Consider the following 57,671-nt stretch of genomic DNA (forward strand, 5'->3'; position numbering starts at 1 on the left):
AGTTCTTTTAGTTGTTGATTTCATAACACTCTCCAATTTTGGGGGTGGAAAGTGTCAACCTTATTTAGGACGGCACACCAGTAGAAAAAAGGCCTGACGATGTCGTCAGGCCTTTTTCTTTTCGCCGATCTTTTTAGCGTTTGAACGTTACTTGCTCTGCTTGTTCAAGATGAATATGAGTTGTCGCAGGCTGTGTTTCTGCGATCACTTTACCGTGACGAACAGAGTAGCGAACCGGCACTTGGCGACGTACTGCGTCAAAACCATTTTCTGCGGGAAGAATCAGTAAACTACCTGGTTTGCCTTCTTCAATGCCGTGCTTGTCTTGAATGTTCAGTGTACGTGCTGAATTGGTGCTGATCAGATCCAGTGAGTTGTTGATTTGGTCGTAACCCATCACCTGACACACGTGCAGACCCATATGCAGCACTTGCAGCATGTTTGCAGTGCCTAGTGGGTACCAAGGGTCAAATACATCATCGTGTCCAAAGCAGACGTTGATGTTGGCATTCAGCATCTCTTTCACTCGTGTTACGCCGCGACGTTTTGGGTAATCATCAAAACGGCCTTGTAAGTGAATGTTCACCAATGGATTTGCCACGAAGTTGATACCGGACATGCGTAATAAACGGAACAGGCGAGATGCGTATGCACCGTTGTAGGAACCCATCGCTGTGGTGTGACTGGCCGTGACTTTATTCCCCATATCAAACTTGTGCGCTAATGCTGCCAGTGTTTCAACGAAGCGAGATTGTTCGTCATCGATTTCATCACAATGCACGTCGATCAGGCGGTCGTATTTTTGCGCTAACTCGAATACGTAGTGCAGCGATTCAATGCCATATTCGCGTGTGAATTCAAAGTGTGGAATCGCGCCAATCACGTCCGCACCTAATTTGACGGCTTCTTCTAGCAGCTCTTTGCCATTTGGGTAAGAGAGAATTCCTTCCTGCGGGAAGGCGACGATTTGGATATCTACCCACTCTTTCATCTCTTCACGCACTTCTACCATCGCTTTTAGGGCAATTAGGGTAGGGTCTGAAACATCGACGTGGGTACGAACGTGTTGTACGCCGTTTGCTATCTGCCATTTTAAGGTTTGTTTTGCGCGCGCTTTCACGTCTTCAATCGACAGCATTTCTTTGCGCTCAGCCCAACGTTCAATACCTTCAAACAATGTGCCAGAGATGTTCCAGCTAGGCTCGCCTGCGGTTTGAGTTGTATCTAAGTGAATGTGTGGCTCGCAGAAAGGCGCAACCGCCATACCGCCTTCAGCATCGATGATGTCACCGTTATGACTAAGCTCCACATCGTTGCTTTCAATGCGCTTGAATTGACCATCTTCAATCAAAATTTGCTGCAGACCTTCTTGTCCTTTTAGCTTTACGTTTTTGATCAGTAGTGTTGTCATGATGGTTCCTTACGCTGGCTGTGTAGCCAGTGCTTTTTTGTTAAGAATAGGATTAAGAATCAGGAAGCTAATTGCGCCGCCAAGTACAGCGTTAATCGGCACTACGCCAGGCAGGAAGTGTCCCGCACCAACGCCAATCACGACAGCGATAATGCCAGCCCAGTTAACGTTTTGGAATTGGGCGGCTTCAAAGTTTGCGTAGCGTTTACGGTTCGTGAAGAAGTCAGCGATGATCACACCGCCAATCGGTGGAATTGCCAAAGATAAGAAGGTCAGCCAGCCAACAAAGTTATTGTAGAGCCAGAGAGCGCAAAGTGTGCCAACAAGACCGTTCGCCATTGAGATGTATTTACTTGGTAAGCCTGTGATGTTGGAAAATCCAAGACCCGATGCGTAGAGCGCGTTGTCGTTGGTCGTCCAGATGTTCAAGCCAAGAACGATGATAGCTGGAATAAGAAGACCTTGCGCGATCATCACTTCAGAAATGTCTGATTGACCCGTCACCGACGCACCTGCCGCGCCAAAGATAAACATTAACGAGTTACCGATGAAAAATGCCACCATGGTGATCATCACGGCGCTGCGCGGCTTTTTACCAAAGCGTACGAAATCCGCCGTTAATGTACCAGCACTGACAAAAGAGCCGACAACCATCGCGAGAGCTATTGAAAAATCGAGTGGCTCGGTTGGTTGAACTTGTTGTAGTTCGCCAATACCACCAACGCTATTTACTGCCTCGATGACAGAGTAGCCGCCAAGTAGCGCAATGGCAGGAACGGCAATTGCTGACAACACCATCAGTGCGGAGATGCCAAAGTAAACGGTCGCGGTCATGAGCAAACCGGATACAAGGATCAACGTGTTGGTATCGATGCCCGTTGCTTTATGCACCGGAATCGCAAACATCGCGACACCAACTCCAAACCACCCAACTTGAGTACCGCCAAGAAGAGCGGAAGGAAGCCAAGAGCCTTTAGAACCAAAAGAGAAACGAGCAAGAAGGTGAGTAGAGAGACCAGTAGAAGCGCCGATGTAACCGAGGAAAGAAGTGTAAATACCGAGGATTAGGTTACCGATGAGAACAGCGAGGAAAAAATCATTGAAGGAGAGCCCAGTACCGAGAGAACCCCCAGTCCACATACTTGCGGAGAAAAAAGTGAGTCCTAACATCACCATTGTAAGTGATGCCACGCCTTTTCTGGCCGTGTTGGGAACTGGTCCAAGACTGTAATTATTGTCTCCAGCCATTATTACCTCCGCACATTGAAATATTTAATTATAGCACCTGGTTTTCAGGCAAACGGCGCGTATTATCGTGATGTAAATTTAATAGTCAATGATAAAGTTGAAATTTAAACGTTTGCTTGGTTTTTGGTTTGTATTTTTTCCTTTAATAACAATGGTTTAATTTTTAAATTCTAAAATTTAAAAATTTATTTTTACGTATTTTCTATGATTTATAGACAGGTTTTCTATGTGAAATTAGTGTTTTGAATTGCCATTTGTTTTTATGGATTAAATTTATCTATAACTCTGGATTGTTCAGTCGATTTCTATGAAAAGAAAACGATTTCATGATGGGATTTTTGGTTTGGACGTTATTTGTTCTTTTCTTGGGTGTGTTTTCTTGGTTTTATTTTATGTAGGTGATTATTTTTGTTGAAGCTGGCATTTCTAATGGTTTAGTGGGCGAATATTTGAATTTTATAAACAGTAAACAATCTGTTGTGGGTAAGAAAAGTACAACCGAGCTCGGTCAGAGGATAAGAGGGCAATAGCCACATAAAAAAAATAGCCAACCGCAAAGAGTGCGATTGGCTTATATACATGTGAACAAAATCAAGTTCACTAACAACGTCAGTTGGCTAGGTGACCCTCGGCTTAAGAAGGGTCGATTTATATAATGCAGTTACTGTGCCAACTTTAATATGCCCTAAAATACGTAGTTTCTGTGACATGCGTTGCTTAAAGTTTGAGTAATGTTTGCAATTTGCAACTGCGTTATGCAATTTGACTCTATTATGCTAATGATTGATTAATAAACAATGAACCTTTTAAAGCATGACTAAACTCGCCGTTCCTAAAAAGGCGAAAAAACCAACTACATCTGTCACTGTTGTTAGAATCACCGAGCCAGCCAAAGCGGGGTCCAATTTAAACTTATCCAGAATAATGGGAATCAGCACACCAAATAAAGCTGCGGTAATAATATTGACGATAATGGCGAGCGCGATGGTTCCCCCAAGAACCGGAGATTGAAACCACAATCCGGCGAGCCCGCCGATGATTAACGCCCAAGCAATGCCGTTCAGAGAGCCAATACCCAACTCATTTTTCAATAGCTTGAAACGGTTACCTGGGGTGATCTGATTAAGCGCCATCGCACGAATCATTAGAGTGAGCGTTTGGCTGCCAGCAATGCCCCCCATGGATGCAACAATTGGCATGAGCACCGCCAAAGCCACCACCTGCGCAATTACATCTTCAAATAGTCCGATAGTGACAGACGCCAAAATCGCAGTAAGCAAATTGATGCCTAACCAAACACCGCGCTTTTGCGAGCTTTTTAATACTGGCGCAAACAAGTCATCGCCTTCATCCATACCTGTACCGGCCATCAAACGTGCTTCGTAGATTTCACGCTGTGTACTCAATGCAAACTGCCAATCGACTTCACCGATCAGTGTTTGGTCTGCATCAGTTACAGGGAGAGCGGGCAGTGTGCTGTGTTCTAATGCCTCTACCGCTTCAGGAAGCATCATTTTACTGTCTAGAACCGTCACTGCCTCAATAACGAGTGTTTTTAAGCGAATATCGGGGTCACCACGTAAGATATCGAAGTAATTGACCGTTCCACGATACTGTTTATTACGATTAATCAGATATACCTGTTGAGGCGTGTCGTAGCTATAGCGCTCCATTAACTGCTTAGCTGTCCCAATCGTAATGTTGAAGGGAAGGGTGATGATCTTACGTTCAGCCCAGTGGCCGAGTTCTTCATCAGCATACTCGTTTGCTTGATCGTAAAGTTCCAACTCATCTTTTTCTATCAACGAGAGCGCTTCGTTTATGATCGACTCTGGTAACGAATCGGCCCATTCGATGAGCGATAAGTTGTCGAGTTTAGCGAGAGTAAGTTTTAGCTCGACTTCAGATAACGCGTTGATGATAGAGAAACGTACGTCCGCACGCATTTCCGTTAACACGTCGATATGTAGCTCTAGTGGTAAAGCTCGCCATAAGCGAACACGATCGTCGATTGGAAAGGCTTCTAGAATCAGGGCAACCGCGCCGGGCTCGAGGCCCGCTTCAATAGATTCATTGAGCGTTGCGACTTGATCCACTTCTTCGGCTTGGCCAATTTGCTGGATTAGAGTGGAGAGATCTTGAAACTTGCTCACCGAGTACCCCGATAGTTAATTCGTTTTATGGAAGTATGGCATGTTATTGAGATGCACAACTATGCATCTTAACCTTGCTCAAGGTACTTGAAAGTAACAGAAAAACAATAGGCTATTTGCTGTTGATGGTGAGATATGGCTGTACCAATTGGCGAATGTTCACTTTTGCGCCAATACGGGCTGCCAGCAAGTACATTCCGCCTACTTTTCTGTGCAAAAATAGGGCATCTGCTGGTGGAGTATGCCAGTATTCTTGTTCCATGCTCAAAATAGTGCCAGCTTCGCGAAGCTTTTGTGCTAAGCCACTGGCTTTAAAGTCATAAGGCTCATCAACTAACATCGGTTCACATGCCATTTTCACTAGATCGAGAATCGCTTGGCGTTGGTCTGGAAGGATGGTTTGGCTGAAGAAGCCTATTTGTTCAAGCGCATCATTCAAGCCTTGTTCGTCATTGTTAACGACAGATGCGAAAGCTTGGCGATAACCAGTGCTGAACCGCTCGCTGTACTCGCGAGTGGCCCCGAAATCTAGCAAGCCGATTTGACGAGTGTTTTCGATATATAAGTAGTTGGCGAAATTTGGGTCGGTTTGTACCATCTTAAATTCGAACAGCTCTCGAAACAGTAATTCGAGTAGGCTGTGCATGACAAAATCTCGCGTACTCTGATCATAATGTTCGATTTGCTCAATCGGACTGCCATCAATGAATTCCATCGCGAGAACGGAGTCTGAGCAACTTTCAGTATGAATCTTGGGCACCACAAAATGAGGGTGCTCCTTCAAAGCGTCATGATAACGAATGGCAAATTGTGCCTCTCGTGCGTAATCGGCCTCGTCATGTAGCTGCTTTTTCGCTTCTTCGAGTAATCCTTTGTAGTCGACAGACTCGGGAATCAACCCAACGACCTTGAGCATTGTACCGACATTATCGACGTCGCTATCGATACTTTTCCGTATGCCCGGATATTGCACTTTGACGGCTAGGTTATCGCCCGCATCGCTGTAGGCTTGGTGCACTTGTCCTATTGATGCACTGGCGATTGGTTTGAAGTTAAATGACAGAAACTCAGCTTTCCAATTCGTTCCCAGCGAACTTTCCATTACTGCGTTGAGTTGTTTTGCAGGCATTGGGTCTGCGTTGGAACGAAGACGGGAAAGAATATCGGCAAGTTCAGGTTCTAAAACATCACCAGCATCCATTGATAGCATTTGACCAAGCTTCATTGCAGCGCCACGCAGGTGAGCAAGTTGGTCAGTTAAGCGCGCGATGTTCTGTGGCGTCAGCAAGAGGTCTTTCGCTTTTGGTTTGTTGCCTTTGGCTATCTGCTTCGTGCCTTCTGCAATCACATTGCCTGCGACACGGGTAGCAAGTGAAGCGAACTTGCTGAATCTTGAGATGCGATGGGTAGGTAGGCTTCTTTCCTTTGCCGACATGAATCTTCTCCGCTATTTACTAACTAATTGTTATACGGGAAAAGGATATGTTTGGATACAAATGAAAAGAAAACCGCCAGCGTAACTGGCGGTTTGCGAGTTTAGATAGAGTAGAAGAAGTACAGTTGAGACTTCATTCGGATGATGATCCCGCGAATCACATCTAAGAAGGCCATAAAGCCTATCGGTTTTTCACCGCTGACCCATGCGAGGCCAACAGAGCCAACAGGGATGTCGTAGCCTTCTGGCTCATCAATCTTAAGACGAACAAAGTGGTGTTTGTTCTGTAAGTTCTTTCCAGTGGTGACACGTACGGAATCATCGAAACCCAGTAGATTACCTTGTGACTCACCTGTTGCTTCAACAATGCCTTCGACGGTCGCTGAGAAGATCTTACCTGGGTAAACGGACGAAGAGAATTCCGCTGGCTGACCCGGTTTGATGTTACGAATCGCCTGGTGGTTCACTCGCATTAGTACGTACTTTTCGTTGGTGTACATGTTGATACGCGGCATCATTGATACACGCTGACCTTCACGCAGGATAAAGTTGGTGACAAAGCCATCTGTTGGGGCATGAACTTTTGTGCTATTCAAATCCCATTGCGCTTTTGCAATTTGCTCTTTCGCTTGGCGCAGTTCGGCTTGTTTGGTTTCAACTGCAAGTTCCGCTTTATGAATCGCCAGTTTTGCACGGGAAATATCGACTTGTTTCTTCTTGATTTGAGACTCAAGGGTCAACACGTTGTGACGTGCCATATCAACCGCACTCGATTGTTTGTCGATATCGCTTTCCGTGATGGTGTTGTGCACCACTCGGTTTTGCTCAACATAACGATCTAGCATTTTTTTCTGCAATTTGTAGTCAACTTTCGCCGCTTCCAACTGGCTCTTTGATGTTTCTAGATCTTGCACTAGCGCTTCGTGGTTAGCTTCTTCAATCTCGATGTCGCCTTTTGCTGTAGCTAATGCAACGCGAGCAGAATCAGCGGATACGTTCGCTTGATTTAATGCGATTTTGTATTGCGTTGGGTCAAGTTCATAAATGAGCTGACCTTCTTTAACTTGCTGATTCGGCTCAATGTAAATGTGGTCAACTTTACCTTTTACATTGGTTGAATCTGGACGCAATTGGATGTGTGGTGACTGCACGACAGAACCGCCGGATAAATCCATCGGGGTGAAGTTAATCAAACCTACCCAGACGAACATTAGCCAACCCAAGCCGCCAAGATAAGCGAACGATTTGGTTGCTTTGTTCCAAGGCATGCCAACCAAACGCAACAGATAGATGAAGAGTGCCCATACCGCTAAACCTTCTAACATTATGCTTCCTCTTTTGGCTGTGTTTCTGTTTGCGGTTTACTTTTCCATGTATCACGCAGATTGATGATGGCTTTTTCCATATCAACGAATGCAAAGATCACGGCTAGCACCCAAACCCAGTGCCAGACAAACCCTATCCAGGTCAGCGCAGTGATGAGCCCTATCTGATGATGGTCTTTGCTGTGTGCTTTATTGATAGGTAATTCATGGATTTTCCAAAAGCCGTAACACGCGCCCGCGACACTCGCGATTAAAACGACAGCAGCGACAACATGTAACGCCGTATCTGCGCCTGTACCGACAAATGGGACACTCAGTAAACTCATTAAACACTCCTCTATCAAACTGTTGGCGTATTGTGATCTGAATTTGATTTGCGGCTTTCTTTGTGACAGATTCAATCACTATAGGATTAAATTTGATGTGATTGGTTATGAAAACGGTTCGGTTTATTCGTGCGATGGGCATTCTAAACATGCATAACCTCGCGTTATCTAAATACAATTTGGACTCGGATGAGTTAGGGATCCCAGCATCGGTGTTTCGCAACCCAATGACACTGATCCCGCTAAAAGCCGTTGCGGAATGGTACCGTTGTGTTGAACAAGCCAGTGGTGACCCGGATGTGGTGTTGAGTCTCAGCCGAGGTATTGAACTGCAAAAGCTAGGGCCAGTGGGACGCTGGTTATTCTCCGGCAATGATTTAGCCAGTACCATTCGGCGAGTGAATTATGGTGTGAGCAACCTACAATCAGGGGCGTTTTTTGCTGGCGAACAGTCGGGTAAAATCATCAAATGGACTTACCACAACCCGTTTATAGAAACGTCAGTAAAGGTGCACGATAGTATCCGCTGTGCGGTATTTATGATTAAGGTGTTACGCGAATTTCTTGGCAAAGATTACCAGCCTTTACGTGTCAAGGTTTCAGGCTCGAGAAAAAATACTGAGCGATACCGGGAATATTTCGGCTGCGAGGTGGAATGGAGTCAGCCAAAAACAGAGATATGGATCCCGGGAGATGACCGACTAGCTTCTCGCCAAGTGAGCCATCGAGAAGACAGCCGTCTAGCGATGAGTTTTTCCGATTTGGATGATTTGCTTAATATGCCCGACCCAGAAGATGAGTTGAAAGTGATTTATGAAGTGGTGAATTACAGCAGCCATTATGGATTGCCAACGTTAGAGCGCGTGTCTTCTCTGCTTGATTTATCTGAACAGCAGTTTCAACGTCGTTTGCATAAATTAGGGCTCAATTTTTCGACGGTTTCTGGCTATGTATTGAGTAATATTGCAGCTGGTTTGTTGAGTAAGCGCGTGAGTATTGATGACATTGCCACGCGCCTTGGTTACACCAATGTGGCGAGCTTCAATCGTATGTTTAAGAAACATCGTGGATTAACGCCCAAGCAGTATATGGGAAGATTAGAGAAGTAGTGCTCCACTTATCTCTATGAGTACAAGCAATAAAAGCCCTCAAAAAAGTAGAGGGCTTTGTTTTTTTGTGTGTTGTTGTTTTATGTAATGGCTATTTTTTAGGGCGCCAACTTAGTGCACTTGCAACAGCGCCGATGGCAATTACATCCTTTTTTTGTTCGCTAAGTTCAGGGAGCATCTGTACCGCAATGGTACCGTTCGTCTGCACAGCGGCAATTTCTTGTGTGCCTTCCTTAAAGCTATAACCCAATGGAATGTCTACCGCCATCATGGCGTCAGGACTAGTATGTACAGTTTCTACATTAAAGTGGGTGCTACCAATACGCACTACGCCTGTCTCTTTTTTCTCAAAGCTGATGTCGATGAGAGCGGATTTTGGCTCCATCGCAAACTCACCGACTTTTTTACCATCTTGAGTAATGTCACAGGTGTAAGGATCATTCCCACCAAAATCGACGCCCATGTAGTTAACCGACATACCGCCTCCAGTGCAGTTCAAAAGCCAAGTTTCCCCGCTGTCGATACGAGTCACTTCTGCGCCCATTGAACCTTCTTTGAAAGAGATACGGTTAAACCAACTTGAGTTAGAAGCACTGCGTGAATACTTGCCTTTGTACTTACCAGCAAAATCAAAATGGCCATCCGCACCGAATCCCCAAAAATCACCGTCGGTTTTGATCAGCATTTCTGGTTGTGCTTTTACGGCATCAGTACGATCCATGACGGCTAGGCCACCACAACCAACAAGGAGCAAGGGAGCGAATAGAATAAGTTTCTTCATGTTTTTCATTGTTTATAGCTTGGTTACATCTAGGGTTTGGTCGGTGAATTGGATGTTCTGAATGTCGTACAACTCGTCAGTGCCTGTATTTGGGCACTCAACAGAAACACTCTTTGCTTTGATAACAGTACATTCCGCCAGTTTGTGTGGCACGATATAGGTGTTGATACCGCCTTCACCATAAATGCTGTTGTCTTTGCTGTTGCCTTCAAAAGTATTGTTTTGATCATTACCGATCACATTCATCGCGTCGTCGCCAATGATCTTCACTTTTGTTAACCACTGAGATTTGTAGGTGTACGCTTCTATCAAACCGTCTTTGTTGGGAGCCATACGGAAGGTAGGTACTGTGTCTGGATTTGTCTTTTCTGTGTAGAGCTTGACGCCCGCAGAGTCGATATTCGCGGTATATTGCAAGTATCCGTGGAATAAGCCACTGATCCAATCAACGGCTTGTGGATCTTGGGTTTGCATTTCTTCACGCGTTAACGCTTGGTAGCCATCTAAACCATGCCCGTTTGCTTTTGCTACACCCATGTAAGCTTCAAAAGCGGCAGCAAAATATTCGTGAGAATATGAAGGGCCCGTTTGTTTAACACTTTCAGGATCGAAGTCGTCTGATTTCCAATCGTCCCAGTCATACTGAGTAGGGCGCCACACCGTCGGTTTGCCCGATTGAATATCGTTATAGATGCTTAACGCATGAGCTTGAATGTCATTTTGCAGTGCCGCAGTCGCCGTGTTAGGTGCAATACCTTGCGCTTGGACCAAGTGTAAAATTTCTTCAAAAGCGGCGTCTCGTTCGGCTTTTTTGCCAAGATTGGCGCAGTAATCGGCAAAATTACTAATGTAATGGCAATCGCCTTCAACTGTCAGTTCTCGATACATTAAAGATTGGCTATTCTTTAGCCAGTTTGGTGTTTCTTTACTAGTTACTAATGTTGACGCGATAGATGTGACAAGTGTATCCATATCATCTTCGTTAAGTACCATCATGCTTACAACAAACTTTTCTAGAGAACTCGTATCAAAAGAGTGTGCTAAGCCCGAGCTTGTAACTGCATCGTTCAATTTGCCTTGGCGAATCAGTTCGTTGATAAAGATTTTGGTTAGCATCTCATCATTCTGTTCGTCGTTTTCGGTCAGCATTAGTGTGGCATCACGCTCGGCTAATGTCTTAGCGATACGAGACTTGTCAGCACCGTACTTAGAGTCTGGTTGGTTTGTGAGAAGGTGTTGGATGATTTTGGCTGCACGAAAGATTTTTTCATTATTCGCACCGTCATCAACAGCCACAATGTGAAATGTATCGTTGTTGTTTGCTTCGGAAAGGGAGATTTTCACATAGTGGGTGAAGCCAGCATCAGCAGCCACTTTTAACTTGGCTGGAAACTCTGTAGAAACGACAGTTGGGATTGTGACAGTGCTCAATGTTGGCATTGGTGGTGGTGGTGGTGGAGGTGTTGTTTTCGATGGTTTCGGATTAGATTCACTGCCGCCACAAGCAGTTAGACTTATCGCGCAAAATATGGCTAAAGGTGTTAATTTGGAATATCTCATTTCATGTTACTCGTAGACTTTATTAGAGCAAGAAACTTAGAAGCAACATAAAGTCCTGTCTATATAAGCAAACTAAATCATATATGTTGATATTGTTTTTTGGTAAGACCTATTATTCGATACATTTAAAAATATAGTGGATTTTTATTCCGAATTTTATTTTCTATGTGAAGCTATATTCTGGTAATAAATAAAACCTCAGGTTATTGCATGGTTTTAGGGGTATAGAATGATTAGGATTATCGTATATGTATGGTTTGTAAGCGTATGTAAGCCTGCGTTTTATTAAAATTATCATTTAAGTAGGTTGCGCAGTATAGGACGAGCGATATACTCCCTCCATCATATTGGTGGAGTAAATGATTCATGGTGGGTAATACAATCTTACTGGTAGAAGACGACTCTGAGATTGCTCGATTAACCAAAATGTACCTCGAAGCCGAAGGATATATGGTAACTGTCATCGATAACGGTCAAAATGCATTAGAAACGATTAAGGGGCTCAAGCCGGACCTAGTGCTGTTAGATTTGATGTTACCAGGAAAAAATGGCGCAGAAATATGCCAAGAGGCGCGTAAGTTTTATCATGGTATTATCATTGTTTTGACTGCGACCGATGATGAAATGAGCGAGGTGAGCTTATTTAAGTTTGGTGCTGATGATTACCTTACCAAACCGATAAAAGGTAATATTTTGCTCGCCCGTATTGAAGCAGCGTTGCGTCGCTATTGTCGTCAAGTTGATATCGTTGAAGAAGAAAAGCTGAGCCGATATGGCATTAGTCTTTGTCTTCGTCGCTCCCAAGCATTTTATTTGCAAAAAGATATTGGTTTAACGAGTTCTGAGTTTGAAATTTTAGAGCTCCTGATGCTGAATGTCGATAAGCCAGTATCTCGTGAATCATGTTGCCGTCTTGCCCGAGGCATTGAATACTGTATTACTGATCGTTCGATTGATATGCGTATATCCTCACTAAGGAAGAAATTCTCTAAGGCTCATATCCATACGGCTACCATTAAAACCATACGTCACCACGGCTACATGCTGACAGGTAAATGACGCATGTTTTCCCTGTTTACTCGTCTATATGTGGGGTTAGTAACTGGCCTTGCGCTGACTGTTGCTTTGTTTCTCTTTATGGGGGAAGAGTACATGCGCAAAACAGAAGTCGGTGTTTTTTTGAGTGACGGTGCTTATTTTGTCGATCAATACATTGAGCAACGAGGCACTCCGGATTCTCTCTACAAGAAGTTAACCGAAAACGGCAAGCAAGATTTCTTTATCTTTGATTTAACATTGGTTGAAAACTGGGACGGATCACCGCCTTGTCGAGATTGTAATCTGCTGTACCGTATGCAAGGGATACCTGTTTATCTTATTGATGGCAGTACCTATGCTGCGGTATTCCCTTTGCCTAACACTTCGAAGAGTTTAGTTTTCAAAGAAAAAACGGATTTCTTTAGCCCACACGTTGATTGGAATGAAGATTCTGAGATTGTATTTATACTTACTCTACTTTTGGTTGTTGTATGCAGTTTAGGCATTATGGTTTACATACCTGTACGACGTCTTGACCGCCAAATTCGGCAACTAACGGCTGCGCAACAACAATTTGGTTCTGGTGAGTTGAATACGCGAGTCGAGCTAAAGCAATTTTCGCAACCCGTGAAAGAGCTCGCCCAAGGCTTCAACTGCATGTCTGAAGAGATTGAGAGACGAGTGCGCCAAACACACATCTTTACTCAAGCTATTCCTCATGAAGTGCGCACTCCGCTGAGTCGTATTCAGCTAGCGACGGATTTAGCTCGACGCACGAGTGGTGAAATGCAGGCAGAGTTACATGACGATATTGAACGATACGTTGATGTCGTGACGGATTTAACGTCCGACATTGTCATGCTGTCTCGCTTGAGTGTGAAAAAACACTCATGGATCGATTCTGTTGAAACCATGGAACTGCCACTTTGGTGTAAAAGCCGCATGAATTACCTAGGCTTAGAGTCCGCCATGTTGAGAGCAGAAAATAAACTCGCGAACCAATTGATTCACTTTCAGCCTACTTTGGGTAACCTTGTCCTCGATAATTTACTGCAAAACGCCAAGCGTTATGGTGAGTCCTGCGTTGAGGTGACGATTCGAACGGTAGCGGATTGCTGGAGCATCGATATTGAGGACGATGGTCCGGGCATCCCTGAGGCGATGCGAGAAGAAGTATTTATGCCATTTTCGCGCTTAGACAAAAGCCGCAACGCCGACATGAAAGGCTTTGGTTTAGGGCTTGCCATCGCTACCAGTGCAGCGCGGCAACTGGGGTGGGAGCTTTCTGTCGGCGAGAGTCACTTAGGCGGCGCACGTTTTACGGTGCTTATTCCTGCCAACGGTTAGAGTAGGCACTGCGGTAGTCTGGCTCTGCGATACCTTCATACAAATCGTCACAAGCTTGCAGTGGACCTACGACGGTTCGGTAGGGTAGGACACCTGCCCAAACAGGGATGTCCATGTCTTCCGCATCGTCGTTGACGCCAAAATTGCTGATTTTCACTGATGCCTCCGTGAGCGGGATACGCAGTAGCATGGTGGCTTTGAGTTCTTTTTCATTACTCAAACGGACTTGTTCTGTTCTCCCCGGAGCGATCTGTTCAATAAAGTGATTCAGCAACCTGTCTTTCTCTTGGTTATCTTCCACCACCTCAAACTGGCCAAAGACCACAGCACTGCGATAATGCGCACTGTGGTGAAACGCACTTCGAGCCAATACCCAACCATCAAACAAAGTAAAGGTTAAGCACGTTTGCACTCCTTGTTTGAGTGAGCGTAACAGTCGACTGTTGTTGGCACCATGGATATACACGTAATCATCGACACGCCATGCCAGCATAGGGATGACCACAGGGCCTGACTCGTTGGTTATCGCAATATGAGCGATTAGGCTTTCATCTATGATGGCGTGCAGTTTGCTAACATCAGAGACGGCTTTATGTGCGCCTTTCTTAATTTCCGTTCTATTGGTGTTGGATAGCATTTTCTCTCCTTGTTTGCTCACGATTACGAGCGATTGATCCTCATTCTTTGATTGCAATGTAGCGTTTAACTGGTAGCTTAAAGAGAGCCACTTTTAACTAATGGATGGATCCAGTTTGTCTTTGATTGATATCGGTGACCTGCATTTAAAAGACAGTGATGGAACGCGTCAGCAAGCGTTGTTTTTTGCTATTCGCAAGAAAATTGTTCAAGGACTGTGGATGAAGAATGGGAAGCTGCCTTCTACGCGGAAGCTTTCACAAGAGCTTAATCTAAGTAGGAATACCGTGATTTCTGCCTACGAACAGTTAGTGGCGGAAGGGTACTTGAACAGCCAAAAAGGTTCTGGTTTTTATGTTGCCGTAGAACTGCCAGAGCAGTACTTGCCTGAACCTAGTTCAGTTCAGAGAGACTCATCACCGAAAGCTCACTTTGATATCAACCGCGCATTTGCACCGGGTGTGCCGGATTTGGACGCATTTCCGATGGCGCAATGGCAAAAGTTACTCACTCGCCATATGTCTCGTACTTGCTTGTTGGGGAATCAAGATATTCAGGGCAGTTGGACATTACGCTGTGCTTTAGCTGACTACCTTGCATCTAGCCGTTCAGTGAATTGTTCTCCAGAGCGCATTATTATTACCTCTGGGGCGCAGCAAGCGTTGTCAATTGCGACGATGGTAGTGCTCAAACAAGGTGATAAGGTTCTGATGGAGCAACCAGGTTACGCGCAAATGCGGAAGTTGATTCAGTTCCAAAACTATCAATTTGAGCCTTTGTTCGTAAGAGAGAAATTAGGTTTTGATGTGGAAGCGGTGACCTCAAGCGATGCCGATGCGCTGTATATTACACCAAGTAATCAATATCCGATGGGCACCACACTCAATACCGAGCAAAGAGGAAAGATCATCAACTGGGCGGTCGAACAATCAAGTTGGATCATCGAGGACGATTATGACAGCGAATTTCAGTTTGCTCATCGTCCCTATACCAGTTTACAGGGGCTAGCAGCTCAAATGGGTCGAGATGATCGCGTGTTGTATGTGGGTTCCTTCAGTAAAGTGATGTTTAACGGATTGCGGCTTGGCTACCTTGTAGTTCCTGAACGTTTAGTAGAGCAATGCTTAGTGGTTAAGGACGCGTTAAGTGGTGATTCGCCGACGCATACACAAGAAGCATTGGCAGATTTTATTACTGAAGGTGGGTTATTACGTCATATTCGAAAAATGCGTCGACTGTACAAAACTAAGCATGAACAGATGCATTTATCCATTCAACAGTATTTTGGCGACCGTGTTTGCGTCGTTAGCCAAGCGGCGGGGCTTCATATTACGTTGAAATGGCAAGACGGTATGGATGAGCAGCGTTTTACAAAAATGGCAGAGCATGAAGGGATCATCTTGCGACCTTTGAGCTATTATGAACCCCCAGATTTTCAAGCACGTCACTGGCATGGTGCCGTGCTTGGTTACGGCAATATCGCGTTAGAGAACATAGACGCTGGTATCCAACGTTTAGCTCACATATTTCGAAATGGGAAGCGATGACTATTCAACTACACGTGTTTGTCGCTTATGTCGCCACTGTTTCCAAGGCAGTAAAAGTAGAGTAAAAATGCCAAGTGCATAAAACATTGACCAGCCTAAACATATAAAAACACCGGTACAAAGCAGTAGGGACAGTCCCGCAAGTGTTTTACCAAATCCTCGAAGCAATTTGAAAGCGGCTAACATCGCCAACATGTAAACCAGAACGAATACACTGTTTGCGAGTTTTAGGAAAAACTCCAGATCGAGCTGTGATAGGGTTCCTATCACACAAGATATCAATAATATACCGCCAACTAATATGGTGGCTGAGAAAGGGACACCACGACGTGAAATCTTGGCTAGTGGACTAGAAGGACGATGTTCACGAGCTTGAGCCCAGACCATTCGCGCTAGACTCTGTGTGTATAAGTTAACGCTCGCGAAACAAGCGGAGAAACCTATCAAGCTGATTATCCATTTGGCTCCATCGCCTAGTAGTTGGGCACTAAGCCAGGGGATGGATGCGTTATCAAATTGAGCGTTACCATACGCGCCAAATTTTAAAATAACGACAGAGCATGCCCAATAGGTAGCCCCTGCTACAAAACAACCGACCACAATGGCAATAGGGAAATCTCTTTGAGGGTTTTTGAACTCTTCCCCCATATGGGCAAAAGCCTCTATGCCAACAAAACACCAGAACATCACGCCTAACGCTGCGGTAATAGGCCAAATTGACTCTTGTGTGATGGCGGGCATCACAAGATCGGCGCTGTTAACGTCGCCTTTCCATAAAAATGCGCCAACAAGTGCGAAGACACTCAAAGCAATAAGAGTTTGTAAATGACCTGATGATTTTGTGCCCATCAAGTTGACGAACACAAGTAGTACTACCGTCAGAATTTGTGCAAACAGATTGTTGCTAATAGGCTCTGGCAATATTTGTTGTAGGAAGCCTGCGGCGAGTGCAATCGCGGCCGGAACCCCTACCGGAATGACACTAACAAATAGCCAAGCGACACTACTTTCCAGCTTGGCGTTAAAGGCTTTGCGTACAAAAAAGGCTGTTCCGCCCGCGTTGGGGTATCGTTTACCCAGTTGAGCAAAAGTCAGCGCAATAGGACAAATCGCGATGAACAATAAAATCCAAGCCCATAGTGAAAAATGGCCAGCTATACCTGCTGCGATAGCCGGGATCATAAACAGCCCAGTTCCCATTAATGTGGTGGATAACTGTGCGATACCTGATGTGAGTGAAATGTCTTTTTTGAGCTCTTCCATGCGAATTGATTCATCCAATGTTATGAGGCTTATTACGAAAAAGCTTGTGGCTTCTGGTTATTTCGTTTTATGTGTTTAAGCGATGCTATTTATGTGCTGAGTACTTAAGTTGGGAATTTGATTTCAATGTGTTATCTATTTTCTGTTGAAATGGATAACAGCACTCATCTCATGCCCGCCAAATAGCATATCCAAAATGTTAATAACAAAATGATTTACTAAACCGTCAATATGACGGTTGTTTTAAATAATTCCAACAAAATGTTGGTTTCTTATGCAGTTAGAATCGGTATAGAATGAGAAAAATAAGGAAAGCTTGGTAACGGTATGGACAAGTTTGATCATAAGATTGTGGATCTGCTCAGGCACAACGCTCGGCTGTCGGTGACTGAAATTGCGGATAAAGTAAACCTTTCTCGTTCTGCGGTAACGGCCCGTATTCGTAAGCTAGAGCATGACAAAGTGATTCTAGGGTATCACGCTGAAATTGCACCTTCGGGTGGGGATTCGATTTGCGCCTATTTTGCCTTAAAGTTCGATAAATCAACCTCTACGTATTATTGCGAATCATACGCGGACGAATTATACAAAATTGATGGCGTAAAATGGTGTCATGCGATCAGCGGTGAGACGGACATGATGGTTTTTGTCGAAGTGCCTACGATGGCTCGCTTGAACGAAATCAGAGATCAAATTCAACGATATCCAGAGCTTCGAAACCTGATGACTCATACCGTCTTAGCTGAATTCTTTAACACGACTGGGAACCTGTTTGTGAAGTGACCATGAATGGATGCCATGTTGAAAACCCTTCTGAGCGAATATGTTAAACAACATTAATTTGAATCTACTTAGATCCTTGCATGTACTTTTAGAGGAGTGTCATGTCAGCCGGACCGCAGACCGTTTGCACATTACGCAGTCTGCCGTCAGTCGACAGCTTGCACAATTGCGCGATCTGTGTGGTGACCCACTGCTTATTCGTCAAGGTAATCAACTGATACCAACGCCACGAGCAATAGCATTAAAATCAAAGCTTGATGCATTACTGGCTGAATTTGACCATTTACTCGATGACCAACCTTTTGAGCCGCGGCAGTGGCAAGGTGAGCTTGTTATTGCTTCTAGTGACTACGTGGCGCAATACGTATTGCCCGATATTGCCTCTCACTTGGGTGAACAAGCGCCACAGTTAGATATGGCGTACCGACTGTGGCAACCCAACTTTCTTGATAAACTTCATGAGACGGGCATCCATATCGCGTCTTCTATGTATCCAGAAAAACCACAGAGTGTGTCGAGCGTTAAAATTGGTGAGGATTCATCAGTTTGTTTGATGAAATCTTCTCATCCGTTAGCAAAGCAGGACCAGATCAGTATTGAAGACTTGATTTCATATTCACACATCAAAGTGACTGGCGGCGGAGACAAAGATTCCTACACTGATTTAGCATTGAAAGAGCTAGGGCACACCCGCCACGTTACCTTTAAGGTTCCATTCTTCTCTGCTGCGATCAATCGCTTAGTTGCAAGTGAGCACCTGATGGTGGCTCCTGAACATATTGCCGTTAACCTCGCTAAACATTGGGACTTAACCCATAAAGCATTACCACTCGAAACACCTATTCATCAATATTGGTTAATGTGGCACCCCAAATACGACACGGATCCTGCGCATAAATGGGTGCGAGAAGAGATTCGCTCAGTAATGCAAATCTCTGAATATTCCATTCGCTAATACGTACACCGTTTAGCCATGACTTGAAGTCATGATTAGTATGAATAACTTTGATTTCTAATTATACCTCTTCCGTTGATAGAGTGAGCGTCAAAGAGGGGAGATTCTTATGACACTAACAGTTTGGTTATCACTTTTTACCGTGTGTTTATTAGGGGCTATGTCACCAGGTCCCAGTTTAGCTATTGTCGCTAAGCACTCGTTGGCTGGTGGACGTATCAATGGATTAGCTACGGCTTGGGCTCATGCGTTTGGCATTGGTATATATGCGTTTATTACCTTGATTGGGCTCGCTGTTGTTTTGCAGCAAAGCCCGATGCTGTTCAAGACGATTAGCCTTGTGGGTGCGGCATATCTTGCGTATTTAGGGTTTAATGCTTTGCGTTCAAAAGGTGGTGTGGCTGCGAAGTTGGAGTCAGGTGAGGAAACAACGGTAATCCAGTCTGCGCGAGAAGGCTTTTTTATCTCGATTTTAAGTCCCAAAATTGCTTTGTTTTTTATCGCATTATTCAGTCAGTTTGTCGCGCTCGGTAATGATTTGAGTAATCAGATGATCATTGTTGCCACGCCGTTTGTTGTGGATGGGCTTTGGTACACCTTTATTACCCTAGTGCTATCGAGCTCTAAAGTCGTTGACAGAATTCGCTCTAAGGCAGTGTTGATTGATCGTTTGTCAGGGGTAGTACTCATGCTGCTGGCTCTTAGAGTGGTCGTAACGGTATAGACAAGCTCGCAAGACAGAAATACTAAAAGCAGCCCGTGTGGCTGCTTTTCAAAAAAGCACCCTGCCATTTTAAGGACAGGGTGAAAGCAAGAAGTTTCTCAGGAGCGGTCGGGGGAGAGAAACTCATCTAAATCTTATTTACTTACCGGCGAACCTCTTCAAATTCACCTTCAATCGCATCTGCTTTACCTGTATTAAATTCATATTCTTCGTGCATTTCTCTCTGCATTTTCTTGACGCGCTTTTCAATACGCTTGCCGGTAATTAATGCTGCGATGGTCAACGGAATCGCAATGATCAAGCTAAATACTAACGTAAAAAAGCCGGTAATCAGTGCTAGTGCAGTTACAATAATCCGATTCATAATCATGACCTCTCTGTAATTTATGTGCTCAGATTAATGCTGTGAACATGAACAAAACATGAATGCTGACGTTCACTTTGTCCGGAGAGTGTCAAATGAATGAAACGAAAAAACGCCTGAGGGTGATCAGGCGTATAAACGGGGAAAAATATTAGTAATGCGCATGGCGCTTATTATTTAGAACAAATATGAGATATTGTCCGCTACGCTATGTGGTTAACGTTGTGGAGCAAAGTTCACCTATCGAGGGAATGTTTGGTAACGAACACCCATCATTTGTTCCATACAGTGCACAACTTGGCAGCTGTAACCGAATTCGTTGTCGTACCAGATGTAAAGTACACAACGCTTGTCTTGTGCGATAGTCGCTTGACCATCTACGACGCCTGCATGGCGAGAGCCAACTAAGTCAGTTGATACAATTTCTGTTGAATCGGTGTAGTCAATCTGTGCCGAAAGCTCAGAGTTCAACGCCATTTCACGCAAGTAATCGTTCAGTGAATCACGGTCTACGTCTTCACCTAAGTTTAGATTAGCGACTGCCATAGAAACGTTTGGTGTCGGTACGCGAATCGCGTTGCCTGTTAGCTTGCCTGCAAGCTCTGGCAATGCTTTAGCAACTGCTTTTGCCGCACCTGTTGAAGTCAGAACCATGTTTAGTGAAGCACTACGTCCGCGACGGTCACCAGAGTGGAAGTTGTCGATCAAATTTTGGTCGTTTGTGTATGAGTGCACGGTTTCAATATGGCCAGAAAGAACACCATATTTATCGTTCAGAGCCTTAAGGACTGGCGTGATTGCATTTGTTGTACAGCTTGCCGCAGAGATGATGGTGTCATCTTCTTTAATTACCGACTCATTTACACCGAATACAACGTTTTTGATGTCACCTTTACCTGGTGCTGTTAGCAGTACTTTCTCTGCGCCTTGACACGCTAAGTGTTGGCTCAGGCCTTCAGAATCACGCCAAACACCTGTGTTATCAACAACTAGCGCGTTATTGATACCGAAAGCTGAATAGTCTACTTCGCTTGGGTTATTTGCGTAGATAATTTGGATGTAGTTGCCGTTAACGATCAGTGCTTTACGCTCTTCATCGATAACAATACTACCGTTGAACTGGCCGTGAACTGAGTCACGACGCAGCAGGCTAGCACGCTTCTCCAAATCGCCTTTTTTACCGCCACGAACCACAATCGCACGTAGTCTTAGTGGGTAACCTGGACCACTTTTCTCAATGAGAAGGCGAGTAAGTAGTCGACCAATGCGACCGAACCCGTAAAGAACCACATCACGCGCTTTCAGTGAAGAATCTGCGTCGCGAGCGCCATCAAGTGCAGTGATAAGGAAATCGTTTAGAGAGCTTGTATCGTCATGTTCATTCCAGTACATAGTTGCCAATTGGCCAACATCGACACGGCATGAAGAAATGCTCATTTCACAAAGCGCTTGAATAATAGGCATCGTGTGCTCAAGCGAAAGTGGGTTACCGGTATAACGTCTTGCAACGCGATGAGTTTTGAGAATGTCTATAGTAGTAGCATTAATAAGCGTTTTACCAAACAGAACCACTTCGATTCCTTTTTGACGATATAGCTTACCAATTAGAGGGGAAATAGATTCAGCAATCGTTTGGCTAGTTTGCCAGTCTTGGAGATATTTCTCTGGACTCATTGTTGTATTAGACCTTTCACGTTTTGGGGGCTAACCATACTCTCTGCTGTTGCCTCTTCGGCAGCGTGCAAGAGTGTGGTGGGTTATGTAATCGGGTTGTAATAGTTATGTGTGCGGATTCTAAGGTCGGAGTCCTTATTCTGCTAGGAAAATTAAATCCAGTGTAAAACACTACTTAAGGGGACGTTAGTGGTGGATTAATGTGACTAAAGCAGTGGTTTTCACGTATTGACATTTAGAAAGTAACTTACTTTTTTTGCGATGATAACGTTTGCTTTCAAATTAGTTTTGTTGACAAAAATGGATATTTTGCATTTTTGTGTGATTTGACTCGATAAGGCAACTCAATAGGTAAACATACAATAGATGATTTTCTGAAAAGTGATGCGACTCTTAGTTGTGAGTGAAACTTTATTGTTTGCATCCAACTTTAAGATTAAAAAATATGACTTAAATCACAATTTCTACTGCATTAGCCGATGATAAAACACTCACAATAACCATAGTCTAGGTAGGTGAATGTTGTTTGAAAGTAACAATGTCGTATATGCCTTTCAATGCGAGAAACTAGTCTAATATTAAATAAACGGATGAAATCAACCATTAGGCTGATGGATGTTGAGATTATCAATAAAAACACGCTTAGCGCTCCTCGCACTATTACCCGCTGTGGTAATAGTGGTGTTTGCAGTTCAGCAGTTTTCTGATAATGCGTTGCGCGTGAGCCGTCTCAATCAAACGGTTAGCAATATTCAAGGTTTCCAATTGATATCCAAGGCCTCCCACTTTATTTACTCCATAGAGAAAGTACGCCGACAGCCTGATCTTCAAGTCTCTGCAGCCATTAATATTGAAGAACAAGGTGAAGTTATTTCTTCTTTGCATCAAAAGTTTGTGAGTAACCCTAATACTGCTGAGTATGCTGATGAACTGAAAGAAGCCATGCTGGGGGTATTGTCAGGTAGATTGAGTGAGATGGAAGACCTGGGTGATTGGGCATTTCAACAGCTCCAAAATATGTCGCGCTCTTTGTTGCAAAATCATCAATGGTATGGCGGTGACGACGGCATTCGCATGCAAAATTTTATTGCCTACCTTGCTCAGCTCTCTTTTTGGACACAGAAAGAAGCTTGGCTGACGAACCGTTTAGTCCAAGACCCTAAGAGTCGGCTAAGTCAAAGTATGTTTTATCAGGCGATTGACCGACAGCAGCAAAATTTGGATGCGTTTTTAAACTTAGGTGGGTCATACGAGCAAGTGGATAAATTGCTTGGCTTGTTTACTTCGCCGAGATATCAGAGAAACTTGGCGTCTCGCGGACAATTAATGTCAGGAGACATGTCACCAAGTGACTACGCCGCGTATTTAAAAGAACTCGATTTTCGTGTGCAGCGCTTACAAGTGCTCATTGATGGGTTCACCAAACAAACTGAGCAGTCGCTTCTCACGCAGGTTCATGAACAAAAGGCCAATATAGCGATGATCAGTTTTGGCGTTGCCTTAGTGGTTATCTTGCTTTGTTGGCTCGGATTTAGTACTTGGTTCCGAGTTAACAGCAAACTCGATGCGATCATTCATACTTTAAACGCGTTGATCAACTCTGAAGAGAAGCAAACAAAAGTCAAAGTTGATGGAAGTGATGAACTGACCATTTTTGCTCAGCAAGTAAATCGAGTGGTTGAAGAAATGCAGAGACAAACTGAAGAAATACTGCATGCAAAAGAGTCAGCAGTATCGGCTAATCGTGCAAAATCTGTGTTTCTTGCCAACATGTCACATGAAATACGCACGCCCCTTAACGGGATCATGGGCATGACAGAAATACTCTCTCAAAGTGAGTTGTCTTCGCATCAACAAGAAGTTGTTGATGACATTGACTCCTCATCTCAAACACTGCTTACTTTACTTAACGATATATTGGATCTCTCTAAAATCGAGTCTGGACGATTGGAGCTGTCACTAGTAGAAGCGGATATCCGAGAAGTCGTGTATCAGTCGATGATTTTATTCCAATCCAAAGCAACATCTAAACAACTAAAGTTAGGTATTAATTTAGCTGAAAATATCCCCATTCGCGTGATGGTCGATGATCATCGTGTCAAACAGGTAGTTACGAATCTGGTATCGAATGCGGTTAAGTTTACCGAAAGTGGGCATGTATGCGTTGATGTTAGTTATGAGGAGTTACTTGAGAAAGAACGTGGAGTGCTGACGTTTAAAGTAGAAGATACCGGAATAGGCATTGATCAAGATAAGTTAACCACGATTTTTGAACCCTTTACTCAGGAAGATGAAGGAGTGTCGAGGCAATTTGGCGGTACAGGGTTGGGTTTGGCAATTTGTTGTCAGCTTGTGTCGATGATGGGGGGCAAGCTCGTAGCAACATCTACAAAAGGAGTGGGCACATGCTTTGAATTCTCGATTGAGGTTGAAGCAATTCCGGTGTTTGGCTGGCGTTCGGAGGTGATTAATAAAGGGCTTTTGATCTGCTCAAATTACGACTACGCCGACCAAGTATTAAAAGAGTGTCGCTTAGCGAAAATCAATCTCTTTGGTGTTAATAATGTGAATGAAGTGCAAGCGATAAATGATGACTTTGATGTCATATTTCTGTGCCACAGTAACGACGCTAATACCGATGAAGTCTTGGATAATCTATCATTTAATTACGATCTTCGCCGTGTGATTATTTGCCAGCATCATTTATCCACTCCCTACGAAAATGCAGAAAAAGTACATGCCGTACTCACATTACCTTTCCTTGGCAATCGATTTAAGCATGTCATTGATGATTTAGCTAAGGTTGAAAAGACTATATCAAGTGACAATGTCACCAATAATGTTGTCAGCTCTGAATATCGAGCGTCGCGCTCTCATCGGAGGATCTTAATTGCGGAGGATAATTTGATGAACCAGAAAATAGCGAGTTTTTTTCTGGATAAAGCAGGTTATGACTATTTGATAACAAGCAACGGCCAAGAAGCGTTAGAAGCCATCACAAAGGGAGAAGAATTCGATGCAATTTTAATGGACTGCATGATGCCCGTGATGGATGGACTGACCGCGACGAAAGAAATTCGTCGTTGGGAAAAGAAAGCAGGACGTGAAAAAACGATGATTATCGCACTCACTGCGAGTGTTTTGGAAGAAGACATCCACAACTGTTTTGCGGCAGGCATGGATGCTTATTTACCTAAGCCGTATAAATCGAACCAGTTATTTGAGCTCTTTAGTGAATTAAAACTCGCCTAGCTAACATTTCAACTTAGACAAGGTGTCAAAACGATTAAGCCCCACTTCAGGGGCTTCGTTCTGATTATTCATTGTTGTGCGTTGGCTTGAGCGCCTGCGAGTTTGCGTATGGTTTGGCGATAGGTTAGGTATGCGGAAACACCAGCTAACAGGTTGCCGATACAAGCGCCTAAGAGTAAACCTCGGATTCCATCCATTTGAGCGCCAACCCACAAGCACGGTAGGAAAAAGACAAACAAGCGCAGCGCTGAAATAGTGAGCGCGGTGTAAGATTTGCCTAATGCATTACAAAGAGAAACCATTAGCATACAAACCCCTAATGAACCCAAACTGATCGGCACTATCAGTAAATGCATTTCCAAGACTTGCTCCACTTGCACATCACTTGTCATCAATAATGCGAGTGGGTTTGCGACGGCAAATGTAATGGCAGCAATCAAAAGTTGGAAACCTAGAATGAATTTTACGGCAATACTGACGAGCCTTTGGATATCCTCATAGTTCTTTGCCCCAAGTAAGCGTCCAACCATTGGAGGCATAGACATTGTCAGCGCCAAGACCGAAACGATAGCAAAGAACTCATAGCGTGAACCAAGCGCCCAAGCGGCGACTGCTGCGGTTCCAAAGCTTGCCAATAATTTTGTTGCTAGCATGGAAGACAACGGTGGCAGCAGTTGGCTAATCATCGCAGGGCCCATAATGTTACCGATAGATGCAACACTTTTGGCTACGTTAAGATCTTGCCATTGTGTCGTTGCCCAGTGATTCTTTTTCACGCGAGGAGCGACGACTAAAATACCAAACCCAAAAGCGACGATGGTTGCTATTGCCGCTCCGTTAATACCCAAGTCAAATGTGAAAATAAATAGCGGATCGAGCACAAGGTTCACGCCGCTGGTTATCATCATCATTGTGCCAGGTAACATTGTATTGCCATTAGCTCGGCAGATACTGTAATAAAAATACAAAACCGCACCAGTCCATGAGCTTAATAACCACCAAGGCCAGTAACTGTCGATTATCGGCATAACAGATTCTGGAGCGCTTAATAGAGCTAAAATGGGGTAGCGCAAAAGCCAAATTAGCCCGCCAAAAATAGCGACACCAATTGAGCCGATCATCAATACTAATCCGCCCAGTTGTTTGGCATACCGACTTTCATTCGCCCCAAGAGCTTTAGAAATGACCGCTGTCGTTGCGATCCCTAGACCGACTTGAATGCCGATAATGACCATTTGCAAAGGCAGAGTGAAACCTTGAGCGGCTAACGGTAAAACGCCGAGCTGACCGATAAACGCGCTATCCACAAGCTGAAAGCTCATTAAAGACAGAACGCCAAAAAGCATTGGCCAGGTCATCGTAAATAATTGTTTTGCAAGCGTTGGTTGTGTACTTGTCGTAGTTGAAGACATAGAAAGCTGAATGCGTTAGGAATAAGAGTTAGATTGATTGTACACGGCGGTTAGTTTAGAGACAAAAATAAACCCCGAGGAAGATATTCTTGCTCGGGGTTCGAAAATCTAGCTTACGCGTTTATTTTTTGCCGCTAGTTTGCTTGTCTTCTTCAGTCAGCTCACGAATGCGACGGCTGATGTCACGACGTGCTTTAGAGATCTCAGCGCTTTTAATGATGTGGTCATCTACACGATCTTCATAGTCTGCTTTCATATTTTTGATGATTGCGACGATTTCATCGTGAGTCATTTCTGGTTTGATGTAGTCTAGAAGGTTTTCTAGAAGATCAACACGTTTGCGGTTATCACGAACTTTCTTCTCGTTATCAAGAAGCTCACGTTTTAGTTTGTTTTTACGACGAGCTTGGTTAACGATTTCAAATACGCTACTCATAGTTCTCTTTCCTAATTTTATGAATATCTTCCTCGATTAAAGCACAACATCCAGTGGCATAACAGTCTTTAGATCAATAGCAATGCAGAGTTGAACATTTCTCAACCAATTGCGTTGTGTCCATATAATCGTGCTGCTTTCTTCGAGTTTTGGCCAACATTGTAGAATCCATCGATTCATTGTCATAACGTGACCTTCACTATATTATCAACACCATTGAATGCAAAATGATGAACTTGATATGGACTCTGGTAACACTGCGGAGCAAGTAAATAGTCAAGATAATGAGCAAGTCACTCGCTCTGTGGCTGAAAAGTTAAAAACGGCGTATATCAACGCTCGCGAGCAACTCGAAATCATCGAAGTTGAGCTTAATCGTTCAAAAATAATGATGGTCGACCAAGATGGCAATTTGACGAGAGTGCCGATTCTCTCGGAGCATTGATACCTGACCCTATTCGTAAGGGGTGTCAGGTCTTACGCTATGCTTTAGCCTGACACCAACACCTGAACCGCTAACGCTTCTTGCACTGCTGTGTGAATTTATGGCGTATGATTTCGAAGCGATTTAGGTACAAAGTCAAATGCAAAAATAATAAGGAAATGCATTATGAAAGTTGAGCTAACGGCAATTGAAGCACGAGTTATTGGTTGCTTGATCGAAAAAGAAGTCACTACCCCAGATCTTTACCCCCTCAGCCTAAACGCATTAACCAACGCGTGTAATCAAAAAAGCAACCGTGATCCCGTGATGTCACTCTCTGAGTCAGACGTTCTCGATGCCGTTGATGCTCTTATTGAGCGCAGGCTCGTCAGTGACGAAAGTGCGTTCAACAGCCGCGTCAGCAAGTATCAACACCGTTTCTGTAATACGGAATTTGGTGATTTAAAGCTGACAGAGCAGGAGAAGGGCATTGTATGCTGTATGCTTTTGCGCGGTGCTCAAACACCTGGGGAAATTCGTACTCGTACTAATCGTCTCGCGACATTTCATGATGTAAAAGAAGTGGAAACGGTCCTTGAGCATTTAGCAAGCGAAGAGAAAGGACCATTAGTGGTCAAATTACCACGTGAGGCTGGTAAGCGGGAGTCGCGTTATATGCATTTGTTCTGTGGTGATGTTGATGCGTCCGAACTTGCAGCGCCTGTGTCTGCTGCAAGCTCGAGCTCCGATCGAGTAAGTCAGCTAGAGCTCGAAGTCGCTCAGCTGAAAGAAGAGCTGGATGAATTAAAAGCTAAGGTTGAGTCACTGCTTTCATGATGGAAAATACAACGCAGCGTTGGAGTGTCTACCTGATACGAAATAACCGCAACGCGTTGTATTGTGGTGTTACCAATGATGTTGAACGAAGATTCAATCAGCACCAAACCGGAAAAGGAGCGAAAGCTTTGAAGGGAAAAGGCCCTTTGGTATTGGAATGGTCATCGGATTTTGAGTCAAAGACGCTTGCCATGCGAGCAGAGTACTATATTAAGCAACTAACTAAAGCGAAAAAAGAGCTGCTCGTTATGTCAAAAGCAAATATTGTCGTCGACGAACATCAACAAATGATGTTAGAGATAGTGGCACTCTGATAAGCCCTTGCTACGCAAAGATACACGGAAACCGCCTATGTCACATTGGCGGTTTCTTTTTGTTTTTGGAGTACCATGTAGGAATAAACTGACGCATAATGGGCTGGTGTTCTGTTTAAAGGGCCTGAATATGAAAAGCGCGAAATGTCTCTACGTTATCGAGACAAAGGAAGCGACTCAATGTACTTTATTTGCATCCACTCAGACCAAGAACCAATTTACTATTGAAACAGGCACTAAGAGGAAGGTAGATTACAAGAGTATAGGATGACTCGGCTAGGTAATGAATAGAGCTGAATTAGGCTCATAAAAAAGCTAAAAGAGCAGTAGATGAAAAAAGCGTTAGTATTCTCCCTGATTTCAATGGCCGCTTTTGCGCCGAATGTGCAGGCCACCCAAGTTCTTAATGGGTATTGGGCATATCAAGAGTTTTTAGACCAGTTTCCACAACAGAAGCAGTTAACTAGTGCGTTGGCTGAAGTGGTAAGAGAAACCCCTGTACCCGTAGCAAAAGACAAAAAGCGTCCACTGAAAATTTCTGTTGTTTATCCAGGGCAGCAGATCTCTGATTATTGGATTCGAAACATCGATGCGTTTGAAAAACGCCTAGATAAGCTTGATATCGACTATCAACTAAATCAAGTGTTTACTCGTCCTAATGCAGATATAAAGCAGCAAAGTTTGTCTTTAATGGAGGCGCTGAAAAGCAACTCCGATTACTTGATCTTTACTCTAGATACCACAAGACATCGTAAGTTTGTTGAGCATGTCTTAGATTCAAAGAAAACCAAGTTAATTTTACAAAATATCACCACACCTGTTAGGGATTGGGAACATCATCAGCCGTTTCTTTATGTTGGTTTCGACCACGCAGAAGGAAGTCGTGAATTGGCCGTTGAGTTTGGCAAGCGTTTCCCTAAACATAGCCACTATAGTGTTCTCTACTTCTCAGAGGGCTACATTAGTGACATCAGAGGCAACACTTTTATCAACCAAGTGAACCGCGATAATCAATTTGAACTACAATCTGCTTACTACACCAAAGCAACAAAGCAATCTGGGTATGAAGCTGCAAAAGCCAGTTTGGAGAAGTATCCGGACGTTGACTTCATTTACGCGTGTTCTACCGATGTAGCATTAGGTGCTGTTGACGCTCTTAAAGAGTTAGGTCGTGATGATGTCATGATCAATGGTTGGGGCGGCGGTTCAGCAGAGTTAGAGGCGCTTTCTAAAGGGGAGTTAGACGTTACCGTTATGCGTATGAACGATGATACAGGTATTGCAATGGCTGAGGCCATTAAGTGGGATTTAGAAGGAAAGCCAGTTCCCACTGTTTACTCTGGTGATTTTGAAGTCGTTACCAAATCGGACTCTCCAGAAAGAATTGAAGCATTAAGAAAACGTGCATTTAGATACTCAGATAATTGATGACAACTACATCAAAAATAAGAAAGCGTCGCTCACTGTCGACGCTTATTACCAAAATAATTATTCTCGTACTTGCTCCGATCATTCTAGGCATCTTTGTTCAGAGTTATTACTTCTCGAAGCAGATTATTTGGCAGGAAGTCGACCGAACCAAGCAGCAGACCTCTGCCCTGATCCTGAACATTTTTGATAGCCATTTTGCAGCGATTCAGATTCATCACAACAGCAATTCGAAAAGTGATGTTGTATTGGATTTTTATACAGAACGTGATGAAGAGGCACTCAATTACTTTTTCATGAGTATTGACCAGAGTGATCCTTCCCATACACCGGAGTTTCGTTTCCTAACCGATCATCAAGGTATTATTTGGGACGATGGCAACGCGCATTTCTATGGCATCAACAACCTGATACTTAGCCGACTTGCCAGTCAAGTGACCTTTAGCAACAACTGGTATTATCTACCCTCACAGACCCCGATGGGAACTCGCCATCTTTTACTTCGTCGTGTACCCGTTTTACAACCTAAAACCGGTGAAGTGATGGGGTACTCTTACAATGTTGTTGTTTTAGATAATAACTTTGGGTTGATGGAAAGGTTAAAAAATGAAGGCAACGTCGACAATGTTGTGTTGGTCGCTAACAACACACCATTGGCAAGCTCATTAGTAGGAGATGAGGCTTATCAAATATTTGACGTACTCAAACGACGAGAGTCCCAGCACAAGCTTGACCAATTATTGATCATCAAAACCCCTATTGAGGTAAATGCCGCCGAGACTGACTTGTGCTTGCTTACTGTGCAAGACAATCAGAGCGTGGTGACATTGCAAATCCAACACCTGCTAGCAATGCTAGCCTCAGTTATCGGTATGGTCATGATTGCGCTGATGACTAAAGAATGGATCGAGAATCGAGTAGTTGAAGAGTTAGGATCCCTGATGGCATATACTCGCTCGGCTCGTGAAGAAAAAGGATTTGAGCGTTTTGAGGGGTCAGATATTGAGGAATTCGATCATATTGGTTCGACACTAGAAAACACTTTTGAAGAGCTTGAAGCACAAAAGCGCTCTTTCCGCGACCTGTTTAACTTTGCGTTATCTCCTATCATGGTGTGGTCTGAATCGGGTGTGCTTGTCCAAATCAATCCGGCAGCACGCAAAGAGTTAGTCATGGAAAACGATGTTGAAACCATGCACCCAGTGTTCAAAGGTTTCAAAGAAAAGTTGATGCCACACCTTCGCATGGCGGCTCAGGGAGCTACGTTGACAGGCGTTAATGTGCCAATTGGAGACAAAGTATATCGCTGGAACTTATCGCCGATTCGAGTTGATGGAGATATTAGCGGTATTATTGTTCAAGGTCAGGATATTACCACGCTAATTGAGGCGGAAAAACAGAGTAACTTGGCGCGCAAAGAAGCAGAGAAATCTGCTCAAGCCCGTGCCGACTTTCTGGCTAAAATGAGCCATGAGATCCGAACGCCAATCAATGGAATTTTAGGGGTTGCTCAATTGCTAAAAGACTCTGTGGAAACAGAAGAGCAGAATAACCAAATTGACGTACTTCGACATAGTGGTGAGCACTTACTTGCTGTTTTGAATGATATTTTGGACTTTTCGAAGATTGAGCAGGGTAAGTTTAATATCCAAAAGCACCCGTTTTCTTTCACTGATACAATTCGAACGTTAGAAAACATTTATCGTCCTATTTGTGAAAGTAAAGGCGTCAACCTTGTCATTGAAAACAAAATAGATCCCAATGTTGAAATCTTTACTGACCAAGTTCGTCTGAACCAAATTTTATTCAACCTAGTCAGTAACTCAGTAAAGTTTACGCCCTCGGGTAGCGTGCGCTTGCATGCTGAACTTGAGCAGTTCTATGGCGCTGACAATAGCGTGCTGGTCGTGGAAATTACGGATACAGGTATCGGCATCGAGTCTGACAAACTCGACCAAATGTTCGAACCTTTTGTTCAAGAAGAAGCAACAACGACTCGAGAATACGGCGGCAGTGGCTTAGGGCTGACCATTGTGAAGAGCCTCGTCGACATGCTGGAAGGTGATGTTCAAGTCCGCAGTCAGAAAGGCTTAGGAACGACTTTTGTCATTACAATGCCAGTGAAAGATCGTGAGCGAGTACTCACCCCTCTTGATTCGAGTTTGCGAGTTAAGCCAGGTGAACTATTTGCAGAGAGTCTCAAAGTGTTGTTGGTAGAGGATAACCATACTAACGCATTCATTCTAAAAGCGTTTTGTAACAAGTACAAAATGCAGGTTGATTGGGCGAAAGATGGGTTAGAAGCAATGGAATTCTTAAAAGATCATACTTACGATTTGATACTGATGGACAACCAACTTCCGCATCTTGGTGGAATTGAAACGACCAAAGAGATCCGACAAAAGCTAAAACTAGGCACGCCAATTTATGCGTGTACTGCTGACACCGCGAAAGAAACCAGTGACGCCTTTATGGAATCGGGTGCGAATTACGTGCTTCTCAAGCCGATTAAAGAAAATGCGCTCCATGAAGCATTTGTGGATTTTAAGCAGCGGTTCTTAGTTGAGCGAACATAAGGAATTGGCTCACTACGAGATAACCCAATTATTCATTATCTGAAAAGCACAACACCATGACAGTGGGTTGTGCTTTTTTGTATCTGACCCTTTTACTCTTATACAAATCAGACTTTATTGGTCTCGACGTTTGTTGTGTACATCGCTGCATTTCAAGTTCAAACATAGTGTTGTGTTACTTAGATTTCTGCCCCTTCACTGACACACCCAACGTGATTTCAATCACAAAAAGATATTTACTTAGCGTGCTAACTATTTTATATTACTTAGCACGCTAAGTAATTGAGTAGATCTTATGATTCAAGACATCAACAGTTTGCGAGACCTTTCTCTGGCTGAAAAATTATCTCGTGTTGCTCGTTTGTGGAAAATGGTTGCAGATCGCGAGTTAGAGCCTTTAAACCTAACGTATCCGCGTTGGACTGCGTTATGGAAGCTTTATCGAATGGGTGACAACATCAGTCAGAAGCATTTGGCTGAAGCGCTTGAGATCGAGTTAGCGTCGTTGATGCGAACATTAAAATTATTAGAAGAGCAATCTCTGATCGTTCGCCATTGCTGTGAACACGATAAGCGAGCACGTATTGTTAGCCTCACAGAAGAGGGGAAAACCCTACTAAAGCAAATGGAGGCTCGAATTCTTCAAGTTCGAAGCAAGCTCCTAACGGACATCAACGACCAGGAACTTCAGCAGCTTTCATTGATTCTTGATCAGATTGCTCACAATGCGCTTGATTCACTTAGCGAATAAGTCAGAAAACCGAATAAAAAGAGAAGTAAACGCCTATGACTCCAGATCAAAAATTCGCACGTTGGATCAAATATTCTTGCGTCGCGTTTGTCCTTGTCTTTGCCTATTTTCTAGTTGCAGATCTCGCCATGCCGTTGACGCCTCAGGCAATGGCAACGCGTGTGGTAACTAAAGTGGCCCCCCGTGTGAGTGGGCAGATTACGCATCTTTATGTTGCCAACAACCAAGAAATAAGCCAAGGCGATCTACTATTTCAGATTGATCCCCAGCCTTATCAGCTCGCCGTAGAAAAGGCTCAACTTAACCTTGAGCGTGTGATTCAAAACAACGAACAACTTGATGCTTCTATTGCTGCGGCAAAAGCAGACGTTGAAGCGAGCAAAATCGTGGCGGAACAAAAAGTTCGCGAAGCAAAACGTCTTAATACTCTGTTTCACCGTAATGGTACTTCGCAACAGCAGCGCGATGACGCACAGAGCAGTGCAACGGCAGCTAAAGCGAACTTACTGGCCGCACGTGCTCGTTTAAAAGAGTTGGAAGTAAACCGCGGTGATTTAGGCGCAACGAATGTGAATATCCGCGTGGCGCAAAACCAGCTAAAACAAGCGGAACTTAATCTGTCTTACACTCAAGTCTCGGCGGAACATGATGGCGTTGTCGCTAACTTGCAGCTGGAGACGGGGGCCTATGCGGCAGCTGGTACACCTCTTGTCGCTTTAGTCTCCGATGACGTGGATATCATTGCCGACTTTCGTGAAAAGAGTTTACGACACTTTAATCAGAACAGCCGTGCGTTAGTGGCTTTTGATAGCTTACCTGGTGATGTATTTGAAGCTCGTATTACGAGTGTGGATGCCGGGGTCAGCTCGGGTCAATTCGATGCGGATGGTCGCTTAGCAACACCAACTGACTCAAACCGTTGGGTGAGAGACGCGCAGCGCTTACGTTTACATTTAGCTATCGATGAACCTCAGCAGCGCGCATTTCCAGCAGGGGCACGAGCAACCGTGCAGTTGTTGCCAGAAAACTCATTATCTGGTTGGTTAGCGAGGTGCCAGATCCAATTCTTGAGTCTTCTTCATTATATTTATTAACGAGGAGGCGATATGAAGTTATGGGACCACCCCATGTCGGAAAACGACTTCCGTCAGTGTTTGCGCATTGCAACTGGTGCGACCATTGGTTTCACTTTATGTAAAGTATTTGGTTGGAACTATGGCGTATTCTTTACTGTAACCCCGATGCTGTTACTTGGAATGGTGCCAGTCATGAGTCTACATGCCGCACGACAACTGATTTTTTCAGCGGTTGTGTGTGGATTAGAAGTTGGTGTGCTTGGTGGGTTATTTGGTGGGCACCCAGGCATGATGACAATCATTGCATTCGGGTTGTTCCTGTATAAATTCGCCTGTATGTCAAAAGGGAGCTTATTCTTATTTGGAGCGAACAGCGTACTGAGCTTAAGCATCATGCTGCACTTTGCGAGTTATCCAACCACTGACTTAAATGACCTAATCTTTAGCAATCTGCAAGCGAATGTTATTTCAGTGATCGTTGCTTATGTGGTGACATTTTTGATTCCCGATGCGGAACCTCGTCAGCCACCAGCGAAACCGTCGCAGCCTAAACAGAGTCATCGCATGCGTCATGAAGCCCTTATGGGGGCGAGTATCGCTACAATGTCTTTCCTTGTATTCCAGCTATTTGACCTCAGTGACTCTATGTCTGCTCAGGCGACAACCTTACTTTTATTGTTTCCTATGCATTGGAACGGTGCTTTAGGGTATGCGCGAAAAAGAGCAATGGGGACCTTGATGGGGGTGACCTTTGGTATTGTAGGACAACTTGTATTATACGATTGGTCGGATACCTTATTGTTTATCGTTCCATTGCTTTGGATTGGGGCTATGATGTTCAGTTATATGCACGTGAAAGAGTCTAGCGGTTCGGGAGCCGGATTTGGCGGCTTAACCACGTTAGGTATTCTTTTCGGCCAATACCTTACTCCGGATGGTGACTTAATGTTCAGTGCGCTGTATCGCGTGAGCAGTATTTTGTTTGCTATTGTTGCGACGCTGCTTGTGACCTATACGGTTCACAGAATACTCAACAGCTTTGAGGCGACGCGCTTTAGCGAGCAGTAAGTTCAGACGTTACTGGTTAGAAAGGATTGCTCCAGTAACTCTGTTTTTAGTTCGTGAGTCATCTCAATGGAACTAGCAAACTTAATTCCAACTACCCATCCCTTCACCAATTTCTTAATGTTGGCAATGACACATCGATTTTCTTCTCCGATATAGTGGCTTAACGGGCATTCGATGGTAACACTCTCACCCACGTTGAATTCGGGCTCAATCAAGGTTGATATACCAACACCTGCTAGAGAGAAATCGATAAGGCTACCGTCGTAGACATTCCCTGCATGAATAACGTTACAGTCCATTTGCAACTTGTAACGCTCATGTTCCCGAACTGGTTTGGTTGCAAATGTTCCTGGAATGCGGATAAACAAAAGGGGGGATGGTCGAACGGTCGTCGTCAGCACGCTGGACTTAAACGCAATGACATGGCCTAACTCCGTATCTGATACACCACGCACGATGACATCGGCGTTGGGGAGTTTTCTCATCACTTGCTCTTCAAGCAAACGCATTGGTATATCAAGAATCAAATAAGCATTTTCTTTCATCCCCAGATAGGTGGTGGAATACGTATATTGATCCTTAGGCCCAAATTCGAAATTAGTAGAAAGCTTCATTCCCGGTTTGAGAAACCTATGCAGTTCATCTTTAGTATGAGTGGCTGGCATCACATTGGCGTTTTAATTTTTTAGTTAAGCTGAGGCTATCAAAACGCCATTTTGTTATTCAAGATAGTAAGGCATAAGTTTTTGTAAAATCATCGCTATCTGTGAAGTGGTGGGCGATAAGTTTGGTTCATTCCATCTTTCATAAAGATTTGGCTTGCCACAATACTGCCGCATGTGACCAACATCAGCGCTAACCAAGTGAGAGAATCTGGTTGTTCACCAAAAATTGGAACGGCAAGAAGTGTCGCGACGACTGGAGTTAATGAACCAAAAGCAGCGCTGGCTTCGGCACCGATGATCCTAATTGCATAAATGAAAGTGAAAGAAGCGATTAAACCTGCGCCAACACCTTGTAGCATCGCGTGGCCAAATAACTCCTCCCATGGCCACTGGCTGAACGGTGTTACCACCAAATAACTGTCTACCCACCCGAAACCAACGGCGATGATGAGCAGAGCCAAAGACGCGATTGCAACGAATCCTGCACAGACGTGTGCATTAAGATTGGCGACACGAGCGCTGATGGTGAAAGCAGCCCACATGATGCTGCCAGTTAGAAACAGGATATGCCCTTGTAATTGAGACCAGTTGTACTCTGCGCCGCTATTAGAAAGAAGGAATACGAAAATCCCTAACAGCACCGTAGAAAGCCCGATTAAGCGGTGAGCACTCAGCGACTGTTGATAACAAAGTACCGCGATAGCAGAAACAAACAATGGCAAAGTGCCAGGTACTAATGCACTGCCGTGCGCCACGGGAGCGAAATGCATAGCCGTTCCGACGACCAGAAGATAGGGAAGGCCGCTTCCAACCACAACACCAACCAGGTAGCGTTTAGGCACTACGCGCAGCGACTGTTTATGCTTAATCACAAATGGTAATAAAATTATACTTGGGATTAGAAAGCGAACTAACGCGATATCGGCTGGCTGCAAGGCAGAAATTGCGCCCCCTTTTAAAGAAATAAAGAAACCAGACCAAAGCAGTAAGGTCGTTAATATAGCTGCGTATCCCAAGATCATTATCGACATGTCCATTTGTAAATGATGTGTTAATTGTTGAATAAAACTCTTGCCAAAGGGAGGCAAAGTTTGACGTAATTAGGCTTGATGTTGGTGATAAATTGCGTATAAGTGTTAATTGTTGGTGATTAAAGGCACGGAAGAATAAATGGATAAAATTGACAGGCAACTTATCAACCTAATGCAGAAGGATGCCACTCTGACAACGGCAGAACTTGCTGACCAAGTAGGGCTATCGGCATCACCTTGTGCAAGACGCATTAAGCGTTTGGAGCAGGAAGGTGTAATAAGTGGTTATCGAGCTATTGTGTCCAGAGACACTGTAGGCATCGCGATGACTGTATTTGTTGAAGTGAGTTTAAATAACCACCAAGCTTCTTCGATTGATGAGTTTGAACATGCCGTTGTTGAGATGGATGAAGTGATCTCATGCCATGTCGTATCAGGGGCCTATGATTACCTGTTAGAGGTGGTCAGTAAAGATCTCGCTGGTTATGAAACATTTACTAGAAAGTTACAGCGATTAGAAAATGTGAAAGATATTCATACCCACCTGGCGATTAGACAAGTGAAAGGAAATGGCAGTTTACCGATTTATGCATAAGAAAGATGAAATTTTTCGATAGACTTAAGATTGCCCACTATCATCGAAAGCGATATAGACAGTTTGGTAAAGACAGAGCCCGAACTCTGGGATGGGCAGATAAGTATAGTCAGATCAGCCGTTTTGAGGCGTTGTGCCGAGGGTTAACGTTAGACGGTTCAAGTATTTTAGATATTGGGTGCGGCTACGGAGACTTGTTAGCGTTTATCGAACTTACGGGGGGGCTTCCTCAAAGCTATATTGGCATTGATCAGCAAAAACAGTTTATCTCTGAAGCCAGAAAACGAGATTTTCGTACGCAAAGTAAGTTTATATGTGGCGACTTTTCAACGTTGGTATTGCCTCGTTGCGACTTTGTTTTTGCTTCCGGATCATTGAACTATCAATCCACCAACCCAAATCATACCATTGAAATGATTGATAAAATGTACCGAGCGACAGAGAAAGGTTGTGTGTTTAACTTGTTGGATGAATCCAAACTACCCAGCATGAAAATGTTAGCGTCGCACAATAAAGAAGGTGTCTTTCGCTATTGTCGGTTGCTGTGTCCGAATACACGATTGATTGAGGGGTACTCCGAGCACGACTTTACGATTGCCATGATCAAAAAAGCGGAGTCCGTTTCCTGACTCCGCCTTATAAATTCTTAAGCCTTATTGGTTTTTGTATTGTGAGATTTCACAGTTACCTGTGTATCTATCAACCTTGAATGAGAAAGCGGCTGAATGGTATTCCCTCCCATCACTCCATATTGTTTCTCCGAAGATTTTACACAGATCCAAATCACTGATTGAACCGAACTCTTTTACGTGCCTAACTACTGACAAAAACTTGGCTTTGGTAGCATTAGGACATTCCCTGTTACTTAATCGATTGATAACCATGTTTGTAGCATCATCTCCAGCCAAATGTGACTTTTTATTAAATTTTATTAATGGCTAAACTAACCAAAAAATGTCCATAAGTAAAGCATTAATGTGACGTATGTCTCTATAAATTGATTGTCTTGGTCATGGTTTAGTCAAGTTTGTCAAAGGGAACAATCCCATTATTTACATTTGATATTATTCACGACTAAGGAAAGATAAAAAGCACGAATAACGTTCAATATTGGAGTGAAAAACCAACATCGTCTATTCAAAACTGGCTCTGTTTTTACTTCGAAACATCTTGAGCGTATTGGAGTGCTCGAGCTTCTTTATCATAGACTTGTGACAGAGTTTGATATTGTGAAGAGAGGCGCTTGTAATCTTCAGCAAGTTCCAAAGCGTTGGTGTTATACCATTCCGCAGTTATTTGATTGGCTGTTTTGTTTGACTCGCGGCACTTTTGGGCCAGGATCTCCCACCCATTAGCTGACCATTGGGATTGTGTGCTCAATTTAAGCAGCTGATTCGCTTTAGTTGTGAGCTCTTCTTTGTATTGAATCGATGCTTTTAATTGCGCTTTGAACACATTTTGGTTCGACTTGGCACGCCAAAGTAGCACGAGCTCATGCAGTGAAAAGGTTTCGGACAATAACTGACGCTGTTTATGTTCGGTTAAAAGTGTATTGAATACCTCAACATGCTGATTGTAATTGGACTCTAAGCGATTGAATTGGGTAAGATTGTCATTCCACGACGATGGGTTACATTGAATATTGGCGTGCCCCGTTATCGGGAACAGAAGAAATAGTAGTATCCAATTGAGTCTGTTGATCATTATTGCTCGCGTTAGTTGACCTGCTCTTTTGAGTATATACCCAAATTTCTACGACATGCGTGCTGCTGGTGGGATAAGAATAAAGAATGAAAAGGAAAAGGGCATGAAGAAAATTCTCGTCGCATTGATTGTCATGCTGTTGCTCGGCGGAGCGGGGGCTGGATACTATTTCTTCTTTATGCAGAAAGATGAACCTGAAGCACCAAAGGCTACGCAAGTCGAGCAATCTTCACTGCAAAAAGAAACATCCAAACCGATTCTGGATTTAGAAGCCGCTCCCCCGGAAGTTACCGAGTACTACGTTATTGAGCGTCGTGTCAATGTTTACAACAAGCCTAACCTTAATGCTTTAGTTGTCGATACGCTCTATAAGGGAGAAAAAGTATCGGTGTTAGAAAAAGTTGATGGGTGGTACCGAATCTCCGGCTATCTTGTCTATGAAGAGGGTGGTGAAGAAAAAGCCGAATGGTTGAATGCTGAGGGGTTATCGGAAGCAGAGCCAGTTATTAAAGAGCAAGAGCGCTTAGAGATATTGGATGAATACCTACAGAAGTCGGATGATTTAAAAGTTCACTTGGATATTTTCCGTAAGAAAACACAGCAATTGTTAGACGATGAAACCTGTGATCCGAGTGATTTTGAGGAGCTCGGTGGTTGGGTGCGTTCTGTGACGTTCAAAAAGCGCAACGTTTACTTCATCTATTGTGGCGGTTTGGAGCAAGAGAATAAGATCTACTTAGATGTTGATAAGGGCGAGATTTTTTATCGATAGCTCACCACTAATTACACTCGTTCTCTAAAGACGTTTTGATAAAAGCAATAACGATGCAAACCTGAAATCAGAGATTTATAACTTTTTAGTTGTGAACCATAATCAATAGGAATACTATCATTAAGCCAAGTGACCTAACTTGGTTCTTTGTTTTTTTAGTGAGTTCCTATGCCTTGGATTTACCTTAGAAAATTGATTTTGCTGCTATTTGCAATGGTATTGCTACCAGTGCATGTATCTGCTGCGCAAATCGATCACAAGGCTCACGTACCGCACTTTTCTAAGCTACAACCTTTTGTAGCCGTAAGTGTATCGCCAAACTCTTCCGTCGATTTTTCTGAAGTTTCAGAAGAAAGCTCTCAATCTCCAGTATCTGAAGGTCATGCAAGTCTCGATTCCGTTGCTTTGTTTAACTCTCAGCGCTGGACGTCTTACTTACGGGAAGGGCTTGATGACGAGCACGTAGATTTTGTCGGCGATCTCACGACTCCGTTTTACGCTGATGCGGGTTACGCATACAGCTTGATGGACATTAACTGGCGTCACAACCAGTCCACATTTTATCATTTCACAAGCGATCATCGCATTTCTGGTTGGAAAGATACCAATGCCATGTACGTCGCACTCAATAGTCAGTTTTCTGCCTAAACACCATCTATTTGCACCATTGTGCACTCTTAACACGACGATTGTATTCGACAGGACGTGAGCGTTCTGAGCATTTCATACCCTGAATTTATTCTGGGAGCATCTGTCGTGTGTTAAGCCTTGTTATTAAAAGCTTCACTTCATTGTGAAGGGATGATGTTTACATGAAAAAAACGCCAAAGCAGCAAAAGAACAGAAAGCTGATGAATCACTACTCAGCTTGGAAATATGTCGTATTAATCACGACAGTCATTATTTTAACCCTAAGTGCTATACCAACTTGGTTTGGCGAACAGCCTTCTATCCAGTTGACGTTTGCGGATCAAAACAACAGTGAAATGTCGGTTGTTCATCTGAATCAACTGCTAAAAACCAACCATATTTCAGCCGACAAAATCATCGAAAAAGACGGCAAAACAACCATTGTATTCGATGGTGAAGATGCGCAAAGTAAAGCTCGTGCGTTGTTAAACAAAGAGCTAAATAAAGACGACAGCATCACTTTCTCATACGTATCGGTTGCGCCAGAATGGTTGAATGAGATGGGCTTTAGCCCAATTAAGCTCGGTCTTGACCTTCGTGGTGGCGTTCAGTTTCTGTTGAATGTTGATGTGAATAAAGCGTTTGAAGAACAACGTGATGCGTTGATTGATGAAATTAAAGCGAACCTACGTGATCAACGTGTTCGTGGTGTGCAAGTTCGAGCAGAAAGTGGCAACCGAATTACGGTAAACAGTGACAGCGAGCAAGCATTGTCGGAAGTGAACAAGTTTTTGCGTCAAAACTACCCGGGCTGGATTTCAAAAAGTTCATCTCGTGGCTTTGTGCTTGAACCGAGTGAACAAAATATCCAAGAATTTCAATCGTCGACTCTTCAACAAAACCTGAAGATCATGCGTGGTCGTATTGAAGAACTTGGTATCACAGAGGCACTAGTGCAACGCCAAGGTAAAGAGAGCATTCGAATTGAGCTCCCTGGTGTACAAGATCCTGCTCAAGCGAAAAACGTTATTGGTGCAACAGCAAGCTTGGCGTTTTATGAAGTGAAAGATGCGAGCCAAGCACACAGCAGCCAAGATCTTGTTCTTCAAGATAATGACGGTCGTACTGTGATTTTGGCAAAACGACCAGTTCTAACGGGCGAGCACATCGTGAACGCTCGTGCTGGTGTCGACAAAATGGGCATGTCAGAGGTAAATATTTCTCTTGACCACGCTGGTGGTAAGAAAATGAGTGACTTCTCAGCAACTCACATCGGCAAGCCAATGGCGACCGTTTACCGAGAGTACAAAACAAACGATCGCGGTGTAACTGAGCGTAGTGAGCGCGTTATCAGCGTCGCAACTATTCAATCTCAACTTGGTAGCCAGTTCCGTATTACTGGTGCAGGTAGCATGGACGATGCACAGCAGTTAGCGCTATTACTTCGAGCGGGTTCACTAACTGCGCCGGTTACTATTGTGGAAGAGCGAACAATCGGTGCTTCTCTGGGTGCAGAAAACATTGAAAACGGTTTTGCAGCACTGGCTTTAGGTATGGGTTTAACACTGACCTTTATGGCACTTTGGTACCGCCGCTTAGGTTGGGTAGCAAACGTGGCGCTTTGTGCCAACATGCTTTGTTTGCTTGGCTTAATCGCCTTGTTACCAGGAGCGGTTCTAACGCTTCCGGGTATTGCCGGTTTAGTGTTAACCGTCGGTATGGCAGTGGACACCAACGTTATTATTTTCGAACGTATTAAGGACAAAATGCGTGAAGGTCGCAGCTTCGCTCAAGCGATTGACCTTGGCTTTGACAGCGCATTCTCGACCATCCTTGATGCCAACATTACTACCATGATCACCGCCGTGATTTTGTACGCCATCGGTAATGGCCCAATCCAAGGCTTTGCCTTAACACTCGGATTAGGTTTGTTAACCAGTATGTTTACAGGCGTATTTGCCTCTCGAGCAATGATCAATTTAATTTGGGGCCGCGATGCCCGTCGTGATGTGAGGGTTTAATCATGGTCGAAATGCTAAAACAAAATATTCGTAAAATTCGCTACTTTACTACGCTAGTTTCCATCATTTTAACGGTGATCGCGATCGTCGCTCTAGGCTTTAAAGGGTTGAACCTAGGTTTGGACTTCACTGGCGGTATGGTGACAGAAGTAAAGGTAGATAAGCAGCTAACTAACCATGATCTGCTTGACGTTCTGCAACCAAAGCTTGGTGAATCTGCGTCAGTGACACGCTCTGGTGAAGATGGCCGTTGGGTGATTCGTTACTCTGCGCCGGAAGATGGACAAACGTTGCCAAGTGTAGAAGAGGTGTTGAAGCCAATCTCTCACCAAGTTGATGTTGTCAGCAACAGTATAGTTGGCGCTCAAGTTGGCCAAGACTTGTTTGAACAAGGTGGCTTAGCATTGTTGATTTGTGTCTTGAGTATTCTCGGTTACTTGTGTTTCCGTTTTGAGTGGCGTTTGGCCAGTGGTTCACTGTTTGCTTTGGCCCATGATGTGATCTTAGTGCTTGGTTTCTTTGCAATTACTCAAATGGAGTTCAACTTAACCGTTTTTGCAGCGGTGTTAGCAATTTTAGGTTACTCATTGAATGACTCGATCATCATTGCAGACCGAATCCGTGAGCTGTTGATTGCGAAACAGAGTTGGAAAACAGAAGACATCAATGATCAAGCTGTTATCGCGACGTTTTCACGCACTATGGTGACATCTGGTACGACATTGATCACTGTTGGTGCATTATGGATTATGGGAGGAGCGCCTTTGGCTGGTTTCTCAACCGCCATGTTTATTGGCGTTCTGTCGGGTACATGGTCTTCGATTTCGATTGGTACTGTGCTGCCGGAGTGGTTGAAACTGGAGCCGAAACATTATCTGCCTGTTGAGATCGACGCTGCGCCATAGCATCGTTCTTTTAAGGTAAAAGTGCTTGCGCCACTCATCTTGAGTGGCGCTTTTTTGTGCTTATTTCACGCGCATCAAGCGATGTTTCACAAGTCCCAAATCGAACTCTAAGACTTGTGAGCGCTTCATTGCTTCGACTTTATTCAACATCGACTCTTGGTAGCCTTTCTTCTTCATCCACTGAAGAGGTACAGAGAAAGCATCTTCATTAACGACATAAGACTCGCCTTTATGCTCACCGCTATAGACGTTCACAACCCAAACTCGGGCTTGAAAGTCCAATACTTCACCCATGACTTTAGCGATTTTATTCAGAATATTTTTCATTGTTTCCAGTTTGCCTTAGCTTAGTAGCAACCAGACACCAACTCCCATCATTAAAGTGCCTGCGATACGGTTCATTAGGCGTACATTCTTAGACTGACCTAAGACGTGTTTCAACCCTTTACCACCAGTAGCGTACAGAGACATGCAAATGAACTCAAACAGTAAAATAATGGAGACAAGTATGATCAGTTGCGGTGCAAGTGCTGCGTTTTGGTCTATAAAAGGCGGTAAAAGAGAAATCATAAATGCCCAGCCTTTTGGGTTTGCGATTGCGGTAACGAAGCCTTGCATGATAAGTGCGATATTGTCACTCTTTGGTGTTTCTAAGTTGTCGACATTAATCGCAAGTTTCCCTCGCGATCGCCACATTTCAACTCCAAGATAGAGTAAATAACCGCCACCAATGAACTTTAACGCGATAAACATCCAAGGATAATTGAGCATAATCGCAGCGATACCTAACACCGCAGAGACTGACACCAGCGCGACACCGAGAAGTTCTCCTATCATCATCCATAACGTGCGACGATAACCGATACTCATACCTAACGTTAGGGCGAGAGTCATGCACATACCAGGCGTGATTGAGACAAAAAAGAAAGTAGGGATGAACATACTGAGCAATGCAAGATTCATATCTGTTGATGATTTAGTGATTAAAGAGAAGCCACAAAGATAGTGCAAAGTGGAAAAGGATGCTACTACAAAGCGAGCGATTACTTTCACTAGTAGCTAGTTGATGTTCTTCGAATATATAAATTTAAAATGAAATTATATTTTAATCTATGCGTCATAATAGTGCGTATTGCACCAGTATGAGACAAGCTCTTATATCATTTTTAGATTAAATATATTCAATTTATTATATTTTATCGGTATTAATCATCATTGTATTAAAATAATCGAATTGATAACTAAATTATCATTAAATGCAGTAATTAAATGATATGTTTGATAATTGTTTTTACCGATAATTGAATTATTATTCTAATCTCAAGTTTGTTGTAATCATATAGGCTTAAAATTCAGATCTTAAATCATGACATAATGTAACGTCTACCATTCTGTATGTAAGTTCATGATATTTAATAATTATGTTTCTATTTCTGTTGGTGTGGCTTTTGTGGAAGTGTGATTTAAAACAATGACTTATGTAAAATTAACCATTTTATAACATTTCACGGGTAATGAGATCTAAATCAATCTTATGCAATTGGGTGAGTTTTTTATTTGAAATGTAATATTTCTAGGTTAACTTAAAATAAAGGCAGCACGGGATTGGTTGTCAAAAGAATAAATAAACACGTCAGTTGGTGAACTATTTCATCAGTGTATTAAGTTTGCTTTTTAAATGCCGTTAAGAATGGAGTCTTCAATGAAGAAAGTCGCTTTGATCACTGGATCAAAAGGCGGAATTGGTTCTGCTATTTCCTCTCAATTAGTCAATGACGGTTACCGTGTAATCGCTACTTATTTCACAGGTAACTACGAATGTGCGCTGGAGTGGTTCAACAGCAAAGGGTTTACCAAAGATCAGGTTCGCCTTTTTGAGTTGGATGTAACAAACACGACAGAGTGTGCAGAGAAATTGGCGCAATTGCTTGGGGAGGAGGGAACCATTGATGTTGTTGTCAACAACGCAGGAATCACACGTGATGGCGTGTTTAAAAAGATGACTGCGCAAGCTTGGAATGATGTCATCAATACCAACCTCAATAGTTTATTCAACGTTACGCAACCCCTCTTCGCTGCAATGTGCGAAAAAGGCGGTGGTCGTGTCATCAATATCTCTTCAGTCAATGGTCTTAAAGGGCAGTTTGGTCAAGCAAACTACTCGGCGGCGAAAGCTGGGATGATCGGTTTCTCTAAAGCCTTAGCATACGAAGGTGCTCGCTCGGGTGTGACAGTTAATGTTATCGCTCCGGGTTACACGGGTACGCCAATGGTTGAGCAAATGAAGCCAGAAGTGCTGGAATCCATTACGAACCAAATTCCAATGAAACGTCTTGCGACACCAGAGGAAATTGCAGCATCAGTGAGCTTCTTGGTCAGCGATGCGGGCGCCTACATCACCGGAGAGACTTTGTCGGTGAACGGCGGCTTATACATGCACTAAGGAGAGAAGATGATGGAAAAAGTATTTATCGTAGCGGCGAAGCGTACTCCAATTGGTGCTTTTGGTGGTAGCCTGAAAAATACTTCTGCTGGCGATCTGGCAGCAGTAGCGATTAAGGGCGCGTTGGAAGCGGCAAAGTTGCCTGGCGACAAGGTTGACGAAGTGATTGTTGGCAACGTTGTTGGTGCAGGTCAAGGAATGGGTGTTGGCCGCCAAGCGGCACTGTTTGCGGGGATTCCTGAATCTGTTCCTGCATATGGCGTAAACATGGTTTGCGGTAGTGGCATGAAAACGGTCATGGATGCCGTGTCCCATATCCGTAGTGGCGATGCTGAGATCGTTGTTGCAGCGGGTGTTGAAGTCATGTCTCAGATTCCGTTTGCTGCACCAAGCAGCATTCGTGATGGCAACAAAATGGGCAATCTGGAGCTAAAAGATCTGCTCATAGCGGACGGTTTAACCGATGTTTACAACCAATATCACATGGGTGTGACGGCAGAAAACGTAGCAAAACAAATCGGCTTAACTCGCCAGCAGCAAGACGAATACGCGCTGTCTAGCCAACAGAAAGCGGTAGCCGCTATCGAAGCTGGCAAATTTCAAGACGAAATTGTGCCAGTGGAAGTAAAGCAACGCCGTGAAACCGTGATGTTTGATACGGATGAATACCCAAAAGCGAACGCGACAATGGAAGCCTTAAGCAAGGTACGTCCTGCTTTTGACCGCGAAGGCACTGTGACTGCGGGTAATGCATCAGGCATTAACGATGGAGCGAGTGCGATTATCGTGGCGTCTGAAAGCGCAGTTAAAGCGCATGGATTAACGCCGCTTGCTGAGATCGTAAGCTATGCGCAATCGGGTCTTGATCCGAAGATCATGGGCCTAGGTCCTGTTGAGTCGGTCAATAAAGCACTCGAAAACGCAGAACTCACAGTAAATGATATCGACGTTTACGAGTTAAACGAAGCATTTGCAGCGCAAGCACTTGGCGTGATTCATCAGTTGGCGGAAACAAACCAAGTTCCAGTTAACGCGATTCAAGATAAAGCGAACTTTAACGGTGGTGCTATCGCGCTAGGACACCCGCTTGGTGCATCTGGAAACCGAATCTTAGTCACGCTGGTTCACGAGCTTCATAAGCAAAATGGTCAATATGGCGTTGCTTCACTTTGTGTGGGCGGCGGCATGGGCACGGCTGTGGTTGTAAAGACAGTTAAGTAATTATTTAAACGGACATTTTTAATTCTTTCTCTAGGAGACAAACCATGTACACAGATTTCTTCAAAACATTTAGCGATCAAACTGAAAAAAATCTAGAACCTTACTTGAAGTTCAACAAGCTAGTGACAAAAAACGTAGAAGTGTTGACCGAGCTTCAATTGAACGCCATTCGCACATACAGTGAAGTGGGTCTAAACCAGATGAAAGCAGCGACAGAAATCAAAGACGTAACGTCATTGACTGCTTTCAACAGTCAGCAACTAAGCGTACTTACTAAACTTTCTCAACAAATGATGGATGACAGCAACAAGCTTCAAGCGATTGCAAAAGAGTTCAAAGAAGACGTTGAGAAAATGACTTCGGAAAATCTAAAGACTGTTACTCCAGCGTAATTTGTCCGATTCTCGCCGCCCCTAGATTTGGGCGGCGTTGTTTTTTCCGAATATAGGAGTAAGACTATGTTTCAACACTTCTTTTCGGACTATCTTGTGAAGCTTCAGGAAACCAATCATCAGTGGTGGCATGATTTCGAAGTGAACAAGGCAGTCGTGAACTCTCCTTTAAACAAGGCCATGCAAGAAGTGAACTTTGAGGATACTGCCAAACTGTTCGAACAAGCTGCGAATCAGCCTGCTGCGATTTTAAAGCTGCAAGCACAGTGGTGGGAACAGCAGCTGCAAATTTGGCAGAATGTTGCATTGGCAGGGAACCAAGCACAAATCGTCGAAGCTGAAAAAGGGGATAAGCGTTTCTCAAACGAAGCGTGGCAAAATGAAGCCATGTATAGCTTCATCAAACAATCCTACCTTTTATTTAGTAAGACCTATCTGGACACCATCGAGTCTTTGGAAGGCTTAGATGAAAAGACGAAAGAACGTATTATTTTTTTCTCTCGCCAAGCCATTAACGCCCTTTCTCCTTCCAACTTCATCGCCACTAACCCAGAGCTTTTGAAGCTGACACTTGAGCAAAACGGTCAAAACTTACTGGCAGGCTTAGAGCAGTTGAAAGAAGACGTTGAGTCGAGCGCAGACATTTTAAAAATTCGTATGACGAATAACAATGCATTCCGCGTGGGCGATGACGTTGCGACGACACAGGGCAATGTGGTTTTTCAAAACGAATTGTTTGAGTTGATTCAATATCGACCTCTAACAGAGAAAGTGAATGCGACGCCGCTGCTCATCGTCCCACCTTTCATCAATAAATACTACATCCTTGATTTAACAGCAAAGAACTCAATGGTTCGATGGTTGTTAGAGCAGGGGCATAGTGTATTTATGATGTCTTGGCGCAATCCAGGCAAGGCACAAGCGCACATAGAGTTTGGTGACTACGTGACAGAAGGCGTAGTGAAAGCCGTCGCTGCAATTGAAGATATAACAGGACAAGAGCAAATCAATGCTGCTGGTTATTGTATCGGTGGTACTGTTTTAGCAAGCACGGTTGCCTACTACGCTGCAAAACGTATGAAGAAGCGCATTAAGTCTGCCACTTTCTTCACCACGTTGCTCGACTTCTCTCAACCAGGTGAAGTCGGCGCGTATATCAATGACACCATTGTTAGTGCAATTGAAGCGCAAAATAACGCAAAAGGGTATATGGACGGCCGTTCCTTAAGCGTGACGTTTAGTTTACTGCGTGAAAACAGCTTGTACTGGAACTACTACGTCGACAATTACTTGAAGGGTAACAGTCCGGTTGATTTCGACTTGTTGTACTGGAATAGCGATAGCACCAACGTCAGCGCTGCATCTCACAATTTCTTGCTTCGCGAGCTCTATTTAGAGAACAAGCTGGTGCAAGATAAAGGCGTCAAAATTGGTGGAGTATGGATTGATCTAAATAAGATCAAAATTCCTAGCTATTTTGTGTCAACGAAAGAAGACCACATTGCGTTATGGCAGGGAACTTACCGTGGTGCGCTGAACACGGGTGGTAACAAAACGTTTGTCCTCGGTGAGTCTGGTCATATTGCGGGCATCGTGAACCCTCCAGCTAAAAATAAGTATGGCTATTGGTTGAACGATAATTTGGATGACTCTGCTGATGAGTGGTTGAATAACGCGGAACACAGAGAGGGATCGTGGTGGACACACTGGAACGAGTGGTTACTCCAATTCAACCCTAAAGAGCAAGTTGAGCCTTTCCCTATTGGCTCAGAAAACCATCCGGTTATTGATGAAGCGCCAGGACAATACGTCAAACAGGTTCTGCCAGTAAAAGAATCTTAAACAACTCCCTATAGCAGTAAATCTTAGCGGCCTTTATGGTCGCTTTTTTTATGTATGATTGCTTGTTTATTGTTGGCAAGTACCATTGAGCAATAAATAAAAAGCGCCGAGCATTTGCTCGGCGCTCAGTGTCAACAAATAGGCTAGTTGACGAGTAGAGATGCGTTACGTTACACCTCTTTATCCTTACCAAATGACAGCAGCCAGAGAGAGATTGCTGCTACCGCCACAAAGCCGGAAAGAATAATCACTGGCATAGCACTGTAGCCAAGGATATGCCAAATTACAGATTCTAATGTACTCATGGTAAGTCTCCTTAGTGCCAGCCTTCAACGCCGCTCATGTCTGGTAGTTTGTGCGCAATACCTTTGTGACAGTCTACACATGTTTTCTCGCCTGAGGCTAGAGCGGTGGAGTGCTGTTCTGCCGCACGTGATCCTTGCTGAGAGTAATCCATGAAATCAAACTCATGACAGTTACGACATTCAAGAGAGTCATTCTTTTTCATACGTGCCCACTCTCGCTCTGCGAGGTGTCCACGACGCTCTTGGAACTTCTCTGGCGTATCGATCGTCTTCGTTACGAAGTGTGCAAATAGCTCTTTAGATGCCTGTACTTTACGAACGATCTTATCCGTCCATTCATGAGGAACGTGACAGTCTGAACAAATCGCACGAACACCAGAACGGTTGGAGTAGTGAATTGTTTCTTGAATTTCAGCAACGATCGGCGCGTGACAGCCAGAACAGAATTCTTCTGTGTTGGTTGCTTCCATACCTGTGTTGAATGCGCCCCAAAATAGAAGGCCACCAGCGAAGCCTAGAAATAAAACCACACCAGCGGCAGCTTTACTCGGGCTCGACAGTCTCTTCCAAAACGCTTTAAGTATTTTCATAAGTAACCTCTTAGTACTCGCGTTTCAATTACTGAAGCGAATCGACTGCCTTAAACTCGTTTTCCACTAGTGGTTTTGCATCCGTTTGTGGAACGTGACATTGCAAACAGAAGTAACGACGAGGAGACATATCTGCCAGTACCGCATCTTCTCTGTTTACATAGTGCGTTACGCTAATTTTAGTCGCACCTGACTCTTTTGCATTTTTCCAGCTATGACATGCAAGACACTTGTTAGCATTTAACGAAATTTCGTAGTGACGAATGCTGTGTGGGATCAACGGTGGTTGATAAACATAGCTGTCTTCAACAATTTGATCTTTAGGGAAGTCTTTGAACTCGTCTGCTGGACGCGTATCTTCCAATTGAGACATTCCACGTAAAGATTCTAGACCTCCAATACCACCTGGATTATCCAACTCAGCTTGCGCAATGCCTGTCACTAACGCACCTACAGATAAAACTGCGACAAGTAATTTTTTCATCATTTCATCTCCGCCTTTATGGCTTAAATTCTTTATTAGGCCGCCATAATGACGGCCGTAGCATTCAGTATCTGAAGGTTAAGCAATCTTAGTGATTTTGACTGGGCACTTCTTAAAGTCTGTCTGTTTAGACAATGGATCAGTCGCATCTAGGATAAGCTTGTTAATCAAAATACGTGCATCAAAGAACGGTACGAATACCAAGCCTTTTGGCGGACGGTTACGACCGCGAGTTTCAACACGAACGCGTACTTCACCGCGTTTGTTTGCCATGAGTACTTCTTCACCACGACGAACATTGCGTGCTTTTGCGTCTTCTGGGTGCATGTAACACACTGCGTCTGGTACTGCTTTGTATAATTCAGGTACACGACGAGTCATGGTGCCTGTGTGCCAATGTTCAAGAACACGACCAGTACATAACCACATATCAAATTCATCGTTCGGTACTTCTGGTGGCGCTTCGTATGGCGCGGAAATGATCTTCGCTTTGCCATCAGCATTGCCGTAGAAGTCCCAACCAGAACCTTCTTTCGCGTATGGGTCTGAACCTTCTTTAAAGCGCCACTGTGTTTCTTTACCATCAACAACAGGCCAACGTAGACCACGTACTTGATGGTAGCGGTCGTATGGAGCCAAATCATGACCGTGACCACGGCCAAATGTTGCGTATTCCTCAAACAGACCTTTTTGAACATAGAAACCGAAGTGGTGAGCATCGTCATTCAGTTCACGAGCTTCTTCGATAGGGAATTTGTCGACGTTACCATTGCGGTAAAGTACGTCGTACATTGTTTTACCACGGTATTGAGGCGCTTTCGCTAGAAGCTCTTCAGGCCACACTTCTTCCATTTTGAAGCGTTTCGAGAACTCCATTAGCTGCCACAGGTCGGATTTTGCTTGACCGACTGTGCCCACTTGTTGGTACCAAGCTTGAGTACGACGCTCTGCGTTACCGTAAGCACCTTCTTTTTCAATCCACATTGCGGTAGGAAGAATAAGGTCTGCTGCTTGTGCTGTTGCTGTCGGGTATGGGTCAGACACAACGATGAAGTTTTCTGGGTTGCGGTAACCTGGAAGACGTTCTGTGTTGATGTTTGGACCGGCTTGCATGTTGTTGTTACATTGAACCCAGTAACAGTTCAGAACGCCGTCATTCAGCATACGGTCTTGCAATACGGCGTGGAAGCCAGGTTTTGGTGGAATCGTACCTTCTGGCAGTTTCCAGATGTCTTCTGCAATCTTACGGTGTTTAGGGTTAGCAACCACCATGTCCGCTGGTAGGCGGTGAGCAAACGTACCAACCTCACGAGCGGTACCACATGCTGATGGTTGGCCCGTTAGTGAGAATGGACTGTTCCCCGGAGTCGAGATCTTACCGGTTAGTAGGTGGATGTTGTAAACCAAGTTATTCATCCATACACCACGAGTATGCTGGTTCATGCCCATTGTCCATAGAGACATCACTTTCGTGTTTGGATCCGCGTATTGCTTCGCAAGCTCGATAAGCTTCTCTTTCTCAACACCAGAGATTTCAGATGCTTTCTCTACTGTGTATGGCGCTACTGATTTCTTGTACTCTTCGAATGAGATAGAAGTGAGTTTGCCAGAGTTCGGGTTCTTCGCTGCTTTTTGTAGCGGATCATCGTCACGTAGACCGTAGCCGATGTCAGTGTCTGCTTGAGTGAAGTTCGTGTGTTTGTTCACGAAGTCCCAGTTTACTGCATCGTTTTCGATGATGTAGTTTGCGATGAAGTTAGCAATTGCAAGGTCAGACTGAGGATTGAAAATGTAGCCGTGGTCTGCCAACTCAAATGAACGATGGTAGTAAGTAGAAAGCACGTTCACTTTAACGTGAGGGTGGCTTAGGCGGCGGTCAGTAATGCGAGTCCATAGAACCGGGTGCATCTCTGCCATGTTTGAGCCCCAAAGAACGAAAGCGTCTGCGTTCTCAAAGTCATCGTAACAACCCATTGGCTCATCGATACCGAATGCGCGCATGAAACCTACAACGGCAGAAGCCATACAGTGGCGAGCGTTTGGATCAATGTTGTTTGATCGGAAGCCTGCTTTCATTAACTTTGATGCAGCGTAGCCTTCCATTACTGTCCATTGGCCTGAGCCAAACATACCTACGCTTGTTGGGCCTTTTTTCTCGAGGGAAGCTTTCCATTTCTCAGCCATGATGTCGAAAGCGTCATCCCAAGAGATAGGTGTAAATTCACCATCTTTGTGGAATTTGCCATCTTTCATTCGTAGCATCGGTTGAGTTAGACGGTCTTGACCGTACATGATCTTAGAAAGGAAGTAACCTTTGATACAGTTCAGACCTTTGTTTACTGGTGCTTCTGGGTCACCCTGTGTTGCTACCACTTTGCCGTTTTGAGTGCCAACAAGAACAGAACAGCCTGTACCACAGAAACGACAAGGTGCTTTGTCCCATGTGATTTTGGTTTGATCAGAGCTTGCAATCAGGTTGGCTGCAGATGCTGGTAGTGTCACACCTGCGACAGCAGCAGCTGATGCAGCCGCGTTTGCTTTCACAAACGCACGTCTTGTCATTTTCATACTTCACCCTCGATTTGGGAATGTTGTGTTCCAGTGTCTTCTTCATCCGTTTCTTCAAGCCCAGTTTCGATTTGGTGATAAACCAATACCGTGCTTAAGACGTTCGGTAAATTGTTAATGGCATCGATAGTGTCTGTGATGAAACCTTGGTTCTCAGTTTCAAGTACGACGATAATCTTGCCTTCAGGACTGTCACCATAGATTTCCGCATTTTCGTGTGCTTCTATCTTTTGTTTGATTTCGTCCAAATGTTCCGGCAGCACATGTACTACCAAACTTGAAATATGCACTTCATTTAGTGACATATAGCTCTCTCATTTATTTTTATTGCCTTTGGCCGACGACATTCGGCTTAGGCTGTTGTATTGCTCACATTGATGGATGAAGTCGGGCACACTGAAACACAGGCGCCGCAGCCGTTACACTCATCAAGGTCTAAATTGGGTTGTGCTACTTTCCCCAGTTCTAATTTGAACTGAATTGCCATCGGGTCGCACATATCCCCACAACTTCGGCATTCGACATTTTGTTTTGCTAAGCAGTTATCGTTGATACTTGCTTTTGCTTGCCAAGGTTGTTCTGTTTCTGGCAAGAAAAGGGGCTCAGGACAGGCGTTTGCACATTGATAGCAAAATGTGCATTCATCGATGGAAAAATCGACCGAGGGGAATCCGCCATCACTTTTGGTTATAATCTTTGTTTCACAGGCCTCAATGCATTTACCGCAGCGAGTGCAATCGTCCGTAAACTGTTGCGGTTTAGTTAACCAAGGCAAACGTACGGCGTTGTCGGGGTGCGCTTTTCTTGCAAAGAGTCTTCTTCTGGAAAGGTCTACCACTTAGTCACCTCGAAACTTGGAACCCAAACTAAGCATAGTCCACAATTTTCATTAATAAACTGTCATTTAAACTAACGAAATTGTAGTTTTTGACATATTTGTATAAATACCTCTTAGGGGGTAAATGGTATGCAATATTGTTTTGGATCAATAAATTCCGTCGCAGGTGATCACATATTGATAAAGTTGAAAGGTAATGGGTTCATTGCACGTAAAAATAGGATTGTTAATGGGCGAGGAACTCAGATTGTTTAAAAATGTGAAAAAGTCGGTGACGCGCACGATTGCGTCCGCGATGCTTCTTATTTTGCTGCTCTCAGTCGCTACGACTGGTTTTGCGATTTTTACGTTAGCGTCCAGTTTGAACGATGCTGAAGCCGTCAATGTTGCTGGCTCGATGCGAATGCAAAGCTACCGTCTGGCGAATGATATTCAGGTTAAATCTGTTGACTATTCTTCACATATTGACGCATTTGAACATTCGATATATTCACCTTCAATGAAAGCGCTTCAGCATTGGTCTGTGCCAGAAGACATCACTCACGATTACTACCGTCTTATTATCAGATGGCATGAACTCAAGGCGGTGCTTAGAGGAGACAACCCGGCAGAATATCAACTCCTAGTGGCCGGTTTTGTTGAACAAATCGATGAGTTTGTATTTAAGCTACAAAGCTTTTCGGAGCAAAAACTGATTAACTTAGCCTGGATCGGCGGGTTAGGGTTGGGTGGCATTCTTTGTGTCAGTATGTTTGTCGTTCATTTTGTGCGCCTCGAAGTTGTTCGGCCTCTGCGTGCTTTAGTTTTTGCTAGCGAGCAAATTAAAAATCGCTCATTTAATATATCGCTCAATGTATCCAGCGATAATGAAATGGGAATACTGACTCGAACCTTTAATCGGATGGCGACAGACCTTGGTAAGTTGTACCGAGGATTAGAACAAGCGGTTGATGAGAAAACACGTAAATTGCAGCATGCCAACCAGTCTTTAGAGGTGCTGTATGACTCGTCAAAAGAACTCACGGCGTCGCGTATTAATCAAGACAATTTCCAGGCGATTTTGCAGCATATCGTCAGTCTTGAGGGCATTAAAGCGGTCAAACTTGAAATCGAGCAGCTGGGAGAACCGAGCTGGACATTGATGGAAGGAGAAGAATGCTGCCAAGATTGTGATGAAGATTGCCACGGTAAAGCCCTGATGCTAGATGGTGAGCACTTGGGCTATTTATATTGGAAAGCAGGGTTACCTTGTCCGAACGAGGCTCTTATTGACAACTTCGTGCAGATTTTATCACGCGCCGTGTATTACAATCGGGCGCAGCGCCAAGCAGAACAAATTCTGCTGATGGAAGAGCGAGCCACTATTGCTCGGGAGTTGCATGATTCATTGGCTCAAGCACTCTCTTACTTAAAAATTCAGGTCGCTTTGTTGAAGAGAAGCGTAAAGAACTTGCCTGACGAAAAGGCGATCGCGCAGGCTAATCAAGTTATTGCCGAGCTAGATACGGGCTTATCTGCCGCTTATACGCAGTTACGCGAGTTACTGACGACGTTTCGTCTTACGATTAAAGAGGGCAGTTTTGGCCAAGCATTGCAAGACATGGTTGAAACGCTCAGTGAACAAACTGCTGCGGACATTACGCTAAAAAATAGACTTTCATCAACTGAACTGGATGCACATCAGCAGGTTCATTTACTACAGTTGATAAGAGAAGCGGCAATTAATGCTATCAAACATGCGCAAGCAGATAATATTCACATTCAATGTCTCGATAATGATGGAAAAGTCACAGTAACCGTTAGCGACGATGGAATAGGCTTTGAACATCAAGACGAAAAATTAAATCATTACGGTATGAGTATCATGCAAGAGCGGGCCGCTAGACTGCATGCCGATCTTCACATCGAAGCATCGATAAACAAAGGTTGTACCGTAAAATTAGAATTCCAACATAGTAAGGAAGTAAACAGTGACAGTGTGTAAAGTAATGCTGGTGGATGATCATCCACTCATGCGAAGAGGTATCCACCAGCTTTTAAGCTTTGAGCCTGAGTTTGAGGTCATTGCAGAAGCAAGTAATGGCGCGGATGCAGTAGCGAAAGCGCATGAGCTGGAACTGGATCTTGTACTTCTTGATCTTAATATGAAAGGCATGTCTGGCCTTGATACTTTGCAAGCACTGCGTGCAGATGGCTGTGAAGCCAGAATTGTCATTCTAACCGTTTCAGATAGCCCAGCAGATATAGAAGCAATAGTTCGAAGTGGTGCCGATGGCTATTTATTGAAAGACACTGAGCCTGATGAGTTGGTTGAGTTGCTAAAACAAGCGCATCAAGGGGACAAGGCATACAGCCAAGAAGTTTCTAAGTATTTGAGTGAACGCTCAGAGCAAGAGGACGTGTTTGATACACTGACCGATCGTGAATCGCAGATCTTAAGAGAGGTGGCAAGAGGTTTCCGCAACAAGCAAATTGCCGATCGTCTTTTTATCTCTGAGTCTACGGTTAAAGTACATATGAAGAGTTTACTTAAAAAGCTTCAAGTTCCTTCTCGTACTGCAGCAACCGTCCTTTATCTTGAGCGCTTTGGCGACATCAAATAACATTGTTGGATTTGAATCTGTAATAATAAATAAAATCAAACAGTTATATTGATTCTGACGAATGAAAAAACCGCCTGTTAGGCGGTTTTTTTACTTGTCTGGGCGAATAGAGTACAAGTCACTGTTGTGCTTACCACACTCCAAATAGTACTGATAAGCCACTTTTTTGCTTTCAGCAATGACTCTCATGCAGTGCATTTTCCCCTGTTCAAAATATCGAATCTCATATTCTACACTGGTATCAAGTTGCTCAGCGGCTGCCATACTTCGCCTCCATAAACCATCCAAAAAACATCCATGCAAATTATATGCCGTTATAGGGAGCGTCGTTCGGTACGTTTTTTAGCCGATAATTGCGCTCTAACTCACTTTTTTGCGGATAGCTGTGATCAAAAAGTTAATTTCAAACTCTATATATTATTAAGGTGGCAATCAATATTTGTCACACTGGTGTAAGTTTGCCGCAATACTAAGTGATACAGGTTGAGTATAGAACTTAATCAACAGAAAAGGGAATACGAATAAGTGACTAAATTAAAGGATATATCTAATAAGGCGCTTCGTTATGGCCTTCTATTTTGTTTCGTATTTCTGCTTGCCGGTTGTGCGAAAAAGTTTTTATACAGCAATATCGATTGGTTCGTGCTCGATTACTTAGAGGACTATGTCTCGTTGCAAGGGGAACAAGAAGTCCTGGTGGAAGAGCGCTTATTATTGTTGGCAGACTGGCACAAGAAAGAGGAGTTACCATTATATATCGAACATTTAAAAGACCTTGAGAGATTAAAAGCGAGCGATATCACCTTAAA

General features: G+C 43.9%; 55 protein-coding genes (1 of these 55 running past the window's edge). 29 read left to right on the forward strand and 26 right to left on the reverse strand.

Annotation, left to right across the window (positions count from 1 at the left end):
- Positions 1–133: 133 nt before the first annotated feature.
- The 6 genes from R7F64_RS10305 to R7F64_RS10330 form a co-directional block, all read right to left on the reverse strand.
- Positions 134–1,411 (reverse strand): cytosine deaminase, encoded by a 1,278-nt coding sequence (locus tag R7F64_RS10305; RefSeq protein ID WP_047101162.1) that lies wholly within the window; start codon positions 1,409–1,411, stop codon positions 134–136.
- A gap of 9 nt (positions 1,412–1,420) precedes the next feature.
- Complete coding sequence (gene codB / locus R7F64_RS10310; RefSeq protein WP_047101164.1) at positions 1,421–2,659, reverse strand: cytosine permease; 1,239 nt, start codon at positions 2,657–2,659, stop codon at positions 1,421–1,423.
- A gap of 806 nt (positions 2,660–3,465) precedes the next feature.
- Positions 3,466–4,812, reverse strand: coding sequence for a magnesium transporter (locus R7F64_RS10315; RefSeq protein WP_047101165.1), 1,347 nt, complete (start codon positions 4,810–4,812; stop codon positions 3,466–3,468).
- Positions 4,813–4,924: 112 nt separating this feature from the next.
- Positions 4,925–6,247: an ABC1 kinase family protein gene (locus R7F64_RS10320; RefSeq protein WP_225466123.1), complete on the reverse strand. Its 1,323-nt coding sequence runs from the start codon at positions 6,245–6,247 to the stop codon at positions 4,925–4,927.
- Between the two features lie 101 nt (positions 6,248–6,348).
- Positions 6,349–7,572, reverse strand: coding sequence for an HlyD family secretion protein (locus R7F64_RS10325; protein ID WP_047101169.1), 1,224 nt, complete (start codon positions 7,570–7,572; stop codon positions 6,349–6,351).
- On the reverse strand, positions 7,572–7,898 hold the full coding sequence (locus tag R7F64_RS10330) for an MFS transporter (RefSeq protein ID WP_017635162.1): 327 nt from the start codon (positions 7,896–7,898) through the stop codon (positions 7,572–7,574). Before R7F64_RS10330 ends, R7F64_RS10325 begins: the two co-directional genes overlap by 1 nt.
- A gap of 107 nt (positions 7,899–8,005) precedes the next feature.
- Between R7F64_RS10330 and R7F64_RS10335 the strand changes: the two genes are divergently transcribed.
- Positions 8,006–9,007: an AraC family transcriptional regulator gene (locus R7F64_RS10335; protein ID WP_047101172.1), complete on the forward strand. Its 1,002-nt coding sequence runs from the start codon at positions 8,006–8,008 to the stop codon at positions 9,005–9,007.
- A gap of 91 nt (positions 9,008–9,098) precedes the next feature.
- Here the strand turns inward: R7F64_RS10335 and R7F64_RS10340 are convergent, their stop codons facing one another.
- Complete coding sequence (locus tag R7F64_RS10340) at positions 9,099–9,788, reverse strand: hypothetical protein (protein WP_080276951.1); 690 nt, start codon at positions 9,786–9,788, stop codon at positions 9,099–9,101.
- A 12-nt stretch (positions 9,789–9,800) separates the two neighbouring features.
- A complete protein-coding gene (locus R7F64_RS10345; RefSeq protein WP_318071660.1) occupies positions 9,801–11,348 on the reverse strand; it encodes a hypothetical protein in 1,548 nt (515 codons plus the stop codon).
- A 366-nt stretch (positions 11,349–11,714) separates the two neighbouring features.
- On the opposite strand from R7F64_RS10345, the gene R7F64_RS10350 reads away from it, so the two are divergent.
- On the forward strand, positions 11,715–12,407 hold the full coding sequence (locus R7F64_RS10350) for a response regulator transcription factor (protein WP_318071661.1): 693 nt from the start codon (positions 11,715–11,717) through the stop codon (positions 12,405–12,407).
- 3 nt (positions 12,408–12,410) lie between these two features.
- Entirely contained in the window at positions 12,411–13,733 is a 1,323-nt protein-coding gene (locus R7F64_RS10355; protein ID WP_318071662.1) for an ATP-binding protein, read from the forward strand.
- Here the strand turns inward: R7F64_RS10355 and R7F64_RS10360 are convergent.
- A complete protein-coding gene (locus R7F64_RS10360; RefSeq protein ID WP_005385609.1) occupies positions 13,714–14,370 on the reverse strand; it encodes a pyridoxamine 5'-phosphate oxidase family protein in 657 nt (218 codons plus the stop codon). The genes R7F64_RS10355 and R7F64_RS10360 overlap by 20 nt on opposite strands.
- Positions 14,371–14,470: 100 nt before the next feature.
- Here R7F64_RS10360 and R7F64_RS10365 point away from each other — a divergent pair, with 100 nt between their 5' ends.
- Positions 14,471–15,916 carry a PLP-dependent aminotransferase family protein gene (locus R7F64_RS10365; protein WP_065275178.1) on the forward strand — a complete coding sequence of 482 codons (1,446 nt, stop codon included), beginning with the start codon at positions 14,471–14,473 and terminating at the stop codon, positions 15,914–15,916.
- Here R7F64_RS10365 and yjeH read toward each other — a convergent pair whose 3' ends face one another.
- Positions 15,917–17,179 carry an L-methionine/branched-chain amino acid transporter gene (yjeH, locus tag R7F64_RS10370; protein ID WP_017819874.1) on the reverse strand — a complete coding sequence of 421 codons (1,263 nt, stop codon included), beginning with the start codon at positions 17,177–17,179 and terminating at the stop codon, positions 15,917–15,919. It lies immediately after the preceding gene.
- A gap of 327 nt (positions 17,180–17,506) precedes the next feature.
- On the opposite strand from yjeH, the gene R7F64_RS10375 reads away from it, so the two are divergent.
- The 3 genes from R7F64_RS10375 to R7F64_RS10385 all read left to right on the forward strand — a co-directional run bounded on the left by R7F64_RS10375 (position 17,507) and on the right by R7F64_RS10385 (position 19,641).
- Positions 17,507–17,962, forward strand: coding sequence for an Lrp/AsnC family transcriptional regulator (locus tag R7F64_RS10375; RefSeq protein ID WP_005373615.1), 456 nt, complete (start codon positions 17,507–17,509; stop codon positions 17,960–17,962).
- Positions 17,963–18,002: 40 nt separating this feature from the next.
- Positions 18,003–18,917, forward strand: coding sequence for a LysR family transcriptional regulator (locus R7F64_RS10380; RefSeq protein WP_017819875.1), 915 nt, complete (start codon positions 18,003–18,005; stop codon positions 18,915–18,917).
- Between the two features lie 109 nt (positions 18,918–19,026).
- On the forward strand, positions 19,027–19,641 hold the full coding sequence (locus R7F64_RS10385; RefSeq protein ID WP_005373611.1) for a LysE family translocator: 615 nt from the start codon (positions 19,027–19,029) through the stop codon (positions 19,639–19,641).
- A 142-nt stretch (positions 19,642–19,783) separates the two neighbouring features.
- On the opposite strand, the gene R7F64_RS10390 is transcribed toward R7F64_RS10385, so the two are convergent.
- A complete protein-coding gene (locus tag R7F64_RS10390) occupies positions 19,784–20,005 on the reverse strand; it encodes a hypothetical protein (RefSeq protein WP_005373607.1) in 222 nt (73 codons plus the stop codon).
- A 240-nt stretch (positions 20,006–20,245) separates the two neighbouring features.
- Entirely contained in the window at positions 20,246–21,679 is a 1,434-nt protein-coding gene (locus R7F64_RS10395) for a glyceraldehyde-3-phosphate dehydrogenase (protein ID WP_005373606.1), read from the reverse strand.
- Between the two features lie 615 nt (positions 21,680–22,294).
- Between R7F64_RS10395 and R7F64_RS10400 the strand changes: the two genes are divergently transcribed.
- On the forward strand, positions 22,295–24,931 hold the full coding sequence (locus R7F64_RS10400) for an ATP-binding protein (protein ID WP_047101186.1): 2,637 nt from the start codon (positions 22,295–22,297) through the stop codon (positions 24,929–24,931).
- Between the two features lie 68 nt (positions 24,932–24,999).
- On the opposite strand, the gene R7F64_RS10405 is transcribed toward R7F64_RS10400, so the two are convergent.
- Together R7F64_RS10405 and R7F64_RS10410 are read right to left on the reverse strand one after the other, a co-directional pair.
- The gene (locus R7F64_RS10405) at positions 25,000–26,343 is read right to left on the reverse strand and encodes an MATE family efflux transporter (protein ID WP_025767935.1); all 1,344 of its coding nucleotides are present in this window, start codon (positions 26,341–26,343) and stop codon (positions 25,000–25,002) included.
- Between the two features lie 121 nt (positions 26,344–26,464).
- Complete coding sequence (locus tag R7F64_RS10410; protein ID WP_005373603.1) at positions 26,465–26,779, reverse strand: DUF496 family protein; 315 nt, start codon at positions 26,777–26,779, stop codon at positions 26,465–26,467.
- A gap of 220 nt (positions 26,780–26,999) precedes the next feature.
- Here R7F64_RS10410 and R7F64_RS10415 point away from each other — a divergent pair, with 220 nt between their 5' ends.
- From R7F64_RS10415 to R7F64_RS10450, 8 genes are all read left to right on the forward strand, one after another.
- Positions 27,000–27,224 (forward strand): hypothetical protein, encoded by a 225-nt coding sequence (locus R7F64_RS10415; RefSeq protein ID WP_005385630.1) that lies wholly within the window; start codon positions 27,000–27,002, stop codon positions 27,222–27,224.
- A 165-nt stretch (positions 27,225–27,389) separates the two neighbouring features.
- Entirely contained in the window at positions 27,390–28,040 is a 651-nt protein-coding gene (locus tag R7F64_RS10420) for a YceH family protein (protein WP_005373594.1), read from the forward strand.
- The gene (locus tag R7F64_RS10425; RefSeq protein ID WP_053304534.1) at positions 28,037–28,354 is read left to right on the forward strand and encodes a GIY-YIG nuclease family protein; all 318 of its coding nucleotides are present in this window, start codon (positions 28,037–28,039) and stop codon (positions 28,352–28,354) included. The genes R7F64_RS10420 and R7F64_RS10425 overlap by 4 nt, the downstream gene beginning before the upstream one ends.
- Positions 28,355–28,684: 330 nt before the next feature.
- Complete coding sequence (locus R7F64_RS10430; RefSeq protein ID WP_005385634.1) at positions 28,685–29,782, forward strand: autoinducer 2-binding periplasmic protein LuxP; 1,098 nt, start codon at positions 28,685–28,687, stop codon at positions 29,780–29,782.
- Positions 29,782–32,358 carry a quorum-sensing autoinducer 2 sensor kinase/phosphatase LuxQ gene (luxQ, locus tag R7F64_RS10435; RefSeq protein WP_262599086.1) on the forward strand — a complete coding sequence of 859 codons (2,577 nt, stop codon included), beginning with the start codon at positions 29,782–29,784 and terminating at the stop codon, positions 32,356–32,358. The genes R7F64_RS10430 and luxQ overlap by 1 nt, the downstream gene beginning before the upstream one ends.
- A gap of 295 nt (positions 32,359–32,653) precedes the next feature.
- Positions 32,654–33,109: a transcriptional regulator SlyA gene (slyA, locus tag R7F64_RS10440; protein ID WP_017635177.1), complete on the forward strand. Its 456-nt coding sequence runs from the start codon at positions 32,654–32,656 to the stop codon at positions 33,107–33,109.
- A gap of 35 nt (positions 33,110–33,144) precedes the next feature.
- Positions 33,145–34,203, forward strand: coding sequence for an HlyD family secretion protein (locus tag R7F64_RS10445; RefSeq protein WP_017635178.1), 1,059 nt, complete (start codon positions 33,145–33,147; stop codon positions 34,201–34,203).
- Positions 34,204–34,215: 12 nt separating this feature from the next.
- Positions 34,216–35,253: a DUF2955 domain-containing protein gene (locus tag R7F64_RS10450; RefSeq protein ID WP_017635179.1), complete on the forward strand. Its 1,038-nt coding sequence runs from the start codon at positions 34,216–34,218 to the stop codon at positions 35,251–35,253.
- A 2-nt stretch (positions 35,254–35,255) separates the two neighbouring features.
- On the opposite strand, the gene R7F64_RS10455 is transcribed toward R7F64_RS10450, so the two are convergent.
- Both R7F64_RS10455 and R7F64_RS10460 read right to left on the reverse strand, forming a co-directional pair.
- Positions 35,256–35,918, reverse strand: a complete 663-nt coding sequence (locus tag R7F64_RS10455; RefSeq protein ID WP_005373585.1) for a flagellar brake protein — start codon at positions 35,916–35,918, stop codon at positions 35,256–35,258.
- A 95-nt stretch (positions 35,919–36,013) separates the two neighbouring features.
- Positions 36,014–36,940: a DMT family transporter gene (locus R7F64_RS10460; RefSeq protein ID WP_025767932.1), complete on the reverse strand. Its 927-nt coding sequence runs from the start codon at positions 36,938–36,940 to the stop codon at positions 36,014–36,016.
- 148 nt (positions 36,941–37,088) lie between these two features.
- On the opposite strand from R7F64_RS10460, the gene R7F64_RS10465 reads away from it, so the two are divergent.
- Both R7F64_RS10465 and R7F64_RS10470 read left to right on the forward strand, forming a co-directional pair.
- Positions 37,089–37,544 (forward strand): Lrp/AsnC family transcriptional regulator, encoded by a 456-nt coding sequence (locus tag R7F64_RS10465; protein ID WP_005373581.1) that lies wholly within the window; start codon positions 37,089–37,091, stop codon positions 37,542–37,544.
- 5 nt (positions 37,545–37,549) lie between these two features.
- A complete protein-coding gene (locus R7F64_RS10470; protein WP_005373579.1) occupies positions 37,550–38,173 on the forward strand; it encodes a class I SAM-dependent methyltransferase in 624 nt (207 codons plus the stop codon).
- 526 nt (positions 38,174–38,699) lie between these two features.
- Here R7F64_RS10470 and R7F64_RS10480 read toward each other — a convergent pair.
- On the reverse strand, positions 38,700–39,248 hold the full coding sequence (locus R7F64_RS10480; protein WP_017635183.1) for a hypothetical protein: 549 nt from the start codon (positions 39,246–39,248) through the stop codon (positions 38,700–38,702).
- A 103-nt stretch (positions 39,249–39,351) separates the two neighbouring features.
- Between R7F64_RS10480 and R7F64_RS10485 the strand changes: the two genes are divergently transcribed.
- The 4 genes from R7F64_RS10485 (at position 39,352) to secF (ending at position 43,576) form a co-directional block, all read left to right on the forward strand.
- Positions 39,352–40,020: an SH3 domain-containing protein gene (locus R7F64_RS10485; RefSeq protein ID WP_258477191.1), complete on the forward strand. Its 669-nt coding sequence runs from the start codon at positions 39,352–39,354 to the stop codon at positions 40,018–40,020.
- A gap of 168 nt (positions 40,021–40,188) precedes the next feature.
- Positions 40,189–40,668, forward strand: a complete 480-nt coding sequence (locus tag R7F64_RS10490) for a hypothetical protein (protein ID WP_047101211.1) — start codon at positions 40,189–40,191, stop codon at positions 40,666–40,668.
- 164 nt (positions 40,669–40,832) lie between these two features.
- Positions 40,833–42,671 (forward strand): protein translocase subunit SecD, encoded by a 1,839-nt coding sequence (gene secD, locus R7F64_RS10495; RefSeq protein ID WP_005373570.1) that lies wholly within the window; start codon positions 40,833–40,835, stop codon positions 42,669–42,671.
- A gap of 2 nt (positions 42,672–42,673) precedes the next feature.
- Positions 42,674–43,576: a protein translocase subunit SecF gene (secF, locus tag R7F64_RS10500; protein ID WP_005373567.1), complete on the forward strand. Its 903-nt coding sequence runs from the start codon at positions 42,674–42,676 to the stop codon at positions 43,574–43,576.
- Between the two features lie 60 nt (positions 43,577–43,636).
- Here the strand turns inward: secF and R7F64_RS10505 are convergent, their stop codons facing one another.
- Together R7F64_RS10505 and R7F64_RS10510 are read right to left on the reverse strand one after the other, a co-directional pair.
- The gene (locus R7F64_RS10505) at positions 43,637–43,903 is read right to left on the reverse strand and encodes a hypothetical protein (RefSeq protein ID WP_017635186.1); all 267 of its coding nucleotides are present in this window, start codon (positions 43,901–43,903) and stop codon (positions 43,637–43,639) included.
- 15 nt (positions 43,904–43,918) lie between these two features.
- The gene (locus R7F64_RS10510) at positions 43,919–44,539 is read right to left on the reverse strand and encodes a LysE family translocator (protein WP_021035942.1); all 621 of its coding nucleotides are present in this window, start codon (positions 44,537–44,539) and stop codon (positions 43,919–43,921) included.
- A 739-nt stretch (positions 44,540–45,278) separates the two neighbouring features.
- On the opposite strand from R7F64_RS10510, the gene R7F64_RS10515 reads away from it, so the two are divergent.
- The 4 genes from R7F64_RS10515 (at position 45,279) to phaC (ending at position 49,474) form a co-directional block, all read left to right on the forward strand.
- Entirely contained in the window at positions 45,279–46,019 is a 741-nt protein-coding gene (locus tag R7F64_RS10515; protein ID WP_005373555.1) for an SDR family oxidoreductase, read from the forward strand.
- Between the two features lie 12 nt (positions 46,020–46,031).
- Positions 46,032–47,240, forward strand: coding sequence for an acetyl-CoA C-acetyltransferase (locus R7F64_RS10520; protein ID WP_318071700.1), 1,209 nt, complete (start codon positions 46,032–46,034; stop codon positions 47,238–47,240).
- A 44-nt stretch (positions 47,241–47,284) separates the two neighbouring features.
- Positions 47,285–47,632, forward strand: coding sequence for a phasin family protein (locus tag R7F64_RS10525; protein WP_005373550.1), 348 nt, complete (start codon positions 47,285–47,287; stop codon positions 47,630–47,632).
- Between the two features lie 66 nt (positions 47,633–47,698).
- Positions 47,699–49,474 (forward strand): class I poly(R)-hydroxyalkanoic acid synthase, encoded by a 1,776-nt coding sequence (gene phaC / locus R7F64_RS10530; protein ID WP_213883397.1) that lies wholly within the window; start codon positions 47,699–47,701, stop codon positions 49,472–49,474.
- Positions 49,475–49,644: 170 nt separating this feature from the next.
- Here the strand turns inward: phaC and R7F64_RS10535 are convergent, their stop codons facing one another.
- From R7F64_RS10535 to napF, 6 genes are all read right to left on the reverse strand, one after another.
- A complete protein-coding gene (locus R7F64_RS10535; protein WP_005373546.1) occupies positions 49,645–49,779 on the reverse strand; it encodes a TIGR02808 family protein in 135 nt (44 codons plus the stop codon).
- Positions 49,780–49,790: 11 nt separating this feature from the next.
- Complete coding sequence (locus R7F64_RS10540) at positions 49,791–50,369, reverse strand: NapC/NirT family cytochrome c (protein WP_005373542.1); 579 nt, start codon at positions 50,367–50,369, stop codon at positions 49,791–49,793.
- Positions 50,370–50,397: 28 nt separating this feature from the next.
- Entirely contained in the window at positions 50,398–50,853 is a 456-nt protein-coding gene (locus tag R7F64_RS10545; RefSeq protein ID WP_005389061.1) for a nitrate reductase cytochrome c-type subunit, read from the reverse strand.
- Positions 50,854–50,931: 78 nt separating this feature from the next.
- The gene (napA, locus tag R7F64_RS10550; protein WP_005389060.1) at positions 50,932–53,421 is read right to left on the reverse strand and encodes a periplasmic nitrate reductase subunit alpha; all 2,490 of its coding nucleotides are present in this window, start codon (positions 53,419–53,421) and stop codon (positions 50,932–50,934) included.
- Positions 53,418–53,726 carry a chaperone NapD gene (locus R7F64_RS10555; protein WP_005373535.1) on the reverse strand — a complete coding sequence of 103 codons (309 nt, stop codon included), beginning with the start codon at positions 53,724–53,726 and terminating at the stop codon, positions 53,418–53,420. The genes napA and R7F64_RS10555 overlap by 4 nt, the downstream gene beginning before the upstream one ends.
- Before the next feature lie 47 nt (positions 53,727–53,773).
- Positions 53,774–54,259 (reverse strand): ferredoxin-type protein NapF, encoded by a 486-nt coding sequence (napF, locus tag R7F64_RS10560; protein ID WP_005373529.1) that lies wholly within the window; start codon positions 54,257–54,259, stop codon positions 53,774–53,776.
- Between the two features lie 247 nt (positions 54,260–54,506).
- Here napF and narQ point away from each other — a divergent pair, with 247 nt between their 5' ends.
- Together narQ and R7F64_RS10570 are read left to right on the forward strand one after the other, a co-directional pair.
- Positions 54,507–56,243, forward strand: coding sequence for a nitrate/nitrite two-component system sensor histidine kinase NarQ (gene narQ, locus R7F64_RS10565; protein WP_318071701.1), 1,737 nt, complete (start codon positions 54,507–54,509; stop codon positions 56,241–56,243).
- Between the two features lie 4 nt (positions 56,244–56,247).
- A complete protein-coding gene (locus R7F64_RS10570; RefSeq protein ID WP_031777156.1) occupies positions 56,248–56,862 on the forward strand; it encodes a response regulator in 615 nt (204 codons plus the stop codon).
- 90 nt (positions 56,863–56,952) lie between these two features.
- Here R7F64_RS10570 and R7F64_RS10575 read toward each other — a convergent pair whose 3' ends face one another.
- Positions 56,953–57,126: a hypothetical protein gene (locus R7F64_RS10575; protein WP_005373524.1), complete on the reverse strand. Its 174-nt coding sequence runs from the start codon at positions 57,124–57,126 to the stop codon at positions 56,953–56,955.
- A 261-nt stretch (positions 57,127–57,387) separates the two neighbouring features.
- Here R7F64_RS10575 and R7F64_RS10580 point away from each other — a divergent pair, with 261 nt between their 5' ends.
- Positions 57,388–57,671 carry the start of a DUF6279 family lipoprotein gene (locus tag R7F64_RS10580; RefSeq protein WP_318071663.1) on the forward strand. It continues 580 nt past the right edge of the window, so only the first 284 of its 864 coding nucleotides appear in the window; the start codon lies at positions 57,388–57,390; its stop codon lies off the right edge, out of view.

This window comes from Vibrio sp. Vb1980 (assembly GCF_033338615.1).
GTDB classification, from domain to species: Bacteria; Pseudomonadota; Gammaproteobacteria; order Enterobacterales; family Vibrionaceae; genus Vibrio; species Vibrio alginolyticus.

Excerpts from the sequence above, each read along its gene's own strand:
- R7F64_RS10305 (WP_047101162.1), bottom strand. The coding sequence starts at position 1,411 with ATGACAACACTACTGATCAAAAACGTAAAGCTAAAAGGACAAGAAGGT.
- codB (WP_047101164.1), bottom strand. The coding sequence starts at position 2,659 with ATGGCTGGAGACAATAATTACAGTCTTGGACCAGTTCCCAACACGGCC.
- R7F64_RS10320 (WP_225466123.1), bottom strand. The coding sequence starts at position 6,247 with ATGTCGGCAAAGGAAAGAAGCCTACCTACCCATCGCATCTCAAGATTC.
- R7F64_RS10325 (WP_047101169.1), bottom strand. The coding sequence starts at position 7,572 with ATGTTAGAAGGTTTAGCGGTATGGGCACTCTTCATCTATCTGTTGCGT.
- R7F64_RS10330 (WP_017635162.1), bottom strand. The coding sequence starts at position 7,898 with ATGAGTTTACTGAGTGTCCCATTTGTCGGTACAGGCGCAGATACGGCG.
- R7F64_RS10335 (WP_047101172.1), top strand. The coding sequence starts at position 8,006 with ATGAAAACGGTTCGGTTTATTCGTGCGATGGGCATTCTAAACATGCAT.
- R7F64_RS10340 (WP_080276951.1), bottom strand. The coding sequence starts at position 9,788 with ATGAAGAAACTTATTCTATTCGCTCCCTTGCTCCTTGTTGGTTGTGGT.
- R7F64_RS10345 (WP_318071660.1), bottom strand. The coding sequence starts at position 11,348 with ATGAGATATTCCAAATTAACACCTTTAGCCATATTTTGCGCGATAAGT.
- R7F64_RS10350 (WP_318071661.1), top strand. The coding sequence starts at position 11,715 with ATGGTGGGTAATACAATCTTACTGGTAGAAGACGACTCTGAGATTGCT.
- R7F64_RS10355 (WP_318071662.1), top strand. The coding sequence starts at position 12,411 with ATGTTTTCCCTGTTTACTCGTCTATATGTGGGGTTAGTAACTGGCCTT.
- R7F64_RS10360 (WP_005385609.1), bottom strand. The coding sequence starts at position 14,370 with ATGCTATCCAACACCAATAGAACGGAAATTAAGAAAGGCGCACATAAA.
- R7F64_RS10365 (WP_065275178.1), top strand. The coding sequence starts at position 14,471 with ATGGATGGATCCAGTTTGTCTTTGATTGATATCGGTGACCTGCATTTA.
- yjeH (WP_017819874.1), bottom strand. The coding sequence starts at position 17,179 with ATGGAAGAGCTCAAAAAAGACATTTCACTCACATCAGGTATCGCACAG.
- R7F64_RS10375 (WP_005373615.1), top strand. The coding sequence starts at position 17,507 with ATGGACAAGTTTGATCATAAGATTGTGGATCTGCTCAGGCACAACGCT.
- R7F64_RS10380 (WP_017819875.1), top strand. The coding sequence starts at position 18,003 with ATGTTAAACAACATTAATTTGAATCTACTTAGATCCTTGCATGTACTT.
- R7F64_RS10385 (WP_005373611.1), top strand. The coding sequence starts at position 19,027 with ATGACACTAACAGTTTGGTTATCACTTTTTACCGTGTGTTTATTAGGG.
- R7F64_RS10390 (WP_005373607.1), bottom strand. The coding sequence starts at position 20,005 with ATGAATCGGATTATTGTAACTGCACTAGCACTGATTACCGGCTTTTTT.
- R7F64_RS10395 (WP_005373606.1), bottom strand. The coding sequence starts at position 21,679 with ATGAGTCCAGAGAAATATCTCCAAGACTGGCAAACTAGCCAAACGATT.
- R7F64_RS10400 (WP_047101186.1), top strand. The coding sequence starts at position 22,295 with ATGTTGAGATTATCAATAAAAACACGCTTAGCGCTCCTCGCACTATTA.
- R7F64_RS10405 (WP_025767935.1), bottom strand. The coding sequence starts at position 26,343 with ATGTCTTCAACTACGACAAGTACACAACCAACGCTTGCAAAACAATTA.
- R7F64_RS10410 (WP_005373603.1), bottom strand. The coding sequence starts at position 26,779 with ATGAGTAGCGTATTTGAAATCGTTAACCAAGCTCGTCGTAAAAACAAA.
- R7F64_RS10415 (WP_005385630.1), top strand. The coding sequence starts at position 27,000 with ATGCAAAATGATGAACTTGATATGGACTCTGGTAACACTGCGGAGCAA.
- R7F64_RS10420 (WP_005373594.1), top strand. The coding sequence starts at position 27,390 with ATGAAAGTTGAGCTAACGGCAATTGAAGCACGAGTTATTGGTTGCTTG.
- R7F64_RS10425 (WP_053304534.1), top strand. The coding sequence starts at position 28,037 with ATGATGGAAAATACAACGCAGCGTTGGAGTGTCTACCTGATACGAAAT.
- R7F64_RS10430 (WP_005385634.1), top strand. The coding sequence starts at position 28,685 with ATGAAAAAAGCGTTAGTATTCTCCCTGATTTCAATGGCCGCTTTTGCG.
- luxQ (WP_262599086.1), top strand. The coding sequence starts at position 29,782 with ATGACAACTACATCAAAAATAAGAAAGCGTCGCTCACTGTCGACGCTT.
- slyA (WP_017635177.1), top strand. The coding sequence starts at position 32,654 with ATGATTCAAGACATCAACAGTTTGCGAGACCTTTCTCTGGCTGAAAAA.
- R7F64_RS10445 (WP_017635178.1), top strand. The coding sequence starts at position 33,145 with ATGACTCCAGATCAAAAATTCGCACGTTGGATCAAATATTCTTGCGTC.
- R7F64_RS10450 (WP_017635179.1), top strand. The coding sequence starts at position 34,216 with ATGAAGTTATGGGACCACCCCATGTCGGAAAACGACTTCCGTCAGTGT.
- R7F64_RS10455 (WP_005373585.1), bottom strand. The coding sequence starts at position 35,918 with ATGCCAGCCACTCATACTAAAGATGAACTGCATAGGTTTCTCAAACCG.
- R7F64_RS10460 (WP_025767932.1), bottom strand. The coding sequence starts at position 36,940 with ATGATCTTGGGATACGCAGCTATATTAACGACCTTACTGCTTTGGTCT.
- R7F64_RS10465 (WP_005373581.1), top strand. The coding sequence starts at position 37,089 with ATGGATAAAATTGACAGGCAACTTATCAACCTAATGCAGAAGGATGCC.
- R7F64_RS10470 (WP_005373579.1), top strand. The coding sequence starts at position 37,550 with ATGAAATTTTTCGATAGACTTAAGATTGCCCACTATCATCGAAAGCGA.
- R7F64_RS10480 (WP_017635183.1), bottom strand. The coding sequence starts at position 39,248 with ATGATCAACAGACTCAATTGGATACTACTATTTCTTCTGTTCCCGATA.
- R7F64_RS10485 (WP_258477191.1), top strand. The coding sequence starts at position 39,352 with ATGAAGAAAATTCTCGTCGCATTGATTGTCATGCTGTTGCTCGGCGGA.
- R7F64_RS10490 (WP_047101211.1), top strand. The coding sequence starts at position 40,189 with ATGCCTTGGATTTACCTTAGAAAATTGATTTTGCTGCTATTTGCAATG.
- secD (WP_005373570.1), top strand. The coding sequence starts at position 40,833 with ATGAAAAAAACGCCAAAGCAGCAAAAGAACAGAAAGCTGATGAATCAC.
- secF (WP_005373567.1), top strand. The coding sequence starts at position 42,674 with ATGGTCGAAATGCTAAAACAAAATATTCGTAAAATTCGCTACTTTACT.
- R7F64_RS10505 (WP_017635186.1), bottom strand. The coding sequence starts at position 43,903 with ATGAAAAATATTCTGAATAAAATCGCTAAAGTCATGGGTGAAGTATTG.
- R7F64_RS10510 (WP_021035942.1), bottom strand. The coding sequence starts at position 44,539 with ATGAATCTTGCATTGCTCAGTATGTTCATCCCTACTTTCTTTTTTGTC.
- R7F64_RS10515 (WP_005373555.1), top strand. The coding sequence starts at position 45,279 with ATGAAGAAAGTCGCTTTGATCACTGGATCAAAAGGCGGAATTGGTTCT.
- R7F64_RS10520 (WP_318071700.1), top strand. The coding sequence starts at position 46,032 with ATGGAAAAAGTATTTATCGTAGCGGCGAAGCGTACTCCAATTGGTGCT.
- R7F64_RS10525 (WP_005373550.1), top strand. The coding sequence starts at position 47,285 with ATGTACACAGATTTCTTCAAAACATTTAGCGATCAAACTGAAAAAAAT.
- phaC (WP_213883397.1), top strand. The coding sequence starts at position 47,699 with ATGTTTCAACACTTCTTTTCGGACTATCTTGTGAAGCTTCAGGAAACC.
- R7F64_RS10535 (WP_005373546.1), bottom strand. The coding sequence starts at position 49,779 with ATGAGTACATTAGAATCTGTAATTTGGCATATCCTTGGCTACAGTGCT.
- R7F64_RS10540 (WP_005373542.1), bottom strand. The coding sequence starts at position 50,369 with ATGAAAATACTTAAAGCGTTTTGGAAGAGACTGTCGAGCCCGAGTAAA.
- R7F64_RS10545 (WP_005389061.1), bottom strand. The coding sequence starts at position 50,853 with ATGAAAAAATTACTTGTCGCAGTTTTATCTGTAGGTGCGTTAGTGACA.
- napA (WP_005389060.1), bottom strand. The coding sequence starts at position 53,421 with ATGAAAATGACAAGACGTGCGTTTGTGAAAGCAAACGCGGCTGCATCA.
- R7F64_RS10555 (WP_005373535.1), bottom strand. The coding sequence starts at position 53,726 with ATGTCACTAAATGAAGTGCATATTTCAAGTTTGGTAGTACATGTGCTG.
- R7F64_RS10570 (WP_031777156.1), top strand. The coding sequence starts at position 56,248 with ATGCTGGTGGATGATCATCCACTCATGCGAAGAGGTATCCACCAGCTT.
- R7F64_RS10575 (WP_005373524.1), bottom strand. The coding sequence starts at position 57,126 with ATGGCAGCCGCTGAGCAACTTGATACCAGTGTAGAATATGAGATTCGA.